Here is a 55,545-nt window from a genome sequence, read left to right as displayed (position 1 = left end):
GGCGCCGTTGGCGCGGCAGAGTGATCCGGCGGCGCGGGCTCGGGCGGCGGAGACGGCGCGTGACTTGGTGGCGTTGTCGGAGCAGTTGCACGCGGCGTTGGTGCGGGTGGGTTTGCGCTCGACGTTGGGTCGGTGAGGGTGCCCGGCGGGTGGTGGCTGAGCGTAAAGATCTCTTCCGGGAAGCGTGCCGTAGGCTTGCCGGGGTAACCCCTTTCTGGCGCGGGCGTGGTGCGGTAGCGCACGGGACGACCGTGTCGCGGTCCGTGTACCGTGCAGGGAAGGGCGCGGTGCGGCGTAGGTGACAACGACACGGAGGCGGCGGTGCGCGAGCTGAGCGTGGTCGGAGTTCGGGTGGAGTTGCCTAGCAACCAGCCGATCGTCCTGCTCAGGGAGGTCGAGGGCGACCGCTATCTGCCGATCTGGATCGGCGCGGTCGAGGCCACGGCTATCGCTTATGAGCAGCAGGGGGTCAAGCCGGCCCGACCGTTGACGCATGATCTTCTGCGGGATGTGTTGGCGGCGTTGAAGGCGCCCTTGCAGGCGGTGGAGATCACCGAGCTCAAGGAGAACGTGTTCTACGCGGATCTGTTGATCGGTGATGGGGTGCGGGTGTCGGCGCGGCCGAGCGATTCGATCGCGTTGGCGTTGCGTGTCGGTGCGCCGATTCGTTGTGCTGAGCAGGTCCTCAGCGAGGCGGGGATCGTCATTCCTGATGAGCAGGAGGACGAGGTGGAGAAGTTCCGGGAGTTCCTGGAGCAGGTGCGTCCGGAGGATTTCGCGGGCTGAGGTGGGCCTTGGGCTCTGCTCCCGGGGGTGGCTGTGGGTGTTGCCCCGGTTCGGTTGGTGATCTTTCTCGGTGGCTGCGCGGCGTGTCGTGTCGGTTCCTCCGTGGTAACCCCTGAAGGTGGCTATAGGGTTGCCGTGTCGAGGGGTGCGCGTCCCGGAAACGACGCGTCGCCACACTGACGGGGGAGGTTGTCCGGATGCACGAGCCGCGGGATCCCGATCCGGGTGGAGAGTTCGACGAGCCGGGTGCCTCGTCGCCAGGTGTGGCGATTGAGGGTGACGGTTCGGTCGGCTACCGGGGTGTGACGGCCTGCCACGCGGTGGGCATCAGTTACCGGCAGTTGGATTACTGGGCGCGCACGGCGCTGGTGGTGCCGAGTGTGCGGGATGCCTCTGGTTCGGGGACGCAGCGGTTGTATTCGTTCCGGGATCTGGTGGTGTTGAAGGTCGTGAAGCGGTTGTTGGATGCGGGGGTGTCCCTGCAGAACATCCGTAAGGCGATCGAGGCGCTGCGGTCGCGTGGTGTGGAGGATCTGGCCGGGATCACGCTGATCTCCGATGGGACGACGGTGTATGAGTGTCGGTCCCCGGAGGAGGTGGTCGACCTGTTGCAGGGTGGCCAGGGGGTCTTCGGGATTGCCATCGGTGGGGCGTTCAAGGAGATCCAGGGGTCGTTGTCGCATCTGCCGGCGGAGCCGGCGACGAGCGCTCCGGTGGAGCCTGCGGTGGCGTCGGGGTCGGATCCGGTGGGTGACGAGTTGGCTGCGCGGCGGGCACGGCGGCGCGCCGGCTGAGCACGGCGTCCGGTTTTTTCGGTTGGTTTTTTCGCGACCGTCGGTGACGGCGGGTGATGGTCGGTGGGTGAGTTCTCTCCACTGTGGGCACCCTGGGTGTCGTTCTCGTTGCCGATTGTGGAGATACCCATCGGTAGTGGTGACGCTGCGTTCCGCGCAACTGTCGGGAACGCGATAGGGGGGCAATGACCCGAGCCGAGTGACACGCTATGGTCCGTCACGGTTATCGACCCTTCCCCCCGGAGGAAACGACCGTGACGGTTATCGAAGAGGCTGCCCCGAAGTCGCACTACGACCGTATTGGCGGTGCGACCTCGGTCAAGGCGGCTGTTGAGCTGTTCTACGACAAGGTGTTGGCCGACCCGGCTTTGGCGGACTATTTCGCTGAGGTGGAGATGGTGGGTCAGCGGCGGCACCTGACGTTGATGTTGACCACGGTGCTGGGTGGTCCGAACGAGTACGCCGGCCGTGGGTTGGCCGAGGCGCACCAGCCGTTGAACATCCCGGTGGAGCACTACGCGAAGGTGGGCGAGCACCTCCTGGCGACGCTGACCGAGTTGGGTGTGCCGGCGGACATCCTGGCCGACGTGCAGACGGTGCTGGGGCAGGTGCAGGACCAGGTGGTGGCCTCCGGAGACCGGTCGGGCGCCTGAGCGTGGACGCAGCCCAACTCAAGCAGAGCTGGTCGGTGGTCGCCGAGCACGGCGATCAGGTGCCGCTCTATTTCTACTCGACGTTGTTCCTCGCTCATCCTGAGACGCGGCAGATGTTCCCGACGAACATGGCCGGGCAGCGGGACCGTCTCGTGACCGCGTTGGGGCACATCGTGTCCAACGTGGACCAGGTGGACCGGCTGGTGGGTTTCCTGCAGGATCTCGGTGCGGACCACCGCAAGTTCGCGGTACGCGCGGAGCACTACCCGGCCGTCGGTGAGGCGCTGTTGGCGACGTTGCAGCATTTCCTCGCCGAACAGTGGACCGACGAGTTGGCTGCGGACTGGGCGGCCGCGTACGGGTTGGTGGCCCAGGTGATGGTGGAGGCCGCACAGGCCGCCGAGGCGGTGAACCCGCCGTGGTGGGTGGCGGAGATCGTGGCGCACGAGCGGCGGGCGTTCGACGTGGCGGTGCTGACGGTGCGCCCGCAGTATCTGCTGCCGTTCACCCCGGGTCAGTCGATCGGGGTGTCGCATCCGTCGGTGCGTTCGTGGCGGTACTACTCGCCGGCGAACGCGCCGCGCGCGGACGGCACCCTGGAGTTGCATGTGCGGGCCGCGCCGGGTGGCGCGGTGTCGTCGCGGCTGGTCTACGGGTCGGCGGTGGGGGATCGGATCCACCTGGCGGCGCCGGTCGGGGATCGACTGGGGTTGTGGTCGGCGGGCTCCAGTGACCTGTTGCTGCTGGTCGCGGGCACCGGCTGGGCGCCGGTGAAGGCGCTGGTGGAGCAGGTGGCGGCGGAGGGTTCCCGCCGGCGGGTGGACCTGTACGTGGGGGCCCGTTCCCGCAGTGAGCTCTACGACAGCGACGCGATCGACAAGTTGGCGTCGTCGTATCCGTGGTTGACGGTGACCTACGTGGTGGGTGCCGATGTGAAACGGCCCGGGGAGTTCCTGCACGCGGTGGATCGGGCGTTGGCCGACGGTGACTGGCGTTCCCGGCACGTGTTCGTGTGCGGGTCGGACGAGATGGTGTCGTACGCGGTGCGGGCGTTGGTCCAGGCGGGTTTCCACGCGGGTCAGGTGCACCACGAGGGCCTGGGTGAGCAGTGGTACGGCCCGGCGTGGCGTACGGCGGTGCAGCAGTCGCCTGTCGGTGACGTTTCGGGAGGTGGGCACAGGTGAGCGCGACCCCGATCAGCCGGTACGACGGGATGCAGGTTTCCGGCACGGTGCAGGTGCGGATGACCGCCGATCGGGTTCGGCGGTGGCAGTTCGGGGCGGCGTCGTTCACGCGGCGTGGCTACGACAACGCCGACGTGGACCGGTTCCGGATGCAGATCGCCGACGAGTTGGACGCGCTGGCGACGCAGCTCGCGACGTTGCGGGCGGAGAACGAGCGGCTGACCGACCGGGTGGAGCTGCACCGGCACGGGGTGATCCCGAGCACGGGGGCGGCGGGGAAGGCCCCGGCGGCGCGGGAGGTGAATCTGCTGTCCGCGGCGCAGCGGGAGGCGGAGCAGATCATCGCGCAGGCGCACGACTACGCGCGGCGGGTCGCCGAGTACGCCCGGGTGCAGTACGAGAGTTACCTGCACGCGGCGGAGGTGGAGGCGAAGCAGGAGGCGGAGCGGGCCGTGGCGGAGTATCGCAGCGCGGCGGGGTCGAGCTTCGACGACACGGTGGCCACCCGGGAGGCGTTGCGGATCTTCGGGGAGATGATGGTGTCGCACATGCAGGCGGCGGCGCGGCATCTCGATGATGGCAGTGAGCAGTTGGCCCGGACGATGGATCGGATCGCGGCGGAGACGCCGGGGGCGCCGTTCGACGGCGGTGTGGTGGGTCAGCCGGCGTTGCCGCGCCACCATCAGCGGTGATTCGCGCGGGTGGGGTTTCCGTTGACGGTGGACCCCACCCGGCCGTGCGTTCAGCTGAGGAGTTGCTGGAGCCTGCCCCGGATTGGCCCCCGCCTGATGTCAGCTGGTTCTCTCGTCGGGCGGGGGTCGGGCCGTTCGCGACCGCGTTGAGCCACTCGTCGGGCTGATCCGTGACGGCGCCGATGCGGACGGGGTGGCCATCGCTCTTCTCGGGTGGGTGGCGCGACGGGTCGGTCAGATGGCGGCGTGGACGGCGGCGGCTATCGGGGTGGGTCCGCTGATGAGTTCCAGGGTCGCGCCGGTGGTGCGTGGTTCGTCGAGCAGCGCGGTGAGGACGTGGGCGACGTCGGTGCGGCTGATCGCGCCGCGACGGGCGTGTCGGGTGAGGGTGACGTGTCCGGTGGGCTGGTCGTCGGTGAGCCGGCCGGGTCGTAGCACCGTCCAGGCCAGGTCGCGGCTGCGCAGGTCGTCCTCGGCGGCGCGTTTGGCGCGCAGGTACGCCGCCCACACGTCGTCGGTGCCGGGGGCGGGTGGGTCGTCCACGCCCATCGAGGAGACGAGCAGGTAGCGGTGGACACCGGCGTGGGTGGCGGCGTCGGCGAGCAGCGCGGCGGCGGACCGGTCGACGGTGTCCTTGCGGGCGGCGCCGCTGCCGGGGCCGGCGCCCGCGGCGAAGATCACGGCGTCGACGCCGTCGAGGTGCGTGGTCAGGTCGGTGACCGGGGTGTGTTCGAGGTCGCAGACGACGGGGGTGGCACCGGCGGCGCGCAGGGTCGCGGCCTGCGTGGGGTTGCGGATCAGGCCGACGGCGGTGTCGCCGCGTCCGGTGAGGTGGCGTTGCAGCAGTAGGGCGATCTTGCCGTGGCCTCCGGCGATGACGACGCGCATGTGTTCAACCTACCGGCGGTGCCGGGAGCAGCGGTGACACCGGGACGGCCGGCGTCGGGTTGGCCGTGGCGGGTGCTTTCCCCGGCGGTGGCCGGTGAGGGTTTGACCTTGACCTTCGGGCAACCCCCAGCCTGGTGTGTGCCGGTCGCCGTGACCGGCACGAGGAGGATGTCGACGTGGGGCTCATGACCATCGGGGCGTTCGCCCGGGCGGCGAGGCTGACGCCGAAGGCGCTGCGCCTGTACGACCAGGGTGGGCTGCTACTGCCGGCCGCTGTCGATCCGGAGTCCGGATACCGGTTCTACGATCCGACCCAGTTGCCGTTGGCCCGGCTGGTCGCCGAGCTGCGTCGTATCGGCATGCCGCTGGCGACGATCCGTGTCGTGTGTGGTTTGCAGCCCGCGGCGGCGGCCGAGGCGATCACCGCGTACTGGCGGCAGGTCACCGCCGACACGGCGGCTCGGGCGCGGCTCGCCACGCTCCTCGTGGACCACCTGTCCGAAGGGGGCGCCACCATGTCTCAACCGAATTCTGCCGTCGCTGTCCGTTACGCCGCCCGGTGTGACACCGGGATGGGGCGCGACAGCAACGAGGACGCCGCGTACGCCAGCGAGCGGTTGCTCGCCGTCGCCGACGGCATGCGGGGACCGGGCGGTGCTGCCGCCAGCGGCGCCGCCATCGACGCCCTGAAGCCGTTGGAACTGGTGAGTGTGCCGGCCGTCGAGCTGTTGACGATGCTCGCCGGTGCGGTTGCCGACGCCGACCGCACCGTGCGCGGGTTGGCGACCGATGATCACCAGCCGGGCACCACGGTGACCGCGCTGCTGCGCAGCGGTTCCCAGTTGGCGCTTGTGCACGTCGGTGACACCCGGGCCTATCTGCTGCGCGACGGTGAGCTGTCGTTGCTGACGCAGGATCACACCTGGGTGCAGGCCCAGGTGGATCAGGGCAGGCTCGACCGCGCGCAGGCCGCCGCGCATCCGCAGCGCGCGATGCTGGTTCGCGCCCTCGGCGCCGGTGCGCAGGTCGAGGCGGACCTCGCGCTTCGTACCGCCCTGCCCGGGGACCGGTACCTGTTGTGCTCTGACGGGTTGTCCGCGGTCGTCGGCCGCGCTGATCTGTGCGCGACGCTGCGTGCGGCGACCGATCCCGAGGACGCGGTGCGGGGGTTGATCGATCAGGCTCGGGCCGAGGGGGCGCCGGACAACATCGCCTGCGTCGTCGCCGACGTCGTGGCGGTAGAGACGTGACCGCCGCCCGACGGGGTGGCGGCGACGGGAAGCACCGGGCCGGGGTTCGGCGTCGGCGGGTGGGTTGAGGCAGCATGGAGGGGTGACGGAGAGCTTCGAGGCGTTGCGCGCGCTGGTGGCCGATGGTGGGGTGGTGGTGCTCAGCGGCGCGGGCCTGTCCACCGAGTCGGGCATCCCGGATTACCGGGGGCCCAGCGGGGTGGCGCGGCGGCACACCCCGATGACCTTCCAGGCGTTCACCCGGGATCCGCTCGCCCGGCGGCGTTACTGGGCGCGCAGCCACCTGGGGTGGCGGTTGATCGCGGGTGCGGCGCCCAACGCCGGGCACCGGGCGGTGGCGGGGCTGCAACGCGCCGGTCTGGTCGACACGGTGATCACCCAGAACGTCGACGGTCTGCACGGTGCGGCCGGCAGCACGTCGGTGGTCGAGTTGCATGGTCGCCTGGACGAGGTGGTCTGCCTGGACTGCGGCAACCTGACCTCCCGGGAGGAGGTGGACCGGCGGCTGCGCGAGGCGAACCCGGGCTTCGTGGCCCGGGTCGCCGCGGTGAACCCGGACGGTGATGTGGATCTCCCCGACGAGCAGGTGGCGGCGTTCCGGACGGTGGATTGTGCGATCTGCGGCACGGGGATGCTGAAACCGGACGTGGTGTTCTTCGGGGAGACGGTGCCGCCGCAGCGGGTGGCGCGGTGTTTCGCGGCTGTGGGGGAGGCCCGGTCGTTGCTGGTGCTCGGGTCGTCGTTGACGGTGATGTCGGGGCGCCGTTTCGTGATCAGCGCTGCGAAACGGGGCATTCCGGTGGCGATCGTCAACCAGGGGCCGACCCGCGGTGACGGCCACGCCACCGTCTGCGTCGACGCCCCGCTGGGCGCCGTGTTGCCCCGGTTGGCCGCCGGGGTCAGCGGGACCGCGGCGCCGGTCGGGGTCTGACCCGCTGGGGACGCGACGCCCGGGGGTAGGACATCTGCCGGAAACACCGGCGCTGGTAGCGTTGACCATGCCGGTAACACCCACGTGGGAGAGACCGCCCGCCAGCACGGCAGGGCGGCGCCGAAGGGGCAAATCCTCCCCGGAACCTCTCAGGCAAAAGGACCTCGTGGGCAGGCACTGTGGAGCACCCCCCTGCGGGGTGCGACAGAGGGGGAGGCCGACACGTCGACCTCGCCCCGGGAGTGCCCCCATGACCGTAGAGCAGTTCGCCACCCGTCACATCGGTCCCGGCCCCGACGATGAGCGTCGGATGTTGGAGGTCGTCGGGCACGGCTCGATCGACGAGCTGATGGACGCCGCGATCCCCGAGGTGATCCGCTGGCACGGCACCCTCGACCTGCCGCAGGCGGCCACCGAGGCCGAGGCGATCGCCGAGTTGCGGGCCCTCGCGGCACGCAACACCGTCGCCGTTTCCATGATCGGGCTGGGGTACCACGGCACGCACACCCCGGCGGTGATCCGCCGCAACGTCCTGGAGGACCCGGCCTGGTACACGGCGTACACGCCGTACCAGCCGGAGATCAGCCAGGGCCGCCTGGAGGCGCTGCTGAACTTCCAGACGATGGTCACCGACCTGACCGGCCTGGCCACCGCGAACGCCTCCATGCTCGACGAGGGCACCGCCGCCGCGGAGGCGATGACCCTGGCGCGGCGGGCCTCCAAGAGCAAGAGCCGGGTGTACGTCGTCGACGCCGACGCGTTGCCGCAGACCATCGCGGTGATCACCAGTCGGGCCGAGCCGCTCGGCATCGACGTGCGGGTCGTCGACGTCGAGCGCGACGAGCTGCCGGCGGAGTTCTTCGGCCTGCACCTGCAGTACCCGGGCGCGTCCGGGGCGGTCCGTGACCACACCCGCCTCGTCGAGGCCGCGCACGCCGTCGGGGCCCTGGTGACCGTCGCGGCGGACCTGCTGGCGTTGACACTGCTGCGGGCGCCGGGGGAGATCGGCGCGGACATCGCCGCCGGCACCACCCAACGCTTCGGCGTACCCATGGGCTTCGGTGGGCCGCACGCCGGGTACCTGGCGGTGCGCGCGGGCCTGGAGCGGATGCTGCCCGGGCGCCTGGTCGGGGTGTCACGCGACGCGGACGGCAACCCGGCCTACCGGTTGGCGTTGCAGACCCGCGAGCAGCACATCCGGCGGGAGAAGGCGACAAGCAACATCTGCACCGCGCAGGTGCTGCTGGCGGTGATGGCCGGCATGTACGCCGTCTACCACGGCCCGGACGGGTTGCGGGACATCGCGGCGCGTACCCATGCCATGGCGGCGCGGCTCGCGGCCGGGCTGCGCGCCGGCGGCGTGGACGTCGCGGACGTCGCGTTCTTCGACACCGTCACCGCGGCAGTGCCGGGCCGGGCTGGGCAGGTCGTCGCGGCGGCCGCCGCCGACGGGGTGAACCTGCGGCTGGTCGACGCCGACCGGGTGGGGGTGTCCTGCGACGAGACGACGACCGACGCGCACCTGGCGCGGGTGTGGGCGGCGTTCGGGGTGCCCGCGTTCGACGGGGCCGTCGACACGGCCCTGCCCGCCGACCTGGCGCGCGACAGTGACTTCCTCACCCACCCGGTGTTCCGCAGCCACCACTCGGAGACGGCGATGCTGCGCTACCTGCGGCGGCTGTCGGACTTCGACTACGCCCTGGACCGGGGCATGATCCCCCTCGGGTCGTGCACGATGAAGCTGAACGCGACAACGGAGATGGAGCCGGTCAGCTGGGCGGAGTTCGCGCACATCCACCCGTTCGCGCCGGACGCGCAGACCGCCGGGTACCGGGAGATGATCGGTCAGCTGGAGTCGTGGCTGGCCGAGGTGACCGGCTACGACGCGGTCAGCGTGCAACCCAACGCCGGGTCGCAGGGTGAGCTGGCCGGGTTGCTGGCGATCCGCTCCTACCACGCGTCGCGCGGTGAGTCGCACCGCGACGTGTGCCTGATCCCGTCGTCGGCGCACGGCACGAACGCGGCGTCGGCGGTGATGGCCGGCATGCGGGTCGTCGTGGTGGCCTGCGACGAGGACGGCAACGTCGACCTCGTCGACCTGGACGCGAAGATCGACAAGCATCGGGACGCGCTCGCCGGGATCATGGTGACGTACCCGTCGACGCACGGGGTGTACGAGACGGGCATCGCGTCGCTGTGCGCGAAGGTCCACGACGCCGGTGGTCAGGTGTACGTCGACGGGGCGAACCTCAACGCCCTGGTCGGGTTCGCGAAGCCGGGCAGGTTCGGCGCGGACGTGTCACACCTCAACCTGCACAAGACGTTCTGCATCCCGCACGGCGGGGGTGGCCCCGGTGTGGGTCCGGTGGCGGTGCGGGCGCACCTGGCGCCGTTCCTGCCGGGTGACCCGCTGGGCGCGCACGCGGACTCCACGCCGGCGATCTCGGCGGCGAAGTACGGGTCGGCGGGCATCCTGCCGATCCCGTGGGCGTACCTGCGGATGATGGGCGCCGAGGGGCTGACCCGGGCGACCGGTGTGGCGGTCCTCGCCGCGAACTACGTGGCGGCACGCCTGCGCGGGCACTTCCCGGTGCTGTACGCCGGCAACAAGGGCCTGGTGGCGCACGAGTGCATCCTCGACCTGCGACCGCTGACGAAGGCGACCGGGGTGAGCGTCGACGACGTGGCGAAGCGGCTGATCGACTACGGCTTCCACGCGCCGACGATGTCGTTCCCGGTCGCGGGGACGCTGATGGTCGAGCCGACCGAGAGCGAGGACCTGGCCGAGCTGGACCGGTTCTGCGACGCGATGATCGCCATCCGCGCGGAGATCGAGCAGGTGGGTTCGGGGCAGTGGCCGGCGGGGGACAACCCCCTCGCGAACGCGCCGCACACCGCGGCGATGGTCAGCGGTGACGACTGGGCCCACCCGTACCCGCGGTCGGTGGGCGCGTACCCGGCCGGGGTGGACCGGGCCGGGAAGTACTGGCCGCCGGTGCGTCGCGTCGACGGCGCGTACGGCGACCGGAACCTGGTCTGCTCGTGCCCGTCGCCGGAGGCGTTCGAGGACTGACGACGGGCGAGCCGGGGCGGGCGGTGTGGGCCGCCCCGGCAGCCGCTACGGCCTGGGCGAGGACGTCCCCGACCGGGGGACTAGCCTGGCCGACGGCGGCTATTCGGTGACGCTGGGTGGTCGATCAGGCCGCGAGGGCGTGGCGGGCGGGACCGCGGTGCGGGGCGATGCTGCTGCCGTCGGGAAGCAACTCGCCGGTGTCCTCGAAAACGATCACACCGTTGCAGAGCAGGCTCCAGCCCTGCTCACGGAAGCAGGCGAGGACTCGCGCGGCTTCCCGGTCGGTGGCTTCAGCGGAGGGGCAGGTCGGTTGGTGCTGGCACATCAGGGTCTCCGGACTGTGGGGGCACTGTGTCATGGTTCACATGACCAGTGACGCACAGTACCAAGCGAAAGTGTCCAGCATCGACCAGGTGCCGGTCTGGCGCACGGGAAATCCACTGAACGGATGAGGAAGGTCGGACCATACGGCGTGGAAACGCTCCCACAGGTGCTTGTCGATGTACCCGCGGCACCGGCCGCCTGCCGCAACGCGCTCACCGAACGCGCCCGCCTGCAATGGCACCGCCGCGACGGCGGCGACCCCGCCGCCCTCGCCGAGGAGTTCCTCGCCGCGCACGACCTGCCCCTGCACGACCTGACCCGCCCCACCCCCGCCCACCACCACACCGGCACGTGCGGCGCCGCGCTCTACCTCTCCGCCGCCGCCGGCGCGCACCTGGCCGGCGCGCCCACCACCGCCCCCGAGCCCGCGCCCACCCTGCCCGACCTCACCGTCGTCGTCTACGACCACGGCCCCACCCGAGCCACCCCACCCGTCCCACCCACCCCCTGGTGGCTCGGCCCGTGGACCGAAAGCTGGACCCCCCGCCAACACGCCGACGCCGTCGACGCGGTCCGCGCCGCCATCGGCCGCGGCGACGTCTACCAGACCAACCTCGTCGGACACGCCGCCGCCCGATACACCGGCGACCCCCTGCCCGCCCTGAGCCGCCTCAGCGCCCTCCCCGGCGCCCGCTACGGCGGCGTCCTCACCGGCGACGGCTGGGCCATCGGCTGCGCCTCCCCGGAAACCCTCATCGAGGTCACCGACGGGCACCTCATCACCCGACCCATCAAAGGCACCCGCCCGGCCACCCCCACCGGCCGCGCCGAACTGCTCGCCAGCGCCAAGGAACGCGCCGAACACATCATGATCGTCGACCTGGAACGCAACGACCTCGCCCGCATCGCCCGCACCGGCACCGTCACCGTCGACGACCTGTTCACCGTCCGCCGCTGGTGCGACCTGTGGCAGGCCGAGTCCACAGTCCGCGCCACCCCCGCCGACGGCCTCGGCCTCGCCGACCTCCTCCGCGCCACCTGCCCCGGCGGCTCCGTCACCGGCGCACCCAAACACGCCGCCCTCACCCAGATCAACACCCACGAACCCGTCGGCCGCGGCGCCAGCATGGGCGCACTCGGCTGGGTCACCCCCGGCCACGTCGACCTCGGCCTGACCATCCGCACCGCCGCCGCCGACGGCGAACTCCTGCACACCTGGGCCGGCGGCGGCATCACCTGGGACAGCGACGCACACGCCGAAGTCGCCGAAGCCGCCGCGAAAACCGCCCCGATCCGCGCCACCCTGGCCGGACACGGCACCCACCCGGACCGGCGATAAACTCACCCCATGACCATGCGGCCCATCCGGATCATCGGCGACCCCGTCCTGCGCACCGAATCCGAACCGGTCGCCACCTTCGACGCCGCACTACGGGCCCTCGTCACCGACCTGATGGACACCCTGCTCGGCGCCCCCGGCCGCGCCGGCGTCGCCGCACCCCAGATCGGCGTCAGCGCCCAGGTCTTCGTCTACGACGCCGACGGGCACCGCGGCCACCTCATCAACCCCACCCTGGAGCTCTCCGACGAACTCCAGGACGACGACGAGGGCTGCCTGTCCATCCCCGGGCTGTACTTCCCCACCCAACGGGCCCTGCACGCCACCGCCCACGGCGTCGACCACCACGGTGAGCCCCTCACCATCGCCGGCAGCGGATTCCTCGCCCGCGCCCTGCAACACGAAACCGACCACCTGCGCGGCACCCTCTACGTCGACACCCTGCGCGGCGACACCCGCCGCCGCGCCCTGCGCGAGATCCGCGCCGGCCGCTTCGACTCACCCAGCCGCCGCGGCTGACGCCGTCAACGTCCACTCGTCGTAGTCGGCGACCCGGGCGAAACCCACCCGCTCGCACAGGCGCACCAGATCACCCAACTGGTAGACGTGCAACACCGGGTCACGCCCCAACAACCGCGCCAGCGCCGCACGATCGTGCTCGGCCCGCACTCCCATCAGCGGGCCACCCACTGGTCATGGCCGAGCTTCGCGACCAACGCCACCACCACCACCAGCAACACCACCCGCACGAAACCCGACCCCCGGCGCAACGCCATCCGCGCCCCCAGCACCGCCCCGGCGATGTTGCACACCGCCATGCCCGCACCCAACAACCACCACACGTGCCCGGTCACCCCGAACACCACAAGCGCACCCAGGTTCGTCCCCGCGTTGACGACCTTCGCCATCGCCGAGCCGTGCACGAAGTCCGCGCCCACCAACGCCGTGAACGCCAACACCAGGAACGTGCCGGTGCCCGGACCGATCAACCCGTCGTACAGGGCGATGCCCACACCGGCCACCGCGACCACCACGCCCACCCGCACCGGCGTCCGCTTCGCCGGCACCGCCACCACCCCCATCCGGGGACGCAGCAGCACGAACACCGCCACCGCCACCAGCACAACCAACACCACCGGCCGGTACGCCGACGCCGGCACCGCCCCGGCCAACGCCGCACCCACGCCCGCACTCACCACCGCCAGCCCCGCCGACGGCACCACCACCCGCCAGTCGACCTCCGTCCGCCGGGCGTACGTCGCCGCCGCCGTGGTCGTACCGAAGATCGCGGCCAACTTGTTCGTGCCCAACGCGGTGGCCACCGGCAACCCCGGAGCGGCCACCAGCAACGCCGGCAGCAACAACAACCCACCACCACCAACCACGGCATCGACCCACCCAGCCATCGCGGCGGCGGCCAGCAGAGTACTCAGCGATACGGCGTCCACGGGCGGCAATTCTCCCGACTACCACCGCCCCCAGCGCCACCCGAGTGGCCAGCCTCACCCGGTCAGCGACCCCGAGAACGCCGCAACCACACCCCCAACGCGCCAACCGCCACGAACACCAGCACGGAACACAGCAACACCTTCACCATCGGGCAACCATGCCACGGGGACGTATGGTGCAGAAGTGCGCCTGGCCACCTTCAACCTGCTGCACGGACGATCCCTGACCGACGGGCTCGTCAACTCCGACCGACTCACCGCCGCCATCAGCGCCCTCGACGCCGACGTGCTCGCCCTGCAGGAGGTCGACCGCGACCAACACCGCAGCGGCAAACTCGACCTCACCACCATCGCCGCCCACGCCCTCGACGCACCGCAGCACCGCTTCGCCGCCGCCGTCGTCGGCACCCCCGGCGAACACTTCCGACCACTGCGCCACGACGACGACGGACACGGCGAACCCTGCTACGGCATCAGCCTGATCAGCCGACACCCCGTCCGCAGCTGGCACATCACCCGCCTCAAACCCGCCCCCGTACGCTCCCCGGTCTACGTGCCCGGCCCCCGCGGCGGGCTCATCCTGCTGCACGACGAACCCCGCGTCGTGCTCGCCGCCGTCCTGGACACCCCCCACGGCCCCCTCACCGTCGCCGCGACCCACCTGTCCTTCGTGCCCGGCTGGAACGCCCGCCAACTGCGCCAGACCGTCCGCGCCCTGCGCGCGCTACCCGGCCCCCGCGTCCTGCTCGGCGACCTCAACCTGCCCGCCGGCCCCGCCCGGCTCATCTCCGGCTGGCACCCCCTGGGCCGCCGCCCCACCTACCCCGCCGGGCAGCCCCGCGTCCAACTCGACCACATCCTCGCCGACCGGCACGCCCTGGACCAGCTCCCACCGGTACGGGCCGTCACCGCGCCCGCGTCCACCATCTCCGACCACCGCCCCCTGCTCGTCGACCTCGGCTGAACCCGTCGGCCACCCGGCCGAGAATGCGTAGGTTGGAAACCACCGCCGTCGCGGTGCTCACCCCCACCTACCCGGGCCTGGAGGGCGAGGTCGAGCTCTTCGAGGGGTACGCCCACCTGCTGCCCGCCCAGCACGGCTGGCAGCAGGTCGCCGACCACGCCCTCGACTGGGCGCTGCGGCACGCCCGGTGACAGCCGCGTGAAGCCGCGCGCTCAGCCCCGGTCCGTCGCCACCAGCGACGCCAACACCCGGTTGGTGCGGTTGGCCCGCACCGCGTCGCGCTGCTGCACGGCCGTCACCTCGATGTACGTCTGCGACGACGCCAACGACGCGTGCCCCAGCAACCGCATGATCTCCGCGGCACTCGCCCCGTCCTCGGCCAGCCGGGTCGCGAACGTGTGCCGCAGCGCGTGCAACCGCGCCCCCCGCGGCACCCGGTCCCCGATGCCCGCCCGCCGATAACACGACTCCACCAGATACTGCAGCCCACCCCGGCGCAGCGGCTCACCCTGGCGATCCACGAGCAACGCCGAGTCGGGGCGCACCGACCGCGCCCCGAAGCGCCGCCGCCGACTGTCCAGGTAGTTAGCCACCACCCGGTCCAGATCGGCCTCGATCGGCACCACCCGGGGCCGCCCGCCCTTGCCCGTCACCTCGATGCGCCGCTCGCCCGGCCGACCCGCGAGCGAGCTGACCCGCAGCGCCAGCAACTCCGACAGGCGCAGCCCGGCGCACAACGCCACCGCGAGCACCGCGACGTCGCGCTCCGGCCACGGGTCGCGCTGCCGACCGTCGTCGCGGGCAACCGACGCGAGCAGCACCTCGGGGGTGTCCGTACCGCGCAACGGTTTCGGCTGGGGGAGTAGCGCCCGGGGCCGGCCGACCGCCGGCATCGGGTTGCCCGCCAGCACCCCCTCGGCGACCAGGAACGTGAAGAAACTGTTCCAGGTGGACCAGGCGCGGTGCACCGACGCGGGCGCTCGGGGCGCGGCGAAGCGGGCGAACGCCGCGCGCATCACCCGGGGGGAGAGGTCGGTGATCGACAGTTCGTCGAGGGGGAGGGGAGTGGTGGCGTCCTCGATGATCAGGTCGCCCACCGTGCGCAGGTCCCGCCGGTACGCCGCCAGGGTGTGCGGGGAGGGCTTGCGGGTGGCTCGGGCGGTCAGGAACTCCTCGATCAGCACCCCGAGCGATTCGTCCTGTTTGTCATGCATAAGGGATATTATGCAGCATTTTCGGGTTTCCGGGAAGTGGGGCGGAAAGCGAGGGGAGAGGACCCACCCGGCGGCGGAACCGACTGTGCTGGTGAGTGCCTGTCGAGCTGCCCCACTCGTGGGGCAGGCGGTGACGGTCGGTAGGCGGTTCCGGAACCGAACATCTTCCTGCCCCGTACGTGGGGCAGCTCGACAGGCGCTCAGTGCCACCTGCGCCACAACTCGGGCGGCCCGTCACAGCGGCTCAGCACGGCCGTCCCGCCACGAGCGCGGCTGAAGCTGATCGGGAAGCACGTATCGTGCGCGGCATGACGTCGCCCGCCGCCTGTCCCACCTGTGGTCGGCCCGGAACACCCATTGCGTACCGGGACGCTCCGACTGATCTGGCCTGCGCTGCAGGGCATCGGTGGCGGGCCGCCGGCCGACCGGGGTTGGCTCCACACGCGTCGCCAACCGTCGCCGGCGGCGACGCGGGGATCCGGACGGAGCCCACGCACGTCAGCAAGGACGGGCGGCGCTGGCGGATCGGCACGGCCAGCGATGTCGATTGGCTCCCCGGGCACACCACCCAGGGCCTGTCGATCACCACCGCGATCCCGCCGGTGTTCCAGGTGTACGGCACCTTCTACCCGCCCGACCATGTCGAAGTCGACACCCACGAACACGCGGTGATTGACGAACTGGTCAGCTGCACAGTGGATCAGCCCTGGTGGCTTGGTTTTCTCGACACCGGTGCCCACGACGTCGTCTTCCCGCGCGCTCCGAGGGTGTCCCTCTACTGGGGCTGGCCCTACGTGTTGGTCGAGGCCGGGCCGGAGCAGGCCCTCACCTGGCGGTTTGGTCACATGCGCGGCGACGGAGCGCTGCCCGACCTGTTCTTTCCAGCGGATCGCTCCTGGTTCGTCTCCGCCCTGTGGGACGACGCGTGGACCGGCGTCGGTGCCAGCGGCGCCGTGCTCGCGGCCCTGCGGCGCAACCCGCTGGTCAACGCGCGCCTCGTCGGTCCGGATGAGGACGCGTGTCCGCCCGGCCTGACGCGCGACTGACCCCTGCCGGGGTGACCGTGAGGGGACCGCCAAAACACCTTACTTTACATAATGTGCATTATCGAAGGTGTTGCTGGCGCAGCCACTCCTGGGCCAGCGCTCGCAGCACAGTGGGCTGTTCGAACGGTAGGTAGTGTCCGGCCGCGTCGATCACTGTGAAGGTGCCGCGGGGATAACGGCGCATGGCGCGGAACTGGTCGGCGTAGCCGACGACGCGGTCCTGGCGGCCGGTGAGCACGGTGACCGGGCCGTCGAAGACGACCTCGGCGTTCTCGTCGGGCAGTGCGTAGTCCGGGCCGGACTGCAGCCTCTGCAGGAACGTCGCGTCGCCGGGGCCGCCGGAGTCCAGTGCCGCGAGCACCGTCGCGACGACGGCTGGGGTGCGCTGGCCCAGGGCCGCGTCGAAATGCTCGTGCAGGGCGGCGGGCGCGTCGTCGAGCCAGCCCGTGGACGCGTCGAGCGGTGGCTCGTCGGGCAGGTCCCGCGTCTCGCGGGCGATGGTGACGCCGGGACAGACGAGGAGCAGGCCGCGGACGAGTTCGGGTCGTTGGCGTGCGATGCCAGCGGCCAGGTACGCGCCGTAGGAGGCACCCGCCAGCAGGACCGGTGCGTCGACGCGGTCGTCGAGCCACCCGCACACGGTGTCCAGCACCGCCTGGGACGTGGGTGCGCAGTTGGCCGGGGTGTCACCGTGGCCGGGCAGGTCCAGGTAGGTCTCCCGCAGGTCGGCGCCCGCGAAGGCGGAGCTGAAGCAGGCGGCCATGGCGACGCGGCTCATGCCGAACATGGGCAGGCACACCACCTCTGGGCCGGTTCCCGCTGATCGGTCGAACGCCAGGTTCATGGCAGAGGTCCTCGCTTGGAGTCGCGGGCAGGAAACGCGGCACCAGCCTACAAACGGAGATGCGTGGACGGTGTGCGATGTCTACAGTGGTGCGCTCCGGGCCGACGCGCTGCCTGCTCCCCCGGTGACGATGCCGCCAACGGCGGCACGCGCGGTGCAGCCGTGGACCAGTGCGAGCTACGACGTGTCGATCGACGCGTGCGGCATCCCGTTCCGCAACTCATCCGTACCGTGGAAGGCTTCTCTAGGGTCGGTGGTGGGTGCGGCGCCGGCGCAGGGGTGGAGCGGAGGGGTTTCCCGCCTTATGATGATCGAAGCTATTCGATCAGGTCGGGCTGGGCGTTACCCGCGTCACACCTGGGCTGCAAACCGTCGTCTGGGCTGTAACCCTTCTTCAAGGTAAGCGCCGTCGCTGTCGCCGACCTCACGTGCGCCGCTCGCGGGGGAATTCCGGGAGCGGGTCGCGCGGTTCTCCGTTCGGAAGATCAGGATTACATGATCGAATGGAAGTGCCATGCACATGCGCTCAGATGCGGTAGTGCTGTTCGGCGTCACCGGTGACCTCGTCTCGAAGAAGCTGTTCCCGGCGCTGTACGAGTTGACCCGGCGCGACCGCCTCGACGTCCCGGTGATCGGAGTGGCCCGCTCCCCCTGGGATGATCAGCAGCTTGTCACGATGGCCCGCAAGTCGGTCGCCGAGGCCAACGACGAGGTCGACGACGAGACCTTCGACCGGCTGGCGAACAACCTTTCGATGATCTCCGGTGACTACGCGGACCCGGTCACGTATCAGCGGCTGGCCGAGCGTCTGCGGGGCGCCGAGCGGCCGGTCTTCTACCTGGCGATTCCGCCGGCGGTGTTCGGTGCCGTCGTCGAGGGTCTCGCGGCGTCCGGTCTGGCCGATCGGGGTCGGGTCATCGTGGAGAAGCCGTTCGGGCGTGACCTGGAGTCGTCCCGTGAGCTGGATCGCACGCTGCGTGGGGCCTTCGACCAGGAGCGGGTGTTCCGCATCGACCACTACCTGGGCAAGGAGGCCGTCGAGGGCCTGTACGCCTTCCGGTTCGCCAACCGGTTGTTCGAGCCGCTGTGGAACAACCAGCACATCGACAACATCCAGGTCACCCTGGCTGAGGGTTTCGGCACGCAGGGCCGCGCTGGTTTCTATGACACGGTGGGCGCCACCCGGGACGTGTTGCAGAACCACATCCTGCAGGTCGTCGCGCTGATCGCGATGGAGGCGCCCGACGGCGACGACACCGCCGCGTTCCGCGAGGCCGAGGTGACGGTGCTGCGGCAGATCGCGCCGCTGTCGCCGGAGTCCACGGTGCGGGGGCAGTACGCCGGCTACCGGGACGAGCGGGGTGTCGCGGCGGAGTCGAACACGGAGACGTTCGTGGCCACCCGGTTGACTGTCGACTCCCCCCGTTGGGCGGGTGTGCCGTTCTATCTGCGGACCGGTAAGTCCCTGCCGGGGACGGCGACGGAGGTCGTTGTCGAGTTCAAGCAGCCGCAGCGGTCGCTGATCCCGGCCGAGCGGGGCACGGCGACAGTGGCGAACCTGCTGCGGTTCCGGTTGGGCCGTGGTGACGGCATCACGATGTCGATCCAGGCGAAGAGCCCGGGTGCCGAGGTGGCGAGTCGCCCGGTGGATCTGTCCGTCGACTTCGGTGCGGCGCTCGGTCGTCGCCAGGAGGCGTACGAGCGGTTGCTCGACGACGCGATGGACGGGCAGCACCTGCGTTTCGCGCGGGCGGAGACGATTGAGCAGGAGTGGCGCATCGTCGAGCCGATTCTGGATCTGCCGGCGGCGGTGCAGTCGTACGACAAGGGCAGTTGGGGTCCGGCGGACGCCGACGCGCTGGCCGGTGGTTGGCACATTCCGGACCTGGGGTAGTGGTGTCGCGGCGGTCCGGTTCCGGTTACCCGGTGGTGCGGGCCTCGGGGCGGATGCCGCGGATGCCGGCGACGGCGAAGTCGATGCCCAGTTCGTAGTAGGTGTCCCGGTCGGCGCAGAGGGTGAGCGCGTCGGCGGCGGCGATGACGTGCGGGTATCGCTGTGGGGAGAGTGCGTGCAGCGCGGCCCGCTTGGCGCGGATGGCGTCGTCGCGGGTGCCGGGGTCGGTGCTTTCCGTGGCGCCGGGTTCGGTGGCGACGAGGGTCACCAGCGAGCAGAGTGCCTGGCTGCCGATCTCGGTGGCCTGATCGGGTGGGAAGCCCGCCTTGTCGAGCAGGGCCAGGGAATCGTGGGCAGGCCCTCATCGGCGGTGTGACCCTGCCTGTCGTCTTCGTCGGTGTCGAGGCGCGCTCCGCCGCGCCGCTGGTGCCGCTGCGACTGTTCAGCTCCCGGGCGCTGAGTGTCTCCAGTGGGGCGTTGGCGCTCAACGGCGCGGCGTTCCTGTCGATGTTCTTCCTCACCGCGCTCTACCTGCAACAGGTACGCGGTGCCTCGCCGCTGACCGCCGGCCTGCAGTTCCTGCCGATGGGCGCGACGGCCATCGCCGGCGCCGCGATCGCCACCCAACTGGTGCACCGGCTCGGCACCCGCACCCTGCAGGTCATCGGCGCGCTGCTCAGCGTGGTCGGTCTGCTGTTGCTGGGTGGAGCCGGCGCCACCGGCTCCTACGCCAGTGAGCTGCTGCCCGGTCTGCTGCTGTTCGGTCTGGGCATCACCACGTTGGGCGTGCCCGCCCAGATCTCCGCGATCTCCGACGTGGAACACCATGAGGCCGGCGCGGCGTCCGGTGTGGTGACCGCCGTGTACCAGGTCGGCGGGGCCCTGGGGCTGGCCATCGTCACCACGTTGTCGATCACGCACGTCACCGACGCGCTGGGGCGTGGGGCCGGTCAGCAACAGGCCCTGGTCGACGGGTTCCACCGAGGGCTGTTGATTGCCGCCGTGTTCGCGATCGCCAATGTGGTCATCTCTCTCGCCACCCCGCAACTGCGTCCCGACGCCGAGCAGGTCGCCGAGGCGGCGGTCGCCGTCTGAGCCCCGGTGCGCCGGGGGCCGGCACGCGGCGTGAACAGCGTGCCGGCACGTGACGTGCCGCCGGCGGCGGCGTGTGTGGAGGGCCGCGTGCCGCGGCGGGTCACTGATTGACCGCTCAGCTCAGCGTAGCGACCGTCCAGCGACGACGAGGTTTGCCGCTGCTCACTGGTGGGGGCACGTTGTGCGGGAGGTTTCTCGTCCGCTCCGGAGAGGAAGCAGCCCATGCTTTCCGCACTCGATCGTCGGCACACCGTCGCGCCGCCCGGCTACAGCCGGTGGCTCATCCCCCCGGCGGCGTTGGCCATTCATCTCTGCATCGGTCAGGTCTATGCCACAAGCGTCTACAAGAACTCGCTGATCGCCCACTTCGACACCAGTCAGACCGCGATCGGGGTGATCTTCAGCATCGCGATCGTGATGTTGGGGTTGTCCGCCGCGATCGCCGGGACCTGGGTGGAGGCGAACGGGCCGCGTAAGGCGATGTTCGTCTCGGCCTGTTTCTGGGCGGCGGGCTTCCTGGTGGGTTCCCTGGGTATCGCCACGGAGCAGCTGTGGTTGTTGTATCTGGGCTACGGGTTGCTCGGTGGCATCGGTCTGGGCATCGGTTACATCTCCCCCGTCTCCACGTTGATCAAGTGGTTCCCGGATCGGCCGGGCCTGGCCACCGGGTTGGCGATCATGGGGTTCGGTGGTGGGGCGATGGTCGCCTCTCCCCTGTCCCGGCAACTGTTGTCGTTCTTCGACCCCGGCTACGACCCGGCCAACGCGGGCTCGACGGCGTCGGGCAGCGCCCTGGTGTGGTTGTTCGTGACGCTCGGCCTGGGCTACTTCGTGATCATGATGTTCGGGGTGGCGAACGTGCGGGTGCCGGCGGAGGGCTGGCGCCCGGCCGGCTTCGACCCGGCGAGCGTGGCGGCGAAACCGCTTGTCACCACGGCGAACGTGTCGGCGGCGAACGCGGTGAAGACCCGCTCGTTCTGGCTGCTGTGGGTGGTGTTGTTCTGCAACGTGACAGCGGGTATCGGCATCCTGGAGCAGGCCAGTCCGATGATCCAGGACTTCTTCCGGGACAACGGCACGTCGGCGGTGTCGGTGGCGGCGGCCGGCGGGTTCGTGGGGCTGCTGTCGCTGTTCAACATGGCGGGCCGGTTCGTGTGGTCGTCCACCTCGGACGTCATCGGCCGCAAGCCGATCTACCTGGTGTACCTGGGGGTCGGCATGGTGCTGTACGCGCTGCTGGCCCTGGTCGGGCAGACCGCGACGGCGCTGTTCGTGTTGTTGGCCTGCGTGATCCTGTCGTTCTACGGCGGCGGGTTCGCCACGGTGCCGGCGTACCTGCGGGACCTGTTCGGCACGTTCCAGGTCGGTGCGATCCACGGCCGGCTGCTGACCGCCTGGTCGGCCGCGGGGATCGCGGGTCCGCTGATCGTCAACGGGTTCCTCGACGCGCAGGGCGAGCCGGGTTCGTTGACGGCGGCGGCGTACCGGCCGGCGCTGTTCACGATGGTGGGCGTGCTGGCCGTGGGCTTCGTGGCGAACCTGCTGGTGCGGCCGGTGCCGCAGCGCTACCACGAACCGTCATCGCAGGGCGGCGTGGATGAGGACACGATGACGGAGAGGAGTGCCACGCGATGAGCGACGACAGCCGATCCGGGCAGCAGGCCCGGTTGTGGATCTCCTGGTTGGTGGTGGCGGCGCTGCTCGGCTACGGGGTGGTGCAGACCGTCATCACGGCGGCGAAGCTGTTCACGCACTGAGAACCGGGTCCGGCGGTCTCTGCCTTCGCACGTGAGGTCAGAGACCGCCGGAGACCCGTAGGACCGTGCCGGTGGTGTACGAGGCGTCCGGGCTGAGCAGCCAGGCGATGGCGGCGGCGATCTCGTCGGGTTCGCCGGCGCGGCCCAGCGGGATGCGACCGGCGGCGGTGTCGGCGCGGTCGGGTACGCCGGAGTCGGCGTGGATGTCGGTGCGCACGATGCCGGGTGCGACGGCGTTGACCCGGATGCCCTTGGGGGCGAGTTCCTTGGCCAGGCCGACGGTGAGGGTGTCGGTGGCGGCCTTCACGGCGGCGTAGTGCACGTACTCCCCCGGGCTGCCGAGGGTCGCGGCGGCCGACGAGACGTTGACGATCGCGCCGCCGTCGGTCAGCCGGCGGGCGGCCTGCTGGGCGCAGAGGACGTAGCCGACGAGGTTGACGTCGACGACCCGGCGCAGGTCGTCGACGCGTAGCTCGGTGAAGGGCCCGATCGGGCTGGTGACGCCGGCGTTGTTGACCAGGCCGGTGAGCGGGCCGAGCTGGGCGGCGGCGTCGAACAGCGCGTTGACCTGGTCGGGGTCGGTGGTGTCGGCGCGTACCGCGATGGCCGGTGCGCCGGCGGCCCGCAGGTCGGCCAGGACGGCGGCGGCGGCGGCTTCGTCGCGGCGGTAGCACAGGGCGACGTGGTGGCCGGCGGCGGCGAGCCGGCGGGCGGTGGCCGCGCCGATGCCCCGGCCGCCGCCGGTGATGACGGTGACGGGTGCCACGGTGCCTCCCAGGGTCTGCGCAAGGGCTGCGCCGACGCTACCGTGACCGGCGCGGGTCGGTCGTCGAGAGGAGGGTCACATGCACCGGGCGTTGGTGCTCGGCGGTGGCGGGGTGACGGGGGTGGCCTGGGAGTTGGGGCTGCTGGCGGGGCTGGTCGAGCGGGGTGTGGCGGTCACCGAGGCGGAGCTGGTGGTGGGCACGTCGGCGGGTTCGGTGGTCGGCGCGCTTGTGTGTTCCGGGTTGCCCGTGCAGCGGTTCTACGAGGAGCAGTTGGCGCCGCCGTCGAGCGGGGTGGCGGCGCGGTTGGGCTTCGCGGCGGTGGCGCGGCTGGTCTGGGCCGGTGGGCGTACCCGGGACGCGGCGCGGGCACGGGCGCGGATCGGGGCGATGGCGGTCGCGGCGCGTACTCCGTCGGAGGCGTCGCAGCGCGCGGTGATCGAGGCCCGTCTGCCGGCCCCGGAGTGGCCGCAGCGGCGGTTGCTGGTCACGGCGGTGGACGCGTCGTCCGGTGAGTTCGTGGTGTTCGACAGGGACAGTGGGGTGTCCCTGGTGGACGCGGTGGGCGCGAGCTGCGCGGTGCCCGGGGTGTGGCCGCCGGTGACGGTCGGCGAGCGCCGCTACGTCGACGGTGGGATGCGCTCGTCGGTGAACGCGGACCTGGCGGCGGGTGCGCGGCGGGTGCTGGTGCTCGCGCCGACGTCGGCGGCGTTCGGTCCGATGCCCCGACTGTCGGCGCAGGTCGACGGGTTGCGGGCGGCCGGGGCGCGGGTGGTGGTGGTGACGCCGGACGCGGCGGCGCGCACGGCGATCGGCCGCAACGTGTTGGATCCGGCGCGGCGGGCCGGCGCGGCGCGGGCCGGGTGGGCCCAGGCCGCGGCGATGGTGGACGAGGTGGCGGCGCTCTGGGCGTGATCGCTTACGCTCACCGCGCGTTCGATCGGACAACGGAGGTGCGCGGTGGCGGGTGTGGGTGTCGGCGACGAGGTGCGGGATTTCGAGCTGCCGGATGAGACGGGCACGCCCCGGCGGCTGTCGGAGTTCCTGGCGACCGGGCCGGTGGTGCTGTTCTTCTACCCGGCGGCGATGACCCGGGGGTGCACGGCGGAGAGCTGCCATTTCCGGGACCTCGCGGCGGAGTTCACGGCGCTGGGCGCGTCGCGGGTGGGCATCAGCCGGGACCCGGTGGCCAAGCAGGCCGAGTTCTCGAAGCTGCACAACTTTGACTATCCGCTGCTGTCGGACGCCGACGGTGTGGTGGCGCAGCAGTTCGGGGTGAAGCGGCGGGTGCCGTTGGGGCCGTTGAGCATGAGGCGGATGACGTTCGTGATCGGCGTCGACCGGCGGGTCGTCGAGGTGATCCACAGCGAGGTCAGCATGAACGACCACGCGGACCGGGCGCTGCGGGCGTTGGGCGGCTGAGTGGGCGTGAGCCCCGTGCGGCGGGTGTCGCAGCCGGCTGGTATCAAGACAGCAATCAAACAGGTGTACGGAAGAGGGTTGTGATGGATGCCGGCCAGGGTTTGTCCACTAGCGAGGTCCAGAGCATCCGGGAGGCGTTGGCGGCCGGGCGTAAACCGCGGGTGGTGTTCACCGCGTCGGCGGGGCAGATCGCCGGTCAGGTCGGTCAGGTGATCGAGCTGACCGACCCCGAGGTGTCCGACGAGTTCGTGGTGGTGCGCTTCGGCCGCGACGAGTTGCCGTTCTCCCCCGCCGACCTGGCCGTGGCGCCCAAGGGCGTGACGCGTCGGGTGGTGGAGCCGAAACCGGAGCCGGAGCCGGAGCCTGCGCCGGCGGCGCCGGAGTTCGTGTTGGACACGCCGCGGGTGCCCGCGCAGCGACAGGAGGAGCCGAAGGTGGAGCAGACGGAGAAGCCGCCGGCGCGGCGGGCGGTCAAGGCCGTCAAGCCGAAGGGCCCGGCGGGGCTGACGGTGACCCTGGCGTACGCCGACGGTGAGTGGACCGTCGCCGCGCAGCAGGGCAGCAAGGCCCTCGCGAAGCCGTACGTGGTGAAGCCCGCGGAGGCGTTGAAGATGGTGGCCCTGGTCGACGTGCCGGGGGTGCAGGAGGCGGTGGAGCAGATCCTCGGCACCGAGCGGGCCGAGGCTGAGCAGCAGGCGGAGAAGCTGCGTGCGGAGCTGGCCGAGATCGAGGCCCGGCTGGCGGAGCTGCGCGAGGCACGCTGAGGCGGGTCAGGGCCGGCTGTGGTGTTCCAGCAGCCGGGTGAGCAGTCGGGTCAGCTGCTCTCGCTCGGTGGTTGACAGCGGGGCGAGCAGGTCGCGTTGGACGCGGTCGAGGGTGTGGCCCAGCCTGCGGGCCTCGGCGGCGCCGGCGTCGGTGACGCTGATGACGTTGCGGCGGCGATCGGCCGGGTCGGGGGCGCGTACGACGAGCCCTCGGCCGGCCAGGTCGTTGATGGCCGCGACGACGTCGCTGCGGTCGATGCCGCAGCGGCGGCCGAGGTCGGCCTGACTGGCCGGGCCGTCCTCGGCGAGCGCGGCGAGCAGCCGGTAGTGGTAGCCGCGCAGGTCGTGCGCGGCGAAGCCCTCGGTGAGCAGGCGGGTGGCGTGGCTGGCGGTCTGGTTGAGCAGCCAGGTCGGGGTGGTGCGCAGCCCGGCGGGTGACTGCGGGGCCGCGGAATCCATTGGCGCAGCCTACCAGTAATCGTTGGCGCGACCCACAATCAGGTGTTACGTTGGCGGCTCCAACGTTGGCACGGCCAACATTTTGAAGGAGGTTCCATGTCCACTGTCCCCACCCTCAACGGGCAGGTCATCGGCCTGGCCCACTACGCCACCCGGGCCCTGCTCGAACGGGCCACTCGACCCCTCGGCGTCACGTTCAACCAGCTGCTCGCCCTCAACGTCCTCGCCCAGGGTCCGGTCGAGGCCGCACACCTCACGCAGCGGGTCACCAGCACCCTCAAGGTCGACGAGCCGACCGTGCACCAGGTGATCGACCAACTCGTCGACGCCGGCCTCGCGCAGGTCGACGGCCCGGCCGGCGGGGACGAGCCGCGGGTGGCGCTCACCGACACCGGTCACGCCACGCAGCGCGGCGTCGTCGCCGCCGTCGCGGAGCTCAGCGCCCGGCTGTACGCGGACATCCCCACCGACGAGGCCAGCACGGCAGCACGGGTGCTCACCCTCGTCACCCACCGCGCCAACGCCGAGCTGGCGGTGATCCCGGCCTGACCGCGCCAAGGCCGAACTGGCGGCGATCCCGGACTGACCGTGACGCGTCACCAGGCGGTCGGCGCCCAGCGGGCTGGGGCCGGCCGCCTGGGCGCCTCCCGTTGCGGGCGTTGCCCGAGCTGCGCGAATCCACCGGCACCCGGGAGGACGCCGGTCAGAAGTAGTCGAGCAGCTGCGCCGGACCGCCGGCGCCCAGCAGGTCGAGCGCGGTCGGGTCGGCACCCGGGCTGTGGTGCAGCAACCCGGTCTGCGCCACCGACCGGGCGCCGGCCGCCCCGGCGTAGAGCAGGGCGAAGCCGCGGACGTCCAGCCGCAGATCGACCTCGCCGCTGACCCGGGTCAGCTCGGCAGCACCGTCGGCGACGGCCAACCGCCAGGTGCCGGTGTTCCACTCGGCGAGCGCGTCGGTGAGGCCGAAGTCGACGACGCCCCGGGCGTGGGCGGGCCACCCGCGCGCGCCCACCGCGCGGGCGACGTCGACCGGTCGGTGCATCCACAGGTCCCGCCCGTGGTCGCGGGCCGACTCCAGCGGCAGGTGCGGGCTGACGGCGTCGCCGTCGAGCGGGCACAGCCGCAGGGTCGGCGCGACGCTGGCCCAACTGCCGAGCACCCCGACGAGTTCCCGGGCGGCGTCGGCGGTGACGGCCAGGGCCTCGTCGACGGTGAGCACCGAGTCGGCGCCGTAGCCCCGGCCCCGCTGCCAGGTGGCGTAGCCCACCAGGTCGCCGTCGTCCTCGACGAGGGTGAGACCGTCTGCGGGCAGGCCGTCGGCGGCGAAGAAATCGAACAGCTCACCCCGGCGGGTCAGCATGCCATTGCGGTGCCGGGTGACCCGCTCGTAGAGGTCGGCGACGGCGGGCAGGTCGGCGGGCGTGCCGGCCCGCACGGTGAGTCGGGGGTTCGGCTGGTGCCGGGGCAGCGTGGCGGTGGCCAGGTCGAGGGTGCGCAGCACCCCGGCGACCTCCCACCCGCAGGCCCGGTACGGGGCGGCGACGGTCGGGTAGAGCGCGCTGACCGCCGCCCCGCGCTCGCGAGCGCCGCGCAGCAGTGCGGTGAGCATGGCACGGGCCACGCCCCGGCTGCGGGCCTCGGGTGCCACCGCCACCCCGGCCACGTCGGCGGCGGGCACCGCCCGACCTGCCCACCACTGCTCGTGGTGCCGGTCGACGGCCCGGCCGACGAGCCGACCGGCGTCGTCGAACGCGCCGTAGCGGGTCAGGCCGGGCACCGCGACGGTGGCGTGCGGGGGGCGTTGCGGGTCGGAGCCGAACGCGAACCGGCCCAACTCCCAGGCGGCGTCGAGGTCGTCGGCGGTGAGTTCACGAACGTGCACGGGGTCGGGCATCGGCACACCCTAGCGGCGCGGACATCCGCTGACCTCCGATTTCCTGGCGGGTACGAGGCCGGCCTGCCGACTGTCCCGTCCGGCCCGGGTCGATTGATGTCCGCCGGGACGGGATCAGGCAGTCGGAGCGCCCCGTCGGTCAGTGCTGCGGGATGTTGGCCACGCCGATCCGCTTGCGGAACACCCAGTACGTCCACCCCTGGTACGCGAGCACGACCGGGGTGAAGATCACCGCCACCCAGGTCATGATCTTCAGGGTGTACGGGGTGGAGGCGGCGTTGGTGGCCGTCAGCGTGCCGGTCGCGTCCAGCGTGGACGGCAGCACGTTCGGGAACAACGCCGCGAACAGGGTCGCCACGGCCAGGCCGATCGCCACGGCGGTGCCGGTGAACGCCCAGCCCTCCCGGCGTACCCGGGCGGCGGCCAGCGCACCGAGCAGGGCGAGGGCCGCGCCGACGGCGAGCACGACGGCCGCCGTGCTGGAGCGGATGCTCAGCGTCCAGGTCAGGAAGGCGACCGCGAGCACCGCGGCGCCGGCGCCCAGGCGCACGGCGAGGGCGCCCGCGCGTTCGCGGATGTCACCGGTGGTCTTCAGGGCGAGGAACACCGCGCCGTGGGTGAGAAACAGCGCGAGGGTGGTCGCGCCACCGAGCAGGGCGTACGGGTTGAGCAGGTTCAGCAGGCCACCGACGTACTCGTGGTCGGCGTCCAGCGGCACGCCGCGCAGGATGTTGGCGAAGACGATGCCCCACAGGATCGCCGGCAGCAGCGAACCGACCACGATCGCGGTGTCCCAGCGGCGCTTCCAGGATGCCTCCGGGCGCTTGTGCCGGTATTCGAAGGCCACCCCGCGCGCGATCAGGGCCAGCAGGATCAGCAGCAGCGGCAGGTAGAAACCGGAGAAGAGGGTGGCGTACCACTCCGGGAACGCGGCGAACATGGCGCCACCGGCGGTGATCAGCCAGACTTCGTTGCCGTCCCAGACCGGCCCGATGGTGTTGATCAGGACGCGGCGCTCGCGGTCGTCGCGGCCGAGGACGGGCAGCAGCATGCCGACGCCGAAGTCGAAGCCCTCCAGGATGAAGTACCCGGTGAACAGCACGGCGACGAGGAGAAACCAGATGGTGGTCAGTTCCACGATGGGCTCCGGGATCAGTAGGCGAAGGCGAGCGGGCGCTCGGCGTCGTCGGTGTCGTCGGTGGGGGGTTGTTCGCTGACGTCGGGCACGCCGGCCTTGGCGTAGCGCAGCAGCAGCTTCACCTCGATCACGGCGAGGGTGGCGTAGATCAGCGTGAAGGCGGTGAACGAGGTGAGCACCTCGGCCAGCGAGACGCTGCGCGACACCCCGTTGCGGGTGAGCATCTCGCCGAAGACGATCCACGGCTGGCGGCCCATCTCGGTGAAGATCCAGCCGAAGGAGTTGGCCAGCAGGGGCAGCACCGGCATGGCCAGCCCGGCGCGCAGCAGCCACCTGCTGCTGGGGGTGCGGCCCTTGCGCTGGCTCCACAGGACCAGCAGGGCGATGGCGCCGGCGGCCAACCCGAAGGTGATCATGAAGCGGAAGCTCCAGTAGGTGACCGGGATGATCGGGGTGTAGCTGCCCGCGCCGTACTGGGTGGCGTACTGGGCCTGTAGGTCGTCGATGCCGTGCACGGTGCCGTGCGGGTCGCCGGTGCCCAGGTACGACAGCAGGTACGGGATCTTGAGGGCGAACACCTCGCGGCTGCCGTCGAGGCTGCCGATGGTGAGCACGGAGAACGAGGCGGGGCTCTCGGTGGTGTAGAGGCCCTCGGCGGCGGCCATCTTCATCGGCTGCACGTCCGTCATGATCTTGCCTTGGATGTCGCCGGTGAACAGCACGGCGGCGGAGGCGACCAGGACCACCCAGGAGCCGAACTTCGTGGCGAAGCGGTACGCGCCGGTGTCGGCCGAGTCGTGGTTGCGGATCACGTGCCACAGGCCGACCGCGACGACCAGCGACCCGGCGACCAGGAACGAGCCAGCCAGGGTGTGCGGGAAGGTGATCAGGGCGACCTTGTTTGTCAGCACGGCCGGGAAGTCGGTCAGCTCGGCCCGCCCGGTGTCCGGGTTGATGCGGTAGCCGACCGGGTTCTGCATGAACGAGTTCGCCGCGAGGATGAAGTACGCGGACAGGTTCGTGCCGATCGCGGCGGCCCAGATGCTGGCCAGGTGCGCCCGTTTGGGCAGCCGGTCCCAGCCGAAGATCCACAGGCCGATGAAGGTGGATTCGAGGAAGAACGCGACAAGCGCCTCGATGGCCAGGGGGGCGCCGAAGATGTCGCCGACGAAGCGGGAGTAGTCGCTCCAGTTCATGCCGAACTGGAACTCCTGCACGATGCCGGTGACCACGCCCATCGCGAAGTTGATCAGGAACAGCTTGCCGTAGAACTTGGTGAGTTTCAGGTAGCGCTCGTTGCCGGTGCGGTGCCACATCGTCTGCAGGATGGCGACCAGCACGGACAGGCCGATGGTCAGCGGTACGAAGAGAAAGTGGTAGACGGTGGTGACACCGAACTGCCAGCGGGCAACGTCCAACGCGTCCACCTGAAAACCCCCAGCCATCCGTACTACGAGACGTAGTAAATACTACCGCTCGTCGTAGACGGGAAGGGTGGCCCGCAGCGCATGACCCTGATCACCCGACCCGCCCTCGCGACCACCCCGGCGCGTGCGACGATGGCGCGCTGATGGACACCGCACACTCCCCCTGGCAGCCGCCGCTGATCTGGCGGGGCGCCCTCCTGCTGGCCCGCGCCCTGGTCGGTCTGCTCGCCCGCCTCGAGGTCACCGGCGACGTCCCGGCGCACCTACGCCGCGGCCCGCTGGTGCTGACCGCCAACCACATCAGCCCGTTCGACCCGCTGGTGATGGCCGCCGCCTGCCAGACCCGCGGCATCGCCCCCCGGATCATGGCGACCGCCGGGCTGTTCCGCGTGCCGGTGCTCGGCGCCGCCATGCGCCACGCCGGCCACATCCGGGTCGACCGGGGCACCAGCGCCGTCCACCGGGCACTCGACGATGCCGCCAGCGCCGTCGCCAGCGGATCGGTGATCCTCATCTACCCGGAGGGGCGCATCGGTCTGGACCCCGGCATGTGGCCCGAACGCGGCAAGACCGGCGCCGCCCGACTCGCCCTGGCCTGCGGCGCTCCGGTCGTGCCGATCGCCCAGTGGGGCGCCCACGAGGTGCTGCCCTACCGGGCACCCCGCGGGATGCTGCGCGGCATCGCCCGCGCACTGTGGCGCCGCCCGGTGATCCGGGTGCACTTCGGCGCGCCCGTCGACCTGGGCGAGACGACCGCCGCCACCCCCGGCGCCGCCCGCCGCGCCACCGCCCGGATCATCGACGCGCTCACCGACACCCTCGCCCCGCTGCGCCCCGACGAACCGGACCTGCCCCGCCACGTCGATCCCGGCCGCCCGAGCGACCCCAGCCGCGCGCACCGCCGCCACTCAGGCTGACGCCGATTTCAAGATCGACTCAGGTTGCCGGGAAACCGGGGCATCGGTGCGCCTCGGACACCCCGCCTTCCCGGCAACCCGAGTCGATCACCGGCTTAGCGTGGCAGCGAGACGGCGCGGAGACCCTGGCGGACCTGCCCGGGTAGACGGGTTAGACGATTTTCGGAAATCTGTCTAAGCTGTCTAGCGTGAGTACCGTCGAGATGGCACCCCAGGACCCGAAGCGCGCCGCCGTGCTCACGGCGGCGGTCACGGTTTTCGGGCGCTACGGCTTCCAGAAGACGTCGATGGAGGCGGTCGCCAAGGCGGCCGGCATCTCCCGACCCGGCCTGTACCTGATGTTCCCCAACAAGGAGCAGCTGTACCGGGCCACCATGCAGGGCGTCATGGAGGGCGCCCAGCAGGCCATGGAGTCGTGCCTCGCCGACCGGTCGACGAGCTTCGCCGAGCGGGTGGTGGCGGGGCTGGACGCGTTGATGGGCCCCTACATCGACACGCAGATGGCCCGCGACCTCAACGAGCTGTTGGAGAACAGCGAGCCGCAGCTGGGCTCGATGTTCCACGACTACCAAAAGCGGGCCCAGGCGGCACTGCGCACCCACATCGACGCCACCGCTCCGAGCGATCTGCTCGACCAGGAGCGGACCGCTGACGACGTCATGGACCTGCTCTTCTCCGCCGCGCTCACCTGGAAGTCGACCTCGGCCAGCAGGGACGAGTTCCGCGAACGGATCCGCCGGGCACTGCGGCTGCTCCACCACTGAGGCACCCATCCCCGCGCAACAACGATTTTCCGCACCCAAGGAGTTCCGAAATGTCCCGAATCATCACCCCTTACTCTGCTCGGTCGACCGCCGCCGAGGTGATCGCCGGCGTCGACCTCAGCGGCCGGCGGGCCGTGGTCACCGGCGGCGCGTCCGGGATCGGCCTGGAAACCGCCAGGGCCCTCGCCGACGCCGGCGCCGAGGTGACGTTGGCCGTCCGCGACACCGCCGCCGGTGAGCGCGCCGCCGCCGACATCGCGGCGGGCGGAGCGCCCGGCAAGATCTGGGTCGGCCACCTCGACCTGGCCGACCGCACCTCCATCGACGCCTTCGTGACCGGTTGGACCGGCCCGCTGCACATCCTGGTCAACAACGCCGGCGTCATGGCCCTGCCGGAGTTGACCAGGACCGCCGAGGGCTGGGAGGCGCAGTTCGCGATCAACCACCTCGGTCACGCCGCGCTGACCCTGGGTCTGCACGACGCACTCGCCGCCGCCCACGGCGCCCGGGTCGTCGTCGTCAGCTCCTCGGCCCACCAGCAGTCCCCGGTCGTCTTCGAGGACATCCACTTCACCGCCCGGCCCTACGAGGCGTGGTCGGCCTACGGCCAGTCGAAGACCGCGACGATCCTGTTCACCGTCGCGCTGGCCAGCAGGTGGGCCGCCGAGGGCATCACCGCCAACGCCCTGCACCCCGGCGGCATCATGACCAACCTCCAACGACACCTCGACGACGCGCAGTTGCGCTGGGTGGGCGCGCTCGACGAGCAGGGCAACCGCCTGGACGTGCCGCCGGGCTGGAAGACCCCGCAGCAGGGTGCGGCCACCTCGGTCCTGCTGGCCGCCTCCCCCGAGGTCGACGGCATCACCGGACGTTACTTCGAGGACGCCAACGAGGCCCCGGTCATCGCCGAGCGGACCGACGGCATGAGCGGCGTGCTGTCGTACGCGCTGGACGAGAAGGACGCCGACCGCCTCTGGGACGAGACGCTCCGACTCCTGCGCTGACGGCCTGGGGGAAATCCCCCAGCCGAAGACGGCTGTCAGCCGGCTCCTGCCCGGACAACCGCGCGCCTAGCGTGATCTTTCCGTAGCCACCGACGACGGAAGGAGATCGGGTGATCGAGGCCCGGAACCTCACCAGGCGATACGGATCGATGGTCGCTGTCGACGCGCTCAGCTTCGACGTACGGCCGGGCAGTGTCACGGGCTTCCTGGGCCCGAACGGCTCGGGCAAGTCCACCACGATGCGGCTGATCCTCGGGCTGGACCGGTGCGACGCCGGCCAGGTGCGGATCGGCGGTCGCCGCTACCGCGAGTTGCGCTGGCCGCTGCGGGAGGTCGGCGCGCTTCTCGAGGCCGGGGCGTTCCACCCGGGCCGGAGCGCCCGCGCCCACCTGAGCGCGCTGGCCGCCAGCAACGCGATCCCACCCGCCCGGGTCGACGAGGTGCTCGACCTGGTCGGCCTGACCAGCGCGGCCGGACGGCGAGCCGGGACGTTCTCCCTCGGGATGGGTCAGCGCCTGGGGGTCGCCGCGGCACTGCTGGGTGATCCGGCGGTGCTGCTGCTGGACGAGCCGGTGAACGGGCTGGATCCCGAGGGGGTGCGCTGGATTCGTGACCTGCTGAGGTCGCTGGCCGCGCAGGGCCGCACCGTGTTCGTGTCCAGCCACCTGATCAGCGAGATGGCGTTGACCGCCGACCGGCTGGTGGTGATCGGGCGGGGGCGGCTGCTCGCGGACACGACAGTCGCCGAACTGTCGGCCGGTTCGGCATCGCTGGAGGACGCGTTCTTCCAGCTCACCAGCGCAGCGGTCGAGTACCCGGGGAACCGGGCGAAGGAGGCGACGTCATGACCACCACCGCGAAATCCCCGGTGCCGGGCGGTCGCCACGGGCTGACGCAGGCGGCCCACATGGAATGGATCAAGCTGCGCAGCCTGCGCTCGACCTGGTGGACCCTGGTCGTCACGGCCGTCGGGACCGTCGGGATCGGGATCGCCGTGGGCCTGAACACCCGCAGCGCCGCCGGGGACGTGACAAACAACGCGCTCGCCGGCGTGGTCCCCGGCCTGCTGCTGACCGGCGTGCTGGGCGTGCTGACCATGACCAGCGAATACAGCTCGGGAACGATCCGGGCCACCCTGGCCGCCGTCCCGCGGCGTCCCCTGGTGCTGGCGGCGAAGGCAGCGGTGTTCGGGGCGGTGACCCTGATCGTCGGGGAGGCCGCCGCGTTCGTCGCCTTCCTCGCCGTGGGGGCCACGCTGCGCCACGGCGTCGTGGCACCCACGCTCGACCAACCCGGCGTGCTCAGGGCGGTCGCGGTGACCGGGGCCGGCTTCTGCCTGATCGGGCTACTCGGCCTCGGCCTGGGCGCGATCATCCGGCACAGCGCGGCCGCCGTCGGGGTGCTGGTGGCCGGCGTGTACGTCGTCGCGCAGTTCGTCGGCTTCGTCGCGCACGGCGTGGCGTCGTACATGCCGATCCTGATCGTGGAGAACTCGCTGAGCACGACCAGGCCGGTGACCTGCGGCACGGACGCCGCGGCCTGCCCGGACTTCCTGTCCGCGTGGGCCGGGCTCGGCGTGCTGTGCCTGTACGCAGCTGTCGCACTGGCCGTCGGCGGTTGGCTGTTGGCCAAGCGGGACGCGTGAGCAGGAAGCGCGGTGGGCAGGGAGGAGGATGACGGGCATGGGCCTTCCGGTGCGCACGCCGACCGCGGACCCGCCGCCGGGCGACCAGCGGCGGGGCAGACGCTCGTGGCGGGGCGCCCACGCGGCGCTCGTGGCCCCGTTCAACAGGCGTGCGGCCCGCGAGTTGGTGTTCTGCCTCGCCGGGCTGCCGTCCATCGTGCTCAACCCGGTGGCCTTCTTCGTTGTCGCGGTGGACCTGAGCTGGTTGGTCAGCCACGACGCTCGGGGTAACCCCGCCCCGACCGACGTGGCCGTCGCCGTTGTCAGCGTGGGCCTGCTGCTCGTGCTGCTGGTGTCGACGACGGCGGCCCGCCGGCTCGGCGCACCGCACCGCGTGCTCGCGGCGCGGCTGCTCGGGGTCCGGGTCGCGGCGCCGCCGCCGGTGCGCGCGAACCGCGCCGGTCGGGCCTGGCCCGGCTTCCGCGACGGGGCCGGATGGCGAGTCGTCGGGTATCTGCTGGCCAAGCTGCCGGCCAGCCTGATCGAGTTGTACGCCGTGTTCTTCTGGATCGGCGGGCTGGTCAACCTCAGCTACCCGCTGCTGTGGGGAGCGTTCCGCAACCACCCGCCGGGGGTCCGGCTGGACCCGGTGCCGGTGTTCACGCCGTTCGGGTTGTTCGGCGACGGCACGTTCCGCGTCGCGACCCTCGGCGGCACGTTCGCCGCCGCCGCGGCGGGAGCGGCGATGCTGCTGGCCGCGCCGTGGGTGACCAGAGCCGTCACGTCCGCCGACGCCTGGCTGATCCGAGGTCTACTCGGGCCGGGGCGGCTGGCGCAGCGGGTCCACGACCTGGAGCTGAGCCGGGCGTCGGCAGTGGACGACTCCGCCGCCCTGCTGCGCCGGCTCGAACGCGACCTGCACGACGGCGCGCAGATCCGGCTGGCCACGCTGGCCATGAACCTCGGCATGGCCCGCCGCAAGCTCGGTGACGGCGACGAGGTCGCGGACGCCGCCGCCGTCCGCGAGTTGGTCGACTCCGCGCTGCGCGGCGCCAAGGACGCGCTCGGCGAACTGCGCAGTCTGACCCGTGGGATCCACCCGCCGGTGCTCGACAACGGGCTGGCCGACGCCCTCGCCTCACTGGCCGCCGACAGTGCTATCCCGGTCGAGCTGGAGATCGGCATCGGGGTGCGGCCCACCCCCGCGATCGAGACCATCGCGTACTTCTGCGCCGCGGAGCTGCTGGCCAACGCCGCCAAGCACAGCTTCGCGACCACCATCGCCATCCGGGTGGCCGGCGGGCGGAGCGTGCTGCGGCTCAGCATCGCCGACGACGGCACGGGCGGCGCCGACCCGAGCCGGGGCACCGGCCTGTCCGGGCTGGCGCAACGGGTCGCCGTTGTCGACGGCACGCTGAGCATCGCGAGCCCGCCCGGTGGCCCGACGACGGTCACCGTCGAGCTTCCGCTGCGCGCATGAGCGTGCGCGTGGTGATCGCCGAGGACGCCGCCCTGTTCCGGGCGGGACTGACCCGCCTGATCGAGGACCACGGCCACCAGGTGTGCGCCGCCGTGGGCGACGGCGACCTGCTGCTGGCCGCGGTGACCGAGCATCAACCCGACGTCGTGGTGGCCGACATCCGGATGCCGCCCACCCACACCGACGAAGGGCTGCGCGCCGCACTCGAGATCCGCCGCCAGCACCCCCGCACGGGGGTACTGGTGCTGTCGCAGTACATCGAGACCAGGTACACGGCCCGGCTCCTGGAAGGCAACGCGGCGGGCGTCGGGTACCTGCTGAAGGAACGGGTGGCCGACGTCGCGGAGTTCGCCGACGCGCTGAAGCGGGTCGCCACCGGCGGCACGGCGCTCGACCCGGAGGTCGTCGGTCAACTCCTGCGCGTCAGCCGCCGCGCCGGCGGCGTGGCGGCGCTGACCCCGCGCGAACGCCACGTGCTCACGCTGATGGCGGAGGGGCGCTCCAACGCCGGTGTCGCCGACGCGCTCGTGGTGACCGGCGGAACCGTGGAGAAGCACGTCGCGAGCATCTTCGACAAGCTGGGGTTGCCCCCGGACGAGGCCGACAACCGCCGCGTCCTGGCCGTCCTGCGCTACCTGAGTTCGTAGGTCCGACGCGGTACTGGGGGCTAACCCCCACGTCGAATCTGGGGTTTTCCGGTTGGTGCGCACATCGAGGCTCTTCGTACCGTTTGGACACAGTTGTTGTCCCGAAGGGAGCCTTGAGGTGAGCGTGGTTTTCGCAGTACGAAAGTCGGTGCGGTGGCGCGGCGTCGTGGCGGCCGCGACAGTGGCGGCAGTGCTGGCCACCACTGTCGGCCCGGCGGCCGGATCGGTCGCGCCATCCACCCCGGACCACCGGTCCACGGCCACTGTGCTCCAGCACGGCCTCGACGACCTGCACGGCCTGGGCGTGTCCGGGACGCAGGGCGTGGTCCGCGACGCAGGCCAGGTGACAGTGGCGCGCAGCGGCGTGGCCGACCTGGACACCGGCGCGCCGGTGCCGACCGACGGGTACTTCCGCATCGGCAGCACCACGAAGACCTTCGTGTCGGTGGTGCTGCTCCAACTCGTCGGCGAGGGCCGGATCCGGCTGGACGACCCGATCGAACGCTGGCTGCCCGGCGTCGTCACCGGCAACGGCAACGACGGCCGGTACGTCAGCGTTCGCCAGCTGCTCCAGCACACCAGCGGCCTCTACGACTCCACAGGCGACCTCGCCGCCCTGCGATCGGCCGACGAGTTCCTGGCGCACCGCTTCGACCACCACACCGAGGCGCAGCAGGTGGCGACCGCGATGAAGCATCCGCCGCTGTTCGTGGCCGGCACCGGCTGGAGCTACTCGAACACCAACTACCTGCTGGCCGGGATGCTCATCGAACGCGTCACCGGGCACCGGTGGCACACCGAGGTGCGCTCCCGGATCCTGCTGCCGCTGCGCCTGACCCACACCTACTACCCGGGTGACCAGCCGACCCTGCCCCAGCCGCACGCCAACGGGTACCGGCAATTCGTACCGGGCGGGCAGATGGTCGACACGACAGTGTTCAACCCGAGCGTGACGGCCTCGGCTGGCGGGCTGGTCAGCACCCCGAGCGACCTGGCCCGCTTCTGGCAGGCGGTCGGCCGTGGCGAGCTGCTGCGGCCCGCGCAACTGGGCGAGCTGCGCACCACAGTGCTTGCCGACGGGTTCCAGGGGATCCGGGCGGGCATCCGTTACGGGCTGGGCATCATGTGGATACCCAACCGGTGCGGCGGCTCCTGGGCGCACGTCGGCTCCATGCCGGGGATGAGCACCCTCGCCGCGGTCAGCCCGGACGGGCGTCGCTCGACGGTCCTGTACCTGGCCACCGAGCTGGCCGACCCGGAGCCGGCGATGGCGGTCATCCAGCGGCAGATGACGCTGCTGGACGACCTGATCTGCGGCTGACGGCCAGCGCGGCGGCACCGCCGGCTCCCGTCGGCCGGAGCCACCGACGTTCTGCGGTCACCCGATCGGTCCCCTGTCCCGACTAGACTGCCGGACCCAGTAGGCAAGGCGATGCCAGCGGGGGGCGACGATGCACACCGACGACCGGATCGAACGGGCCAGAGAGGTGTATCAGAGGGCAGTGTTCGGCGGCGACGCCAGCGCGCTCGCTGACGCCGAACGCGGCCTGGACGCTGTCGACGCCGACACGGCGCTGGCGCGTGGACTGATACTGCACGCACGGTTTCAGAGCGGGTCCAACGATCCAGGCTCGTCGCCCTCGGAAGATCCCGCCCAACTGCCGTTGTTCGAGCGCGCGCTCGGGTTGTACCAGGCGCTGGGCGACCCGCGCGGCGAGGCCGAGGCATTGTTCTGGATCGGCTGTCTCCACCAGTTCATCCGACGGGACAACGAGACGGCGGTTCCGTACCTGGAGCGGTCCTGTCGGCTCGCGGCGCAGGCCGGCGACAAACCGACCTGGTCCGAGGCCCTGCGGCACCTGGGCATCGTGGCGCACACGGCTGGTCGGCTGGACGAGGCGCGCGAACTGCTACAGGAGTCGTGCCAGCTGCGCCGGGACATCGGGGCAATGGCCGGCGTGGCCTCCAACATGATCGGGCTGGCCTATATCGCCGCAGCCCAGGACCGCCGCGCGGACGCGCTCGCCACACTCGACGAGGCGTACGCCATCGCCAGCACTCATGGTGCGAACGCCATCGTGGGCCACATCGAGCAGGCGAGAACACGGATCTGAACGCCCACCCCGGCCGTACCATGCGGTGACGGTCACCAGAGGTCACGCGCGTGCCGGGCGGGGTTGTCGATCGCGCCAGCCGCCCGGCACGAAGGCAGGAGCCCATGAGCGAGCAGACGGTGCTGATCACCGGCACGTCCACCGGCATCGGCCTGGAGACCGCGCTCGGCTGCGCCCGCGCCGGCTGGCGGACGGTCGCCACCATGCGCGACGTCGGCCGCGCCGAGCGGCTGCGCGCCGCCGCCGACACCGCCGGGGTCGCCGACCTGATCGACGTACGCCGCCTCGACGTCACCGACCCCGACTCGGTGGACGCCTGCGTCGACGAGGTGGTCGGCACGTACGGGCGGCTCGACGCGGTCGTCAACAACGCCGGCGCCGGGCACGTGGGCACCCTGGAACAGGACAGCGTCGACGACGTCCGGGCCGTCATGGAGGTCAACTTCTTCGGCGTGCTGCACGTCAGCCGCGCCGCCCTGCCGCACCTGAGGGCCAGCCGAGGCCGCCTGATCACGGTCTCCAGCGTGGGCGGGATCGTCGGGCAGCCGTTCAACGAGGCGTACTGCGCCGCGAAGTTCGCCGTCGAGGGGTACCTGGAGTCCCTCGCCCCGCTCGCCGCCACCACCGGCGTACGGGTCACTGTCGTCGAGCCGGGCGCGGTGGCCAGCGAGTTCGTCGCCACCATCGGCATCGATCCCGACGCCGCCGCCGAGGCCGCCGGGGTGTACGGGCCGGCGCTGCGCGCGTACCTGGCCCGCACCGGGCAGGCGTTCGCCGCCGCGCAGTCCTCCGCCGACGCCGCGTCGGTCGTCGTGGCGACGCTCGTGGACCCGACGCCGCCGGTGCGGGTGCAGACCTCCGACGCGGCCCGGCAGTTCGCCGGCGTCAAGCTCGCCGACCTCGACGGCTCCGCGGTGGCCCGGCTGACCGGCGGCTGGCTGTCCTGACCGGCGAATGTCGCCGGCAGTCCATCCGGGGTCCACCGGCAGCGGGCATACTGCGTCGCGTGTTGACCCGATTCGGCTACCTGGACGCCCCCGCGCCGCTGGCGTTCGCCCACCGTGGCGGTGCCGCCGAGGGAGACGAGAACACCACCGAGGCGTTCGCCCGCGCCGTCGGGCTCGGCTACCGGTACGTGGAGACCGACGTGCACGCCACCGCCGACGGCGTGGCGGTGATCTTCCACGATCCGACGTTGCTCCGGGTCACCGGTGAGGCGGGGCGCATCGCCGAGCTGAGCTGGGCCGATCTCGCCTCGGTACGCGTCGGCGGCGCTGCCGTCGTACCCCGGCTCGACGAGGTGCTGGGCGCCTGGCCGCAGGTCCGCTTCAACATCGACGTGAAGGCCGACGGCGGCGTCGAGCCCACGGTCGCCACCGTGACCCGGGCCGGCGCCGCCGACCGGGTGCTGCTGGCGTCGTTCAGCGACGCCCGCCTGACCCGGCTGCGCGCGCTCACCGACGGACGGGTCGCCACCAGCCTGGGCATGCGCGGCGTCGCCCGGCTGCGGCTCGCTTCCCTGCACGGGCGGCCACTGCGGTTGCCTCCGTCGGTGGTCGCCGCGCAGGTGCCACCGCGCTACGGGCGGGTGCCGGTGGTGGACCGCCGGTTCCTCGACTACTGCCACCGACTCGGCCTGCAGGTGCACGTCTGGACGATCGACCAACCCGCCCAGATGCACTACTTACTGGATCTCGGTGTGGATGGCATCATGACCGATCACGTCGGCGTGCTGCGCGACGTCTACCGCAGCCGCGGCCACTGGGCCGCCTGACCCATCGAAGGACCCCCGGATGGCCGAGACCGTGACCCCCACGGTGGACGACACCCCGCCCCCGGCGAGCACCCGCCGCGAGCGCCGGGGCTGGTACATCTACGACTGGGCCAACTCCGCGTTCCAGACCACTGTGATCACCGTGTTCCTCGGTCCGTTCCTGACCACCGTCGCCGAGCTGGCCGCCGGCTGCGAGCTGGGCGCGGACACCTGCGACGGGTACGTGCACCCGCTGGGTATCCGGGTCGCGGCCGGCTCCTACTACCCGTACCTGATCTCGCTGTCGGTGTTCCTCACCGTGTTCGTGCTGCCGGTCATCGGGGCGATCGCCGACCGGTCGGCGCACAAGAAGCGGCTGCTCGGCGGTGCGGCGTTCACCGGTGCCGGCGCGACCATCGCGATGGCCTTCGTCACCGGCGACCGCTACCTGCTCGGCGGGGCGTTGTTCCTGGTCGCCAACATCTCGTTCGGCGCCGCGATCGTGGTCTACAACTCGTTCCTGCCGCAGCTCGGCGGCCCCGACGAACGTGACGGCATCTCCAGCCGCGGCTGGGCGCTGGGCTACCTCGGCGGCGGTCTGCTGCTGGCGCTCAACCTCGTCGCGATCACCCTGCTCGACGAGGGCGACAACCCGCAACGCACCCTGGACCTGGCCCGCTGGTCGATCGTGTCCGCCGGGGTGTGGTGGGCGTTGTTCACGCTGGTGCCGCTGCGCTGGCTGCGCGAGCGCCCCGGCGCCGCGGCCCTGGCCGGTGGCGGCAACGTGGTCACCGACGGGTTCCGGCAGCTCGGCCGCACCATGCGGGAGATCAAGGCGTACCCGTTGACGTTGTTCTTCCTGCTCGCCTTCCTTGTCTACAACGACGGCATCCAGACCGTCATCACCCTGGCCAGCCAGTACGGCACCGAGGAGCTGCGCCTGGAGCAGAGCACCCTGATCATCACGATCCTGCTCGTGCAGTTCCTCGCCTTCGGCGGCGCGTTGAGCCTCGGCGCGCTGGCCAAGCGCGTCGGCGCGTGGAAGACAGTGCTGCTCAGCCTGGTGCTGTGGACCGTTGTGATCATCGCCGCGTTCCGGCTGCCCGCCGAGGCGCCGGTGCCGTTCATGATCCTCGGCGCGGGCATCGGCCTGGTCCTCGGCGGCAGCCAGGCGTTGAGCCGGTCGCTGTTCAGCCAGCTCATCCCAGCCGGGAAGGAAGGCGAGTACTACGGCTTCTACGAGATCAGCGACAAGGGCACCAGCTGGCTCGGCCCGCTCGCCTTCGGTCTGGTGTTCCAACTCACCGCCTCCTACCGGGTGGGCCTGGTCTCCCTGCTGATCTTTTTCGTGGTCGGCTTCGTGCTCCTGGCCGCCGTGCCGATCCGCCGCGCCATCGTCGCCGCCGGTAACACCCCGCCCCGGGTGCTCTGAGCACGCGTCCCGCGCGCGACAGATCGGGGTCGGCCGATCGGCTAGGCTGCCCGACCGTGACAGACGACGCCGCCACCGCTCCGACCTGCCTGGCTCACCCGTTCCCCGGCCAGCCGCACGCGCCCGCCGGGTGCGCGGCCGCGCGCGGGCTCGACGGGCGTCCGGTGCACGCCGCGGCGTTGAAGTTCTTCTGGGGGCCGATGGACTGCGGCAAGTCGACGATGGCGTTGCAGATGAACTACAACCACGCCCGGCAGGGCCGGCGCGGGCTGGTCACCACCCGCATCGACAGGTCGCTGGGCCCGCAGGTCACCACCCGCATCGGCCTGGCCCACGAGGCCATCGAGGTCACCGACGACCTCGACCTGCGGGCCCTGGTCCGCGGCCGGTGGGCCGACGGGGTACGCGTGGACTACCTGATCTGCGACGAGGCGTGTTTCTACACCGTCGAGCACGTCGAGCAGATGGCCGAGCTTGTCGACAGCTACGACGTCGACGTGTTCGCGTTCGGCCTGGCCACCGACTTCCGGTCCTGCCTGTTCCCCGCCGCGCAACGCCTCTTCGAGTTGGCCGACGAGGTGGCCCGTATCCAGGTCGAGGTGCTCTGCTGGTGCGGCCGGGAAGGGCTGCTCAACGCCCGCGTCGTCGACGGGCGGGTGGTCCGCGAAGGCGAGCAGGTCGTCATCGGCGACACCGTCGACACCGCCGAGGTGCGCTACCAGGTGCTCTGCCGCCGGCACTACCGCAGCGGCGACCTCGGCCCCCGCGACTGAGCCGCCCGGACGCACGATCGCCCGGACGCGGAGGCCGGCCGCCCCCTAATCGAGGACGGCCAGCCCGGTCCGGTTCGCTCAACCGACGCAGACCTGCTGCGCCTTGACCTTCCACGACGCGGCGAACGCGATGATCTCCCTGCCGGTGGCGTCCGCGCTGTCCAGTGCCGGCTTCGGCAGCAGGGTCGCCACCGAACCGGCCCCGATGAGCCCGGTCAACACCGCACCGACCCCCGCGGTCTGTGACCCCGCCGGGCAGGACGGCGTGGTCGGGGACTTCGACGCGTTCGCGTTGGACGCGCTCTCCGCCTCCGTCAACGCCATCGCCGGCAGCGGGTTGCCGCAGAACGCCTGGGTCTGCAGTGTGAAGTTACCCGGCGCACCGAAGACGTACGCCGTGCTCGACACCGACGCGAGCGTCGAGTTGAACGCCAGTTCGTCGATCGCCACCGCGGCGTTGGCGTTGTCCACCCGGTACCCGCCGCCGAAGGTGCTCTTGCCCGGCGGGCACACGGCGGTCACGGCCACCTTGTTCAGCGCGTTGTTCGCCGACGTGGTGGTGACCAGTTGCAGGCCGGACACCGCCCCGGCCGGGGCGCAGACCGCGAACGCGTCCACCGACCAGGGCACGGCGGTGGCGTTGGCCTCCACCCCGAGCACGGTCACCGTGTGCAGGGTGGCGTCGGCGTAGACCCTTGTCATCAGGACGTCACCCTGACCGTCGTTGATCCGCCCGCCGGCGCCGACCACCTGGTCGACACCGTTGCAGGAGATGGCCATCGTCTTGGCGTTCGTCGCGTCCAGAACGCTTGTGGCGGCGACCCGGTACAGGCCGACCGACGCCTGCGCCGGGGTCGTCGGTGCCAGCAGCGTCGTGGCCGCCGCCATGCCGGTCAGCACTGCCAGACCGGCCAGTTTCCGCTTCATCGGATGTTCCCTCCGCACTGCCTCGTCGACTGTCGACGACGGCGTTGCGACCAGACTCCGCACCCTCGTCAGGAGCGCGTCAGTAGCGCGGACGCGGACGCCGTACTGACGCCACGATGACGGGCGGCTGCGACAGTGCCGGCGACGTCACCGCGGCGTCACCGGGCTCCGGACGGGGTCCACGAACAGGAGGTCCCATCATGCGTATCCGAGCGGCGGCGCTGGCCGCCCTCCTGGTCAGCGGCGCTCTGATCGGCGTCGGCGGTGGCGCGGCGCACGCCGACCCGGACGCGAATCCGTGCGCCACCACCGACGGCGACCCGATCATGGGCACCGACGGCGACGACATCATCCACGGCGGCAGCGGACCCGACGAGATCTACGGGCTCGGCGGCGACGACATCATCTACGGCGGTGGTGGTGTCGACACGATCCGTGGCGGCGTCGGCGACGACATCCTGTTCGGTGACGGCTGCGGGGACATCCTCGTCGGCGGCGCGGACGACGACGTGCTGGCCGGTCTCGACGGTAACGATTACCTCTCCGGCGCCAACGGCGCGGACCTGCTGATCGGAGTGGCCGGCGTCACCGTGTGGGGTGTGGTCACCGACGGCGACAGCCTCGACGGCGGGCCCGGTGTGGACACCTGCGCGGAGGACGACGAGCCCGACAGCAGCATGATCTTCTACTCGTACGTGGACACCGGCGCGGGCAACGAGAACCTCTACAGTTGCTGACCGGCCCTGGTGCGCAGCACGTCCGGGTCCGGGGGCGGTGCGTCGATCGCGCGCATCGCCCCGACCCACCTGTCGAACGCCCGCCGGGCCTCCCCGTGCCGGCCGGCGCCGACCAGCGTCTTGACCAGCGCGCGGTGCGCCCACTCGTCGTAGGAGTCGGCGTCGAGCAGCCGGACCAGAGTGGTGACGGCCCGGTCGGCGTCACCGTCGCGCCGGTACCGGCGGGCCAGTTCACGCAGCGCCCGCAACCACACCGAGCGGGCCTGTTCCCGCAGCCCGTCGGCCCAGTCCTCGTAGGGCTCGTCGGCGAAGGCGTCCCCCCGGTAGGCGGCGTCCACCTCGGCGAGCAGCGCGCGGGCCCGCGCCGGGTCACCGTCGCGGGCGAGCCGCTCGGCCTGCGGGACGTCAGCGAGGAGGTTCTCCGCGTCGACGACCACCCGGGTCAGGTCGATGCGCACGCCGGTCAGGTCGGCACGCACGTACCGGTCGACGGGCCACCGGCGGGGCGGGTCGAGCACGGCACGCACGGCGGACAGCAACACCGACAGGCGGTGCGCGGTCCGCCGCGGCTCGTCGTCGGGCCACAGCAGCTCGCACAGCTCCACCCGCCCCACGGCCCGGCCACGCCGGGCGACGAGGATCTTCAGCAGCGTGCGGGCCTGCCGGGACCGCCACGCCGGCAGCGGGACCTCCCGCCCACCGACGATGACCTCGAAACGGCCGAGCACCCGCACCTCGACGGTGCCACCGTCACCAGACGGCTCGGACAACTGCCTTCCGTCGACCGTCTCCACCCCGAGCGCCAGCAACCGGTTGGCTGCCGCCTGCGCCGCCGACCGCTGCGCGCCGTCGGCGCCCGGGACCCGACCCAGCAGGACGACGGTCTGTTCGGCGGCCGGTCCCGCGCCCGCCGCCCGCCAGATCGCGCCGGCCTCCAGCAGCGCGTCCCGGGTCGCGGCCGGGTCGGCCGCGACCGCGGCGGTGAGTTCCAACGCCTCGGCCAACGCGTCGGCCTGCCGCCCGGTCCGGGCCGCCCGCACCGCTTCGGCCGCCCGCCGCCGGGCCACCTCCAGGTCACCCCCGGCGTACGCCACCCAGCCCGTCGCGACAAGCGCGCAGGAGAGCAGGAACGCCGGTGCCAGCCGGTGTGCCTCGTCGGCGGCGGCACGGGCGGCGGTGAGGTCGGCGGCGGCGCCCTCGCAGCGCAGCCGGGCCAGGCCGACCAGCGCGGGGATGCGTACCTGCAGGTCCCCCACGTCGCGGGCCAGCTCGGCGGCCTCGGTGAAGGCCGCCAACGCCTCCTCCCGCCGGCCGAGGCGGCGACTGACCTCGGCCAACCCGTACACCCCGGAGGCCGCCCGGTTCAGCCCCAACCGTTGCGAGACCAGTTTGGACCGGGTGAAGTGCAGGGTCGCCTCGTCGTAGCGGCCCAGCCGGACCAGCGCCTCACCCGCGTTGTGCAGGGCGGTCACCAGCACTCCCGGCGGGCCGGCGAGTTCCGCCGCGCGGACCGCCCGCACGGCGGTGGCCAGCGCCGACGGGTACCGGGCCTCCCGCAGCAGGCAGTGCGCCTGGTTGACCAGGATCCGCGCCTGCTGGACGAGGTCACCCGCGCGTTCCGCCGCCGCCAGCGCCTCGGCGAGGTGCCCGTCGCGGCGGGTGCCGGACGAGGTCAGCGCGGCCGCGATGTGCGCCGCCGCCAACGGGGCGTCCTCGTTGAGCTGTTGCGCGGCGGCGAGCGCCCGAGCCCCGGTGGTGACCGCGTCGTCGACCCGGCCGAGCTGGGCGAGGGTGCTGGCGCGGCAGGCCAGCAGCAGGACGTCGTCGGGGCCGGGTGGGGTGACCGTCGGCGGCGCGTCCGCCCGGTCGAGCACCGCGAGGGCGCCGGCGTAGTCGGTCCGCAGGTACGGCACCATCGCGGCCCGCCAGAGCAGCCGTGCCGGCCAGCGCCGGTCGTGGTCCGCCTGGGCCAGCAGCGGGGCGAAGACCCGCGACGCCCAGGTCACCGAGCCGGACATCCGCAACGCGTCGCCGAAGATCAGTTGGAGGTCGGGGTGCTGCTCGGCTGGCGGCAACGCGCTGATCAGATTGGTGACGTCCGGCGCCCCACCACCGGCGAGCATGTCCTCTCCGTGGCTGACCATCAGCGCGGCGTACCGGGCGGTGTCGTTCGCGTCGTGCAGGGCTCGGGCGGCCGCCAGCGGGTACGCGTTGGCGAGGTACCAGTCGGCGGCGGCGGACAACCGGCGGCGTCCCGAGGTGTCGGGCCGACCCGCCTGCTGGGCCACCACCGCCGAGAGAACAGGTACCAGCTGCACCGTCGACGAGGTGGGGCCGGACCGCCGGCGGGGATGGGCGACCAGCAGCCCGGTGCGGGTCGACCAGCGCAGCGCCTGCGCGGTGGCGTCGGCTGGCGCGTCGGCGTCGATGGCCACGCACAGCGGCGCGGTGATCGGGTCGAGGTGGTGGATGCGGCCGAGCAGACTCGCCACCTGCGCGGGCAGGTCGGCGAGGATCTCGTCGCGGGCGAAGTGCCCGCCGGCGGTGCCGGGCTCGGTCAGGGCGGCGAGCAGCTCCCGCCGGCCGACGCCCTGCCGGCCGAGGGCGTCACCGGCGAGGTGCACCCACGCTGGCCAGCCGGCGGTCAGCTCGTACACCAGGTAGGCCAGGTCGCTGTCGGGCACCGCGTGTTCGTCGCGCAGGATCCGGGCGACCGCGTCCCGACCGAGGGCGAGGGTTTCCGGCCCACGGTGCACGACGGGCCCGGCACAGGCGCTGCGCGCCGCGTCGGCAAGCGGGTGTCGAGCGGCCAGCGTCACCGCCGGCTGACCCGGCAGCGCGCGCAACAGCCGCACCAGGGCCAGTTGGTCGTCCCCGGTGAGCGCGGACACCTCGTCCACGGCGACCCGGGCCAGCGGGTGCGTGTCCGGCGCGCTGGTGGGGTGCGACAGCGCGTCGATCAGGTCGGTCGCCCGGTGACAGGTCGTCGGAGCGTCCCCGCCGATGGTCTCCAGGGCGGTGGTCTTGCCGTAACCGGCGGCGGCCACCAGCAGCAGCCACCGCTGTGGTCGGGTCCGCCGCTCGGTTGCCATCGCGTCGCCTCCGCTGGTCCGAGCACCGCGCAGGGTCACCCGGAGGGCCGGTGACCCACGCTAACCATGCGGCGGCCCGCCAGCGGCGGCGTTGTCCGAGAACCGACGCACTGCCACCGACGGTCAGGACGGCTGCGCGACGCCTCCCCGTACCCGGAACCGGTCGGTCATGATCACGGCGATGATGACCGCCAACGCCAGCGTGGCGCACACCGCGACGGGCACCCGCAGCCCCACACAGACCGGCGTCAGCGCCAGCAGCACCACCACCGCGGTGATCCGGCTGGTCGGCAGGGTCCGCCACAGCACCGCCTGGTAGGCGGCGTGCCCGGCGAGGAACAGCGCCGGGCCGCCCAGGATGAACAACGCTGCGGCCGTGGTGGCGGGGGCACCAGGTTCGCGCAGGAGCTGCTCGTCGCCCGCCGAGGTGACGATGATCCCGGCGACCATCACGGGGTGCAGGTAGTTGAACGCCAGCCGGCCCAACGCGCCGGTGCGCTCACCGGCACGCGCGATGACCTCCGCCGCCGCCGGAGCAGACCGGGCGAAGTACACCCACCACAGCGCCACCGAACCGGCGAAGGCCAGTACGAACGCGCCGGACATCGTCAGGTCCAGGTGCTGCGCGAGTGTGCTCCCGGTGACCAGGATCGACTCACCCAGGGCGATGAGGATGAACGCCTGGCACCGCTCGGCAAGGTGCCCGCCCTCCACCATCCACCGCTCAGCGGGACTACGGCCCAGACCGGGCACCGGGAACCCGGTCTGCAGGCCGATCACCTCGATCACGATCGCCGCCGCCCACAGCGCCTCCTGGAAGGCTCCGCCGACCACGGCGCCGAGCGCCACGAGCAGCGACGTTGCGACGAACCACGGCAACGTCTTCTGAAACCCGTCGACCAGCCACGGCTGGCCCCGCACCGCCCACAGCGCGAAGACGGTGCGGCCCACCTGCACTGTCACGTAGACCAGCGCGAAGACCAGGCCGGCGCCGGCGAACGCCTCGGGGATCGCCGCCGAGAGCAGCAGGCTGCCCAGCGCCACCCCGATCAGCATCGTGCGCACCGGCCCCTGATCCGGTTGCAACCAGTTGGTCAGCCAGGTGGTGTAGACCCAGACGAACCAGACCAGCGCCAGCAAGAGCGCGGTACGGGCGGCGCCACGCCAGTCCGGGTGCGCGATCAGGTAGTGCGACAACTGGGTGATGGTGAAGATGAAGACCAGGTCGAAGAAGAGTTCCGTCGAGGTGGTCGGCTCCACCCCCCGACGCTCGCGCAGCAACCACTGCCGCTTCGGCCGGACGATCGGCGGCTCAGAAGGGATCACCGCACACCCGCCAGTCCCCGCCCTCGCGGACCACCGGTAGGCGCCGTTCCTCGCTGAGCCCGCCGTCGCGGGTCACCTTCACAGTCACAGTGCCGTGTGGTCGTCCGCTGCGGGTGGCGACCGACACGTCGGTGATCTCGTAGTCGGTGACCATCGGCGGCGTGCGTACCCAACTGGTGAAGCCGATCGCGCTCCACCGGCTGCGCGCGTCCGCGCAGAGCCGCTCGTACGCCTGGTCGCTGTCGCCCAGGGCCACCTCACTGAGGAAGTCGTCGGCGGTTTCCCGGATCGGGCCGGCGGCCTGACGGACGGTCTGCAGGTTCCAGGCGGCCAGCCCGGCCACCCCGACGCAGCACAGCGCCACACCGAACCCGGCGACCGCCAGTCCGGTGCGCATCGGGCGGTTGCGCCGGGCCGGTCGGCTCCACGGCTGGCCGGCACCCACGACTACCGACCGTAGAGACGCGATCCCGCTGAAGTGCGACAAGCCGGAAATCGGCCGTACCGGGGTGGGTGGGACTGCCCTGTTCGGATCGGCCACGGATCGTCTACCGTCGGCGCACGCCCCCGAGCAGTGCCAGGAGTCGATCGATGAGCCGCTTCGTGCAGCCGGTACCACCTCCCGTCGACCCGTACGCCGGCGACGGCCTGCTGCGGTCCTGGCTGGAGCGCCACCTGGGCCCGGCGGGGCACGCCGACGCGAAGGGACGCCTCGCCGACCTGGCCGCCGACGTCACCGGGCCGCTGCGCGCGGCGCACGCCGACGCGGAGGCGCACCCGCCGACTCTGGTCCGCTACGACCCGTGGGGTGCGCGGATCGACCGGATCGACACCTCCGCCGGCTGGCAGGCGCAGCGCGCCGCCGCCGCCCGGCACGCCGTGGTCGCGCTGCCCTACCTGACCGACGCGCGCGGCACCTGGGGCGCCGCCGCGCGGGTCGTGCAACATGCCCTGCTGCACCTGTACGGGCCGGAGTCGGCGACGTTCTCCTGCCCGGTGGCGATGGCCGACGGGGCGGCGGCGCTGCTCAGCATGCCCGACGTGGACGCCGGGGTGCGCGACGCGTGGCTGCCCCGGCTGATCTCCACGGACCCGGCGACGGCGATCACCAGCGGGCAGTGGATGACCGAGTCGCAGGGCGGCTCCGACCTGGGCCGGTCGAGCACGATCGGCCGACCGGCGGCGGACGGGTCCTGGCGGCTGACCGGGGAGAAGTGGTTCTGCTCGGCTGCCGACGCGGCGATGGCGGTGGCGCTGGCGCGACCGGAGGACGCCGGGCGCGGTAGCCGGGTGCTCGCGCCGTTCCTGGTTCCCCGCTACGCGGTCGACTCGCCGTTGAGCATCGGTGGGGCGCCGGACGCGCCCGCTGCGGGTGTCATCGTGCGCCGCCTCAAGGACAAGCTCGGCACCCGCGCGCTGCCCACCGCCGAGATCGGTCTGCACGACGCGTACGCGCTCCCGCTGGGTGATCCGGTGGTGCCCGGCCTGGTCCGGGCGATGACCCTGGTCGTGGTGACCCGGGTGCACAACGCCGCAGCGGCGGCCGGCGGGATGCGACGCGGGCTGGACTACGCCCGCGCGTACGCCGAGGTGCGGCACGTCGCCGGCGGGCCGCTGGTGTCCTCGCCGCTGCACCGGGCCACGCTGGGCACCCTCGCGGTCGACGCGGCGGGCGCGTTCGCTCTCGCTGGGCACGCGTTCGCCCTCCTGGGACGGGTGGAGGTCGGCGCCGACCCGGTGGCCGCGGCGGAGCTGCGGATCGTGGCGCCGCTGGCGAAGCTGGCCACCGGCCGACTGGCCGTCAGCTCCGCCAGCGAGTACGTGGAGAGTTTCGGTGGGGCCGGTTACGTGGAGGACACCGGCGTGCCCCGGCTGCTGCGCGACGCGCAGGTGCTGCCGATCTGGGAGGGCACCACCAACGTGCTGGCCCTGGACGTGCTGCGCGCGTTGACCCGGGAGGACGCCGGGACACCGGTGCTGGGCCGGCTCGCCGCCGCGGTCGACCTGGCCCGACCGCTGTCGCCGACGCTGGCCGACACCCTGGCCGCCGCCACCGCGCGGTTGGGCGACACCATCACCTCGGTGACCGCCGATCCGGGCGCCGCGGCGGTGCAGGCCGGCGCCCGTGGTCTGGCGTTGCGCCTGGCGTACGCGCTGACCACCGCGTTGCTCGTCGAGCACGCCGCGTGGGGTGACGAGCAGGCGGAACTGGCGGCCCGGCTGTGGGCGCGGCGCTGGCTGCGGCACGAGGAGATCGCCGAGGACGCCCACCACCACCTGGAGTTGCTCTGCTGACGTGTCGGTGCTGATCGAGGTACGGGTGAATCCCGCTCGACCTGCGCCCTCCTTGAGGAGATCCTTTGGGCATGGAGTTCCTCTGCTACCACCGCGACCGGCCCGGCTCCCTGCCACTGCGCGACGAGCTTCTGGAAGAGCACTGGGCCTACATGGACCGGTACGCGAAGGAGATGATCGCTCGGGGCCCGACCCTCGCCGACGACGGCGACACACCCACCGGCAGTGTGCACATCCTCGACCTGCCCGATCCCGCCACCGCCCGCGTATTCGCCTTCGATGAGCCGAACTACCAAGCCGGCGTCTACCGGGACGTAATGCTGCGACGATGGCGCAACACACTGGGGCGCACCATGTGGGACTTCGCTGGCGGCCGGACCGGCGGCAACCGGTACCTGGTGCTCGGCCTCGGCATGGGGCAGGCCGCGGACCTCGCGGTTCCGTCCGACCGGGACGAGCTGATCGCCTATGGGCCATTGCTGTCCGACGACGGCGCCACCTGGCTGGGCACGGCGGCGTTGGTTCGAGCGACGGATCCGGACAGAGCACGCGCCATCCTGACCCCGGACCGGTACGCCGACATTGAGGTGCACAACTGGCAGTTCGGCGGGCGCCCGTCATAGCCGACGACGTCCGACCCCATGCCACCGCCGAAACCCTCCGGATCGCCCAGCGTCCTCGTGTCTCACCCGAACCCACGTGCCCAGCCGATGGCGGCGCCACCGCAGGAGCTTTCCAGGCCGCGTCTCATCCGTCGACCGTAGGGCGGGGGTCCGACGCGCAGGTGCGCAGTGCTTGTCGGGACTCGGCGGCATACTGCTGGCGTGACAGTTTCTGCGGACCTCGCCATGGTCAACCTCGACAGTTCCGACCCCGCCGGCCACGCCGCCTTCTACCACCAGGTGCTCGGCTGGGAGATCACCCACAGCCAACCCGAGTACGCGATGATCAACTCCGGTGGTGTCTCCATCGGCTTCGGTCTGGTCGAGGGCTACCAGCCGCCGGCCTGGCCCGATCCCGCCGGCGACAAGCGCTACCACCTGGATCTGTATGTCGACGACCTCGCGGCGGCGGAGGCCACGTTCGTCGCGGCGGGCGCGTCCAAGCCGGATTTCCAGCCCGGCGGTGACAAGTGGGTGGTGCTTCTCGACCCGATCGGGCAGCCGTTCTGCATCTGTCCCCGTCCCCAGAGCTGACCGGGGGCGGCTGACCGTCAGCCGCGGCGGCGGGACCGGGCCGCCCACACCACGTAGGCCGGGTCGCGGTCGAGGTTGTGCCGGTCGCGGTCGTAGCGGCGGGTGGTGCGCGGGTCGGCGTGGCCCATCGCGTCCTGCACGTCCTCCAGCGGCACGCCCTCGGAGCGGGCGGTGGTGGCGAAGGCGTGTCGCAGTGAGTGCGGTGACAGCTTCGCCCAGGCCGGGATGCCGGCGGCGCGGGCGAGCCGGCGGACCATCCGGAACACCGAGTGCCGGTCCAGCCGGGCGCCGCTGGCGGTGACCAGCAGCGGCCCGGTCAGCTGTGGCACGGGCACGCCGGTGGCGGTGGCCCGCTGGGCCAGGTAGGCGTCCACGGCGTACCCGGTGCCGGGGGTGAGGGCCCGACGGCGTTGCTTGCCGCCCTTGCCGACGAAGCGCACGCTGCGATGGCCGCGTTCGCTGCCGAGGTCGTTCAGGTCCAGCGAGACCAGCTCTCCGACGCGCAGGCCCAGGTCGGCGAGGAGCGCGATCGCCGCCCTGTTGCGCAGGGCGGTCGGGCCGGTGTCCGCGTCGGCGGCACCGAGCAGGGCGTCCACCTCCTCCGGGCTGAGCCCGAGGGTGGCGGAGTGGTCCCGGTCGACGCGGGGCCGGTCCGCGCCGGAGACCGGGTTGGCCGGCACCGCGCCCAGCTTCGCCAGGAAGTCGTACCAACTGGACAGCGCGGAGAGTCGGCGCGCCACGGTCGCCGGGGTCAGCGGTCGGCCGCTGCGGGCGGCGAGCGTGGACTCCAACGCGCGGGCGTAGTCGTTGACGTGCAGGAACGTGGCCCGCAGCGGGTCGAGGTCGCGGCCGGCGCACCAGGTGAGCCAGCCGGTGACGTCGCGCCGGTACGCGTCGCGGGTGTGCTCGGACAGCCGCCGGTTACGCAGCCACGCCTCGGTGACCTCGATCGGTCCACTCGGCAGCGCGGGTGGCGCGGACGGGCGGGTCAGCACCGGAGCGTCGGGGAACACCATGTGAAAAAGGCTCTCAGCCTCGGGTGGGATCAGCGCGCAGGCGCGCCGATCCCACCCGTCACCGTGATCATGCGTTGATCTGCCGGCGTCCGTCTCCGTTGGCGGTGATGGTCACGCGGCGGGGCTTGGCGCGCTCGGCGACCGGGATGCGCAACGTCAGCACCCCGTGCTCGTAGCCGGCTTCCAGCTTGTCGGTGTCCAGTGTGTCGCCCAGGAACAGCTGCCGGGTGAAGGTGCCCATCGGGCGTTCGGCGGCGACCAGCTCGACGCCGTCGCCGGTGGGCCGGCGACGCTCGGCGCGGACGGTGAGCACGTTGCGCTCGACGGTGCAGTCGATGGTGTCGGGGTCGACGCCGGGCAGGTCGAACGCCGCGTAGAAGTGGTCGCCGTCGCGGTAGGCGTCCAGGTGCATCATCGCGGGACGGGCTGCCGTACCGAAGAACTGCTCGGCGAGCCGGTCGACCTCGCGGAACGGGTCGGTACGCATCAACATGATCATGCCTCCTCGGTTCTCCTGGCCGAAGGTGATGAGTTGAGCCGGGGTAACTCAACTTCCTCTTCTTATTTAGCGCATCCACCGAGGCGCGTCAACCGGGGCGGCCGATGCTGAGCGTCCGGGCTGGTCGGGCGGTGCTGGTCATCAGTCGATCAGCACCGCCCGGCCAACCGTCGATCCGGGTGGTCAGCGGCGGCGGGCCGGCAGCAGAGCGATAAGTGGGAGCGCCACGGCCAGATGCGTCGCGCCGAGGGTCGCCTTGGCCCCACCGGTGGCCTCGACGCCGAGCAGGGGGACGAGGGACACCAACGTCACCACCACGGCCAGCGAGATCCAGACCGGCCGGGCGACTCGTGGGGCGAACCGTTCCAGCAGGGCCAGTGTCGCCCAGCCGAGCAGGGCGGCGCCCAGGGCGACCACGACGATCGCGCCCGCCCCGAGGTCGATGGCGGGTTGACCCGGGCTCTCGACGGTGTAGTCGACTCCGGCCAACGCGCCGATCGCCCAGATGGCCAGGGCGGCCACGACGGCGACGACGACGCCGAGGGCGCGGCGGCGCACTGTCGAGGGGGCGGGGGTCGTGACGGCGGTAGCGCTCATGACGGCTCCTCGTTCAGGGGAAACGAACGAGTACGACCGTAGCAGATAGTCTTGTTCGAAACTATCTTTCTCGGAACTAGCAGCCGGAACGGCCACCCGGCGCGTACGGGGAGGTGTTGGCCAGCGGACCGCCCACCAACGCCAGCAGTGCCCGCAGGAACACCTCCCGGTCCTGCTCGGGCAGAGTCGCGAGCAGGTCGTCCTGAATGCGCCGGACCACCTGCTGTGCCCGTTGCAGGACCTGCTCCCCCGCCGGTGTCACAACGACCAGCCGCGCCCGCCGATCCGTCGGCACCGGACGGCGCTCAGCCAGCCCGGCCCGCTCCAACTGGTCGAGCGTGACGACCATCGTGGTCTTGTCCACGCCGCACCGCTCGCCGATCTCCCGCTGGGTCAGCTCGCCGGTGCGGGCCTGCGCCAGCACGTAGTGCGCCCGCGGCGAGATGCCCAACTCGGCCAGCCCCGCGGCGTGCTCGGTCTGTAGCGCGTGACTCGCCCAGGAGAGCAGAAACAACAGGTCCGGTGGGCCGTCGGCGGGCGTGCAGGAGGTCATGCGCCGAGGCTAGCAACATGCTCCGCGACCAGACGGTTTGCGCCGTGGACGATCAGGGCCGCTGGTAGATGCCGTGCTCGCGGGTGAGCAACTGCTCGTCGACGAGATACCGACGCAGCGTGGCGTGATCCGACCCGCCCGCCGCGCACCACACCTTGAGCGCGTCGTCGACTGCCCGCTCCGGATAGCGGGTGCCCGGTTCGAACGATCGCTCGGCGATGTGCGCGAGCAGGACGCGTCGCCGTTTCGGCTGCGCCGGCAGACTCACCAGGACGTCTCCGCGCAGGAAGGTCCGCAGCACCGGGTCGGCGGCCGGGTCGCTGTCGTCGGCCGGGCGGCTGTCGCGGGCGGCCGCCCGCAACGACGCCTCGTCGGCCGCGAGCGCGCCGTCCGCGCCGGTGACGAGGCCCGCGTCGGTGAGCCGGCGGACCCCGGTGAGCACCACCCGTGCCGGCAGGCCAGTCCGCTCGGCGACCTGTGCCGTGCTGCTCGCGCCCAGCACGATCGCCGCGAAGATCCGTCGTCGTCCGTCGTCGGCCAGGGCTCCGGCCAGAGTGTGCGCAGTCACGCCGGTCACCCTCGCATCGGCGGTACGCGGACCGCCAGGCGATTTTCGGCCCGGCCAGTCAACCGGCAGTGACCATCGGTGACCTTCATGGGGGGTCGATGCGCTGGTGAGCGCCGTCGGCGAAGTCGATCGTGGCGACCACGTTGGAACGCAGCGCCGGGTCGCCGACGAACGGGCTGGCCAC

Annotated in this window: 60 protein-coding genes and 1 riboswitch (1 of these 61 only partly in view); of the genes, 39 read left to right on the top strand and 21 right to left on the bottom strand. The window is 71.9% G+C overall.

Features of this window, described 5'->3' with window-relative positions:
* The 6 genes from ABZU25_RS25095 to ABZU25_RS25070 form a co-directional block, all read left to right on the top strand.
* Positions 1–136, top strand: partial view of a MerR family transcriptional regulator gene (locus ABZU25_RS25095; RefSeq protein WP_355031814.1) — the 3' end only. 566 nt of this gene lie to the left of the window's left edge; 136 of the gene's 702 nt are visible here — the last part of the coding sequence; its start codon lies off the left edge, out of view; the stop codon is at positions 134–136.
* A 185-nt stretch (positions 137–321) separates the two neighbouring features.
* Positions 322–786 carry a bifunctional nuclease family protein gene (locus tag ABZU25_RS25090; protein ID WP_030327706.1) on the top strand — a complete coding sequence of 155 codons (465 nt, stop codon included), beginning with the start codon at positions 322–324 and terminating at the stop codon, positions 784–786.
* Between the two features lie 197 nt (positions 787–983).
* Complete coding sequence (locus ABZU25_RS25085; protein WP_355031813.1) at positions 984–1,580, top strand: MerR family transcriptional regulator; 597 nt, start codon at positions 984–986, stop codon at positions 1,578–1,580.
* Between the two features lie 254 nt (positions 1,581–1,834).
* Entirely contained in the window at positions 1,835–2,233 is a 399-nt protein-coding gene (locus ABZU25_RS25080; protein WP_355031812.1) for a group 1 truncated hemoglobin, read from the top strand.
* 2 nt (positions 2,234–2,235) lie between these two features.
* Positions 2,236–3,417, top strand: a complete 1,182-nt coding sequence (locus ABZU25_RS25075; protein WP_355031811.1) for a globin domain-containing protein — start codon at positions 2,236–2,238, stop codon at positions 3,415–3,417.
* Positions 3,414–4,109, top strand: a complete 696-nt coding sequence (locus ABZU25_RS25070) for a cell division protein DivIVA (RefSeq protein ID WP_355031810.1) — start codon at positions 3,414–3,416, stop codon at positions 4,107–4,109. Before ABZU25_RS25075 ends, ABZU25_RS25070 begins: the two co-directional genes overlap by 4 nt.
* Before the next feature lie 234 nt (positions 4,110–4,343).
* On the opposite strand, the gene ABZU25_RS25065 is transcribed toward ABZU25_RS25070, so the two are convergent.
* Positions 4,344–4,997 (bottom strand): NAD(P)H-binding protein, encoded by a 654-nt coding sequence (locus tag ABZU25_RS25065; protein ID WP_355031809.1) that lies wholly within the window; start codon positions 4,995–4,997, stop codon positions 4,344–4,346.
* Between the two features lie 176 nt (positions 4,998–5,173).
* Between ABZU25_RS25065 and ABZU25_RS25060 the strand changes: the two genes are divergently transcribed.
* The 3 genes from ABZU25_RS25060 to gcvP all read left to right on the top strand — a co-directional run bounded on the left by ABZU25_RS25060 (position 5,174) and on the right by gcvP (position 10,251).
* Complete coding sequence (locus ABZU25_RS25060; RefSeq protein WP_355031808.1) at positions 5,174–6,247, top strand: MerR family transcriptional regulator; 1,074 nt, start codon at positions 5,174–5,176, stop codon at positions 6,245–6,247.
* An 82-nt stretch (positions 6,248–6,329) separates the two neighbouring features.
* Complete coding sequence (locus ABZU25_RS25055) at positions 6,330–7,178, top strand: NAD-dependent protein deacetylase (RefSeq protein ID WP_355031807.1); 849 nt, start codon at positions 6,330–6,332, stop codon at positions 7,176–7,178.
* Positions 7,179–7,253: 75 nt separating this feature from the next.
* Positions 7,254–7,353: riboswitch (glycine riboswitch) on the top strand.
* 75 nt (positions 7,354–7,428) lie between these two features.
* A complete protein-coding gene (gene gcvP, locus ABZU25_RS25050) occupies positions 7,429–10,251 on the top strand; it encodes an aminomethyl-transferring glycine dehydrogenase (protein ID WP_355031806.1) in 2,823 nt (940 codons plus the stop codon).
* Between the two features lie 124 nt (positions 10,252–10,375).
* Here gcvP and ABZU25_RS25045 read toward each other — a convergent pair whose 3' ends face one another.
* A complete protein-coding gene (locus ABZU25_RS25045; RefSeq protein ID WP_137780771.1) occupies positions 10,376–10,576 on the bottom strand; it encodes a DUF5999 family protein in 201 nt (66 codons plus the stop codon).
* A 96-nt stretch (positions 10,577–10,672) separates the two neighbouring features.
* On the opposite strand from ABZU25_RS25045, the gene ABZU25_RS25040 reads away from it, so the two are divergent.
* The gene (locus ABZU25_RS25040; RefSeq protein WP_355031835.1) at positions 10,673–11,914 is read left to right on the top strand and encodes a chorismate-binding protein; all 1,242 of its coding nucleotides are present in this window, start codon (positions 10,673–10,675) and stop codon (positions 11,912–11,914) included.
* A 9-nt stretch (positions 11,915–11,923) separates the two neighbouring features.
* Positions 11,924–12,433: a peptide deformylase gene (locus tag ABZU25_RS25035; protein ID WP_355031805.1), complete on the top strand. Its 510-nt coding sequence runs from the start codon at positions 11,924–11,926 to the stop codon at positions 12,431–12,433.
* Here the strand turns inward: ABZU25_RS25035 and ABZU25_RS25030 are convergent.
* Positions 12,413–12,589: a hypothetical protein gene (locus tag ABZU25_RS25030; protein WP_355031804.1), complete on the bottom strand. Its 177-nt coding sequence runs from the start codon at positions 12,587–12,589 to the stop codon at positions 12,413–12,415. The two genes, ABZU25_RS25035 and ABZU25_RS25030, sit on opposite strands and share 21 nt — an antisense overlap.
* Positions 12,589–13,362, bottom strand: coding sequence for a TSUP family transporter (locus tag ABZU25_RS25025; protein ID WP_355031803.1), 774 nt, complete (start codon positions 13,360–13,362; stop codon positions 12,589–12,591). The genes ABZU25_RS25030 and ABZU25_RS25025 overlap by 1 nt, the downstream gene beginning before the upstream one ends.
* A gap of 184 nt (positions 13,363–13,546) precedes the next feature.
* Between ABZU25_RS25025 and ABZU25_RS25020 the strand changes: the two genes are divergently transcribed.
* On the top strand, positions 13,547–14,326 hold the full coding sequence (locus ABZU25_RS25020) for an endonuclease/exonuclease/phosphatase family protein (RefSeq protein ID WP_355031802.1): 780 nt from the start codon (positions 13,547–13,549) through the stop codon (positions 14,324–14,326).
* Positions 14,327–14,358: 32 nt separating this feature from the next.
* A complete protein-coding gene (locus ABZU25_RS25015) occupies positions 14,359–14,517 on the top strand; it encodes a hypothetical protein (RefSeq protein WP_355031801.1) in 159 nt (52 codons plus the stop codon).
* A gap of 21 nt (positions 14,518–14,538) precedes the next feature.
* On the opposite strand, the gene ABZU25_RS25010 is transcribed toward ABZU25_RS25015, so the two are convergent.
* Positions 14,539–15,540 (bottom strand): tyrosine-type recombinase/integrase, encoded by a 1,002-nt coding sequence (locus ABZU25_RS25010; protein WP_355031800.1) that lies wholly within the window; start codon positions 15,538–15,540, stop codon positions 14,539–14,541.
* A gap of 431 nt (positions 15,541–15,971) precedes the next feature.
* On the opposite strand from ABZU25_RS25010, the gene ABZU25_RS25005 reads away from it, so the two are divergent.
* Positions 15,972–16,586 carry a hypothetical protein gene (locus tag ABZU25_RS25005; RefSeq protein WP_355031799.1) on the top strand — a complete coding sequence of 205 codons (615 nt, stop codon included), beginning with the start codon at positions 15,972–15,974 and terminating at the stop codon, positions 16,584–16,586.
* Positions 16,587–16,644: 58 nt separating this feature from the next.
* On the opposite strand, the gene ABZU25_RS25000 is transcribed toward ABZU25_RS25005, so the two are convergent.
* Entirely contained in the window at positions 16,645–17,430 is a 786-nt protein-coding gene (locus ABZU25_RS25000; protein ID WP_355031798.1) for an alpha/beta hydrolase, read from the bottom strand.
* Between the two features lie 514 nt (positions 17,431–17,944).
* Between ABZU25_RS25000 and zwf the strand changes: the two genes are divergently transcribed.
* Entirely contained in the window at positions 17,945–19,324 is a 1,380-nt protein-coding gene (zwf, locus tag ABZU25_RS24995; protein ID WP_355031797.1) for a glucose-6-phosphate dehydrogenase, read from the top strand.
* A 25-nt stretch (positions 19,325–19,349) separates the two neighbouring features.
* On the opposite strand, the gene ABZU25_RS24990 is transcribed toward zwf, so the two are convergent.
* Positions 19,350–19,592, bottom strand: a complete 243-nt coding sequence (locus ABZU25_RS24990) for a hypothetical protein (RefSeq protein WP_355031796.1) — start codon at positions 19,590–19,592, stop codon at positions 19,350–19,352.
* 104 nt (positions 19,593–19,696) lie between these two features.
* Between ABZU25_RS24990 and ABZU25_RS24985 the strand changes: the two genes are divergently transcribed.
* The 3 genes from ABZU25_RS24985 (at position 19,697) to ABZU25_RS24975 (ending at position 22,176) form a co-directional block, all read left to right on the top strand.
* Positions 19,697–20,419, top strand: coding sequence for an MFS transporter (locus ABZU25_RS24985; protein ID WP_355031795.1), 723 nt, complete (start codon positions 19,697–19,699; stop codon positions 20,417–20,419).
* A 222-nt stretch (positions 20,420–20,641) separates the two neighbouring features.
* Complete coding sequence (locus tag ABZU25_RS24980) at positions 20,642–22,054, top strand: OFA family MFS transporter (protein ID WP_355031794.1); 1,413 nt, start codon at positions 20,642–20,644, stop codon at positions 22,052–22,054.
* On the top strand, positions 22,051–22,176 hold the full coding sequence (locus tag ABZU25_RS24975) for a hypothetical protein (RefSeq protein ID WP_354973036.1): 126 nt from the start codon (positions 22,051–22,053) through the stop codon (positions 22,174–22,176). The genes ABZU25_RS24980 and ABZU25_RS24975 overlap by 4 nt, the downstream gene beginning before the upstream one ends.
* A 37-nt stretch (positions 22,177–22,213) precedes the next feature.
* Here the strand turns inward: ABZU25_RS24975 and ABZU25_RS24970 are convergent, their stop codons facing one another.
* A complete protein-coding gene (locus ABZU25_RS24970) occupies positions 22,214–22,942 on the bottom strand; it encodes an SDR family oxidoreductase (RefSeq protein WP_355031793.1) in 729 nt (242 codons plus the stop codon).
* 79 nt (positions 22,943–23,021) lie between these two features.
* Here ABZU25_RS24970 and ABZU25_RS24965 point away from each other — a divergent pair, with 79 nt between their 5' ends.
* The 3 genes from ABZU25_RS24965 (at position 23,022) to ABZU25_RS24955 (ending at position 25,126) form a co-directional block, all read left to right on the top strand.
* Positions 23,022–23,855 carry a patatin-like phospholipase family protein gene (locus tag ABZU25_RS24965; protein ID WP_355031792.1) on the top strand — a complete coding sequence of 278 codons (834 nt, stop codon included), beginning with the start codon at positions 23,022–23,024 and terminating at the stop codon, positions 23,853–23,855.
* Between the two features lie 45 nt (positions 23,856–23,900).
* A complete protein-coding gene (locus ABZU25_RS24960) occupies positions 23,901–24,362 on the top strand; it encodes a peroxiredoxin (protein ID WP_355031791.1) in 462 nt (153 codons plus the stop codon).
* Between the two features lie 83 nt (positions 24,363–24,445).
* On the top strand, positions 24,446–25,126 hold the full coding sequence (locus ABZU25_RS24955; protein ID WP_355031790.1) for a hypothetical protein: 681 nt from the start codon (positions 24,446–24,448) through the stop codon (positions 25,124–25,126).
* Positions 25,127–25,132: 6 nt separating this feature from the next.
* Here ABZU25_RS24955 and ABZU25_RS24950 read toward each other — a convergent pair whose 3' ends face one another.
* Complete coding sequence (locus ABZU25_RS24950) at positions 25,133–25,585, bottom strand: MarR family winged helix-turn-helix transcriptional regulator (RefSeq protein WP_355031789.1); 453 nt, start codon at positions 25,583–25,585, stop codon at positions 25,133–25,135.
* Between the two features lie 96 nt (positions 25,586–25,681).
* Between ABZU25_RS24950 and ABZU25_RS24945 the strand changes: the two genes are divergently transcribed.
* Positions 25,682–26,134 carry a MarR family winged helix-turn-helix transcriptional regulator gene (locus ABZU25_RS24945; protein ID WP_355031788.1) on the top strand — a complete coding sequence of 151 codons (453 nt, stop codon included), beginning with the start codon at positions 25,682–25,684 and terminating at the stop codon, positions 26,132–26,134.
* A 154-nt stretch (positions 26,135–26,288) separates the two neighbouring features.
* Here ABZU25_RS24945 and ABZU25_RS24940 read toward each other — a convergent pair whose 3' ends face one another.
* The 3 genes from ABZU25_RS24940 to ABZU25_RS24930 form a co-directional block, all read right to left on the bottom strand.
* Positions 26,289–27,479, bottom strand: a complete 1,191-nt coding sequence (locus ABZU25_RS24940) for a GNAT family N-acetyltransferase (protein ID WP_355031787.1) — start codon at positions 27,477–27,479, stop codon at positions 26,289–26,291.
* Between the two features lie 139 nt (positions 27,480–27,618).
* Entirely contained in the window at positions 27,619–28,617 is a 999-nt protein-coding gene (gene cydB, locus ABZU25_RS24935; protein WP_355031786.1) for a cytochrome d ubiquinol oxidase subunit II, read from the bottom strand.
* Between the two features lie 14 nt (positions 28,618–28,631).
* Entirely contained in the window at positions 28,632–30,044 is a 1,413-nt protein-coding gene (locus ABZU25_RS24930; RefSeq protein ID WP_355031834.1) for a cytochrome ubiquinol oxidase subunit I, read from the bottom strand.
* A gap of 143 nt (positions 30,045–30,187) precedes the next feature.
* Here ABZU25_RS24930 and ABZU25_RS24925 point away from each other — a divergent pair, with 143 nt between their 5' ends.
* The 13 genes from ABZU25_RS24925 (at position 30,188) to ABZU25_RS24865 (ending at position 42,555) form a co-directional block, all read left to right on the top strand.
* Positions 30,188–30,961, top strand: a complete 774-nt coding sequence (locus tag ABZU25_RS24925; RefSeq protein WP_355031785.1) for a lysophospholipid acyltransferase family protein — start codon at positions 30,188–30,190, stop codon at positions 30,959–30,961.
* A gap of 188 nt (positions 30,962–31,149) precedes the next feature.
* A complete protein-coding gene (locus ABZU25_RS24920; RefSeq protein ID WP_355031784.1) occupies positions 31,150–31,725 on the top strand; it encodes a TetR/AcrR family transcriptional regulator in 576 nt (191 codons plus the stop codon).
* 50 nt (positions 31,726–31,775) lie between these two features.
* Complete coding sequence (locus ABZU25_RS24915) at positions 31,776–32,732, top strand: SDR family NAD(P)-dependent oxidoreductase (protein WP_355031783.1); 957 nt, start codon at positions 31,776–31,778, stop codon at positions 32,730–32,732.
* Between the two features lie 110 nt (positions 32,733–32,842).
* Positions 32,843–33,580, top strand: a complete 738-nt coding sequence (locus tag ABZU25_RS24910; RefSeq protein WP_355031782.1) for an ATP-binding cassette domain-containing protein — start codon at positions 32,843–32,845, stop codon at positions 33,578–33,580.
* On the top strand, positions 33,577–34,377 hold the full coding sequence (locus ABZU25_RS24905) for an ABC transporter permease subunit (RefSeq protein ID WP_355031781.1): 801 nt from the start codon (positions 33,577–33,579) through the stop codon (positions 34,375–34,377). Before ABZU25_RS24910 ends, ABZU25_RS24905 begins: the two co-directional genes overlap by 4 nt.
* 37 nt (positions 34,378–34,414) lie before the next feature.
* On the top strand, positions 34,415–35,836 hold the full coding sequence (locus tag ABZU25_RS24900) for a sensor domain-containing protein (protein WP_355031780.1): 1,422 nt from the start codon (positions 34,415–34,417) through the stop codon (positions 35,834–35,836).
* Between the two features lie 2 nt (positions 35,837–35,838).
* Positions 35,839–36,483 carry a response regulator transcription factor gene (locus ABZU25_RS24895; RefSeq protein WP_355031833.1) on the top strand — a complete coding sequence of 215 codons (645 nt, stop codon included), beginning with the start codon at positions 35,839–35,841 and terminating at the stop codon, positions 36,481–36,483.
* 118 nt (positions 36,484–36,601) lie between these two features.
* Entirely contained in the window at positions 36,602–37,804 is a 1,203-nt protein-coding gene (locus tag ABZU25_RS24890) for a serine hydrolase domain-containing protein (RefSeq protein ID WP_355031779.1), read from the top strand.
* 130 nt (positions 37,805–37,934) lie between these two features.
* Positions 37,935–38,597, top strand: coding sequence for a tetratricopeptide repeat protein (locus tag ABZU25_RS24885; RefSeq protein ID WP_355031778.1), 663 nt, complete (start codon positions 37,935–37,937; stop codon positions 38,595–38,597).
* A 104-nt stretch (positions 38,598–38,701) separates the two neighbouring features.
* The gene (locus ABZU25_RS24880; protein ID WP_355031777.1) at positions 38,702–39,544 is read left to right on the top strand and encodes an SDR family oxidoreductase; all 843 of its coding nucleotides are present in this window, start codon (positions 38,702–38,704) and stop codon (positions 39,542–39,544) included.
* Between the two features lie 59 nt (positions 39,545–39,603).
* Entirely contained in the window at positions 39,604–40,371 is a 768-nt protein-coding gene (locus tag ABZU25_RS24875; RefSeq protein ID WP_355031776.1) for a glycerophosphodiester phosphodiesterase, read from the top strand.
* A gap of 19 nt (positions 40,372–40,390) precedes the next feature.
* Complete coding sequence (locus tag ABZU25_RS24870; protein WP_355031775.1) at positions 40,391–41,782, top strand: MFS transporter; 1,392 nt, start codon at positions 40,391–40,393, stop codon at positions 41,780–41,782.
* Positions 41,783–41,946: 164 nt separating this feature from the next.
* Entirely contained in the window at positions 41,947–42,555 is a 609-nt protein-coding gene (locus tag ABZU25_RS24865) for a thymidine kinase (RefSeq protein WP_355031832.1), read from the top strand.
* Between the two features lie 78 nt (positions 42,556–42,633).
* Here ABZU25_RS24865 and ABZU25_RS24860 read toward each other — a convergent pair whose 3' ends face one another.
* On the bottom strand, positions 42,634–43,482 hold the full coding sequence (locus ABZU25_RS24860; protein WP_355031774.1) for a hypothetical protein: 849 nt from the start codon (positions 43,480–43,482) through the stop codon (positions 42,634–42,636).
* A gap of 200 nt (positions 43,483–43,682) precedes the next feature.
* Here ABZU25_RS24860 and ABZU25_RS24855 point away from each other — a divergent pair, with 200 nt between their 5' ends.
* A complete protein-coding gene (locus ABZU25_RS24855; RefSeq protein ID WP_355031773.1) occupies positions 43,683–44,219 on the top strand; it encodes a hypothetical protein in 537 nt (178 codons plus the stop codon).
* Here the strand turns inward: ABZU25_RS24855 and ABZU25_RS24850 are convergent.
* The 3 genes from ABZU25_RS24850 to ABZU25_RS24840 all read right to left on the bottom strand — a co-directional run bounded on the left by ABZU25_RS24850 (position 44,207) and on the right by ABZU25_RS24840 (position 49,082).
* Positions 44,207–47,311, bottom strand: coding sequence for a BTAD domain-containing putative transcriptional regulator (locus tag ABZU25_RS24850; RefSeq protein ID WP_355031772.1), 3,105 nt, complete (start codon positions 47,309–47,311; stop codon positions 44,207–44,209). The two genes, ABZU25_RS24855 and ABZU25_RS24850, sit on opposite strands and share 13 nt — an antisense overlap.
* A gap of 123 nt (positions 47,312–47,434) precedes the next feature.
* The gene (locus ABZU25_RS24845; RefSeq protein WP_355031771.1) at positions 47,435–48,637 is read right to left on the bottom strand and encodes a low temperature requirement protein A; all 1,203 of its coding nucleotides are present in this window, start codon (positions 48,635–48,637) and stop codon (positions 47,435–47,437) included.
* Entirely contained in the window at positions 48,624–49,082 is a 459-nt protein-coding gene (locus tag ABZU25_RS24840) for a hypothetical protein (protein ID WP_355031770.1), read from the bottom strand. The genes ABZU25_RS24845 and ABZU25_RS24840 overlap by 14 nt, the downstream gene beginning before the upstream one ends.
* 146 nt (positions 49,083–49,228) lie before the next feature.
* On the opposite strand from ABZU25_RS24840, the gene ABZU25_RS24835 reads away from it, so the two are divergent.
* The 3 genes from ABZU25_RS24835 (at position 49,229) to ABZU25_RS24825 (ending at position 52,128) form a co-directional block, all read left to right on the top strand.
* Complete coding sequence (locus ABZU25_RS24835; protein WP_355031769.1) at positions 49,229–50,932, top strand: acyl-CoA dehydrogenase family protein; 1,704 nt, start codon at positions 49,229–49,231, stop codon at positions 50,930–50,932.
* Positions 50,933–51,003: 71 nt separating this feature from the next.
* Positions 51,004–51,555, top strand: coding sequence for a YciI family protein (locus ABZU25_RS24830; RefSeq protein WP_355031768.1), 552 nt, complete (start codon positions 51,004–51,006; stop codon positions 51,553–51,555).
* Positions 51,556–51,756: 201 nt separating this feature from the next.
* On the top strand, positions 51,757–52,128 hold the full coding sequence (locus ABZU25_RS24825; protein WP_355031767.1) for a VOC family protein: 372 nt from the start codon (positions 51,757–51,759) through the stop codon (positions 52,126–52,128).
* Between the two features lie 17 nt (positions 52,129–52,145).
* Here ABZU25_RS24825 and ABZU25_RS24820 read toward each other — a convergent pair whose 3' ends face one another.
* From ABZU25_RS24820 to ABZU25_RS24800, 5 genes are all read right to left on the bottom strand, one after another.
* Complete coding sequence (locus ABZU25_RS24820; RefSeq protein WP_355031766.1) at positions 52,146–53,144, bottom strand: tyrosine-type recombinase/integrase; 999 nt, start codon at positions 53,142–53,144, stop codon at positions 52,146–52,148.
* 67 nt (positions 53,145–53,211) lie between these two features.
* Positions 53,212–53,637 carry an Hsp20/alpha crystallin family protein gene (locus ABZU25_RS24815; protein WP_355031765.1) on the bottom strand — a complete coding sequence of 142 codons (426 nt, stop codon included), beginning with the start codon at positions 53,635–53,637 and terminating at the stop codon, positions 53,212–53,214.
* A gap of 189 nt (positions 53,638–53,826) precedes the next feature.
* Positions 53,827–54,240 carry a DUF6069 family protein gene (locus ABZU25_RS24810; RefSeq protein WP_355031764.1) on the bottom strand — a complete coding sequence of 138 codons (414 nt, stop codon included), beginning with the start codon at positions 54,238–54,240 and terminating at the stop codon, positions 53,827–53,829.
* Positions 54,241–54,316: 76 nt separating this feature from the next.
* A complete protein-coding gene (locus tag ABZU25_RS24805) occupies positions 54,317–54,793 on the bottom strand; it encodes a MarR family transcriptional regulator (protein WP_355031763.1) in 477 nt (158 codons plus the stop codon).
* A gap of 52 nt (positions 54,794–54,845) precedes the next feature.
* Positions 54,846–55,361, bottom strand: coding sequence for a DUF2087 domain-containing protein (locus tag ABZU25_RS24800; protein ID WP_355031762.1), 516 nt, complete (start codon positions 55,359–55,361; stop codon positions 54,846–54,848).
* Between the last annotated feature and the right edge of the window lie 184 nt (positions 55,362–55,545).

The organism is Micromonospora sp. NPDC005215 (genome assembly GCF_040607915.1).
Lineage (GTDB): Bacteria > Actinomycetota > Actinomycetes > Mycobacteriales > Micromonosporaceae > Micromonospora.
Note: the sequence above shows the minus strand (reverse complement) of the source record. Positions and strands in the feature narration are given on the sequence as shown.

Excerpts from the sequence above, each read along its gene's own strand:
- ABZU25_RS24880 (WP_355031777.1), top strand. The coding sequence starts at position 38,702 with ATGAGCGAGCAGACGGTGCTGATCACCGGCACGTCCACCGGCATCGGC.
- ABZU25_RS25010 (WP_355031800.1), bottom strand. The coding sequence starts at position 15,540 with ATGCATGACAAACAGGACGAATCGCTCGGGGTGCTGATCGAGGAGTTC.
- ABZU25_RS24905 (WP_355031781.1), top strand. The coding sequence starts at position 33,577 with ATGACCACCACCGCGAAATCCCCGGTGCCGGGCGGTCGCCACGGGCTG.
- ABZU25_RS25065 (WP_355031809.1), bottom strand. The coding sequence starts at position 4,997 with ATGCGCGTCGTCATCGCCGGAGGCCACGGCAAGATCGCCCTACTGCTG.
- ABZU25_RS24900 (WP_355031780.1), top strand. The coding sequence starts at position 34,415 with ATGGGCCTTCCGGTGCGCACGCCGACCGCGGACCCGCCGCCGGGCGAC.
- ABZU25_RS24835 (WP_355031769.1), top strand. The coding sequence starts at position 49,229 with ATGAGCCGCTTCGTGCAGCCGGTACCACCTCCCGTCGACCCGTACGCC.
- ABZU25_RS24855 (WP_355031773.1), top strand. The coding sequence starts at position 43,683 with ATGCGTATCCGAGCGGCGGCGCTGGCCGCCCTCCTGGTCAGCGGCGCT.
- ABZU25_RS24925 (WP_355031785.1), top strand. The coding sequence starts at position 30,188 with ATGGACACCGCACACTCCCCCTGGCAGCCGCCGCTGATCTGGCGGGGC.
- ABZU25_RS24950 (WP_355031789.1), bottom strand. The coding sequence starts at position 25,585 with ATGGATTCCGCGGCCCCGCAGTCACCCGCCGGGCTGCGCACCACCCCG.
- ABZU25_RS25085 (WP_355031813.1), top strand. The coding sequence starts at position 984 with ATGCACGAGCCGCGGGATCCCGATCCGGGTGGAGAGTTCGACGAGCCG.
- ABZU25_RS25000 (WP_355031798.1), bottom strand. The coding sequence starts at position 17,430 with ATGAACCTGGCGTTCGACCGATCAGCGGGAACCGGCCCAGAGGTGGTG.
- ABZU25_RS24830 (WP_355031768.1), top strand. The coding sequence starts at position 51,004 with ATGGAGTTCCTCTGCTACCACCGCGACCGGCCCGGCTCCCTGCCACTG.
- ABZU25_RS24820 (WP_355031766.1), bottom strand. The coding sequence starts at position 53,144 with ATGGTGTTCCCCGACGCTCCGGTGCTGACCCGCCCGTCCGCGCCACCC.
- gcvP (WP_355031806.1), top strand. The coding sequence starts at position 7,429 with ATGACCGTAGAGCAGTTCGCCACCCGTCACATCGGTCCCGGCCCCGAC.
- ABZU25_RS24915 (WP_355031783.1), top strand. The coding sequence starts at position 31,776 with ATGTCCCGAATCATCACCCCTTACTCTGCTCGGTCGACCGCCGCCGAG.
- ABZU25_RS25035 (WP_355031805.1), top strand. The coding sequence starts at position 11,924 with ATGACCATGCGGCCCATCCGGATCATCGGCGACCCCGTCCTGCGCACC.
- ABZU25_RS24955 (WP_355031790.1), top strand. The coding sequence starts at position 24,446 with ATGGATGCCGGCCAGGGTTTGTCCACTAGCGAGGTCCAGAGCATCCGG.
- ABZU25_RS25045 (WP_137780771.1), bottom strand. The coding sequence starts at position 10,576 with ATGTGCCAGCACCAACCGACCTGCCCCTCCGCTGAAGCCACCGACCGG.
- zwf (WP_355031797.1), top strand. The coding sequence starts at position 17,945 with ATGCACATGCGCTCAGATGCGGTAGTGCTGTTCGGCGTCACCGGTGAC.
- ABZU25_RS24945 (WP_355031788.1), top strand. The coding sequence starts at position 25,682 with ATGTCCACTGTCCCCACCCTCAACGGGCAGGTCATCGGCCTGGCCCAC.
- ABZU25_RS24805 (WP_355031763.1), bottom strand. The coding sequence starts at position 54,793 with ATGACCTCCTGCACGCCCGCCGACGGCCCACCGGACCTGTTGTTTCTG.
- ABZU25_RS24885 (WP_355031778.1), top strand. The coding sequence starts at position 37,935 with ATGCACACCGACGACCGGATCGAACGGGCCAGAGAGGTGTATCAGAGG.
- ABZU25_RS24850 (WP_355031772.1), bottom strand. The coding sequence starts at position 47,311 with ATGGCAACCGAGCGGCGGACCCGACCACAGCGGTGGCTGCTGCTGGTG.
- ABZU25_RS24940 (WP_355031787.1), bottom strand. The coding sequence starts at position 27,479 with ATGCCCGACCCCGTGCACGTTCGTGAACTCACCGCCGACGACCTCGAC.
- ABZU25_RS24815 (WP_355031765.1), bottom strand. The coding sequence starts at position 53,637 with ATGTTGATGCGTACCGACCCGTTCCGCGAGGTCGACCGGCTCGCCGAG.
- ABZU25_RS24965 (WP_355031792.1), top strand. The coding sequence starts at position 23,022 with ATGCACCGGGCGTTGGTGCTCGGCGGTGGCGGGGTGACGGGGGTGGCC.
- ABZU25_RS24975 (WP_354973036.1), top strand. The coding sequence starts at position 22,051 with ATGAGCGACGACAGCCGATCCGGGCAGCAGGCCCGGTTGTGGATCTCC.
- ABZU25_RS24870 (WP_355031775.1), top strand. The coding sequence starts at position 40,391 with ATGGCCGAGACCGTGACCCCCACGGTGGACGACACCCCGCCCCCGGCG.
- ABZU25_RS24980 (WP_355031794.1), top strand. The coding sequence starts at position 20,642 with ATGCTTTCCGCACTCGATCGTCGGCACACCGTCGCGCCGCCCGGCTAC.
- ABZU25_RS24810 (WP_355031764.1), bottom strand. The coding sequence starts at position 54,240 with ATGAGCGCTACCGCCGTCACGACCCCCGCCCCCTCGACAGTGCGCCGC.
- ABZU25_RS25030 (WP_355031804.1), bottom strand. The coding sequence starts at position 12,589 with ATGGGAGTGCGGGCCGAGCACGATCGTGCGGCGCTGGCGCGGTTGTTG.
- ABZU25_RS24860 (WP_355031774.1), bottom strand. The coding sequence starts at position 43,482 with ATGAAGCGGAAACTGGCCGGTCTGGCAGTGCTGACCGGCATGGCGGCG.